Source organism: Paenibacillus nasutitermitis (assembly GCF_014641075.1).
In the GTDB taxonomy this organism is placed as follows: domain Bacteria; phylum Bacillota; class Bacilli; order Paenibacillales; family Paenibacillaceae; genus Paenibacillus_Z; species Paenibacillus_Z nasutitermitis.
Genome location: NZ_BMHP01000011.1, coordinates 1 through 57,671 on the forward strand (window position 1 = coordinate 1; position 57,671 = coordinate 57,671).

A 57,671-nucleotide genomic window follows, 5' to 3' on the forward strand; every position below is an offset into this window, starting at 1 on the left:
CTAACACATTCAACCACTAAACGTTTCGCAAACGTTCGTATCCAGTTTTCAGGGTGTAAGAATGGAAGCAGCCGACAAGTGCGGCTCATTCCCATTTAAGCATACGACGGTTAGACCTAACCTCGTATACCTGACTTTACCGGCTGGCCCCAGTCGCAGTAAAGGACAAGCAGTTTTGGGGCGTTTTGTGTGGCGGTGTAGCTCAGCTGGCTAGAGCGTACGGTTCATACCCGTGAGGTCGTGGGTTCGACTCCCTCCGCCGCTACCACACCTATATGGAGGCTTAGCTCAGCTGGGAGAGCATCTGCCTTACAAGCAGAGGGTCGGCGGTTCGATCCCGTCAGCCTCCACCATGAAAGTTACATACGGAGCTGTGGTGTAGTGGCCCAACATGCCTGCCTGTCACGCAGGAGACCGCGGGTTCGAATCCCGTCAGCTCCGCCATTACACACCATTCGTGTAATGTTCCTCTTTTTAGGGGTATTTTTACAAATGAGGCTCGGTAGCTCAGTCGGTAGAGCAGAGGACTGAAAATCCTCGTGTCGGCGGTTCGATTCCGTCCCGAGCCACCATTTTTTCTCAAGGCGTTCACGCCTTATGTTTACATTGTGGAGGGCTAGCGAAGTGGTTAAACGCGGCAGACTGTAAATCTGCTCTCTTACGAGTTCGGTGGTTCGAACCCATCGCCCTCCACCATTCCTTATAACAGCAAGAGCCATTAGCTCAGTTGGTAGAGCACCTGACTTTTAATCAGGGTGTCGAAGGTTCGAGTCCTTCATGGCTCACCATTTCCTCACCTTGACATCTTAAATCCAATATCCGGAACCGCGAGCTGATGCTTGCGGTTTTTTTGTTTATATTTACCTGTCGTTCAGCATAAGGCTCACCGTGACTGAGGCTGAAATCCTTTGAGATGTATGATACAATGTCCCAGAAGAAGCTGTTGCAAGCTATTGATGAGGCTTTTTCGAAATATAGCACATGCGGATTTTTAAACAAAGGACGCAGGAAGCGTTCTACGGATAGGGGCCAGCCGATGAGTGAAGCAAAATGGATTGACCAGCTGCAAACGATACTCGATTGTCCGGTGCGCCAGCTTCAGTTGCCCGTGCAGCAATGGAAAGCGCAAATTGACGAAAGTGAAAGCTTCTTGAAGTATATTTGTACCACCCATACTGTGACACCCGGAGACTATATGGTTGTTTCAAAGGGGCCCTTATGGTTCGCGCTTGGTAGTGACTCAGAGTATGTCGATTATATTGAAGTAGAACGCGCTCAGCTTACCGACAAGGAAATGAGACTGATTGGATGGAGTCTTACGCAAATTCGTTCCTCTACCGTAAAGAATTATGAAGGCGTTACAGAGTCCGAGCGCTTCGCCCGGGAACTCGGTGCCTGGATTGTGGAGCAGTTGGATACGAGCGAGTCGCAGATTTCGATCCCGGACAGGCTGATGGCCAGAGGCCGCTTGTTCTCCAATATGATCCCCTTTCTTCTCGTATCGGAGCAGCTGGAGGTTGGAAGGACCAGTTACAGCGATCTGGAGAAGCTGCTGCGGACTTTTCTGGCCGAGGATATGATGCTTATTCCGTTAAAGGAGCAGGAGTGGCTGGTGCTTGGTCCGATATCGCTCATTCGCGATGCCCAGTCCGAAGAGCGAGATGAGGAATCGGAGGAGTCCGTTGAAGAAAGTCTGGAACCGATTGCATACGGGCTGCATGAAATGCTGGCCAGCGAGTGGATCGGGGAATGCCATCTGGCGGTCGCGCCGCCCATATCGCCCGCAAATTCGATTGTAGCCACTACGGCGCTGCTTCGCGAAACAGTCCATCTGGGACGAGCCTTTCACGTCGGTTCGAATATCCATTTGCCTTGGCTGCTTCATTTGGAGAGATTGCTCAATACGATCCCGGAGATGCAAAGAGCCAAGTTTGTCGAGCAGGCACTTAAACGCACTGACTTTTTCCTTGAAACCGAAATTTTAACGACACTGGAAACCTTTTTTGACTTGGACTGCAATGTCAGCGAAACGGCGAAAAAACTATATATTCATCGAAATACGCTGCTTTACCGGTTGGACAAGCTGAAGCAGGAAACGGAATTGGACGTCCGGTTGTTCCGCGATGCGGTATTGGTTAAAATCATATTACTATTGTATAAAGTGACGAAAAGAAAGTGACTTTTTTGTAAAGTATGTGCATAGTCATATAGCCTACACTGATATAAGATATAAATATAGCAATGATGAACAATATCCGTTTAGGGGGAAATACAAATGGCAGGTGTACGCTTAGAACATATTTACAAAAAATACGCTGGTACTGATCTTGCTTCGGTTAAGGATTTTAACCTTGACATTAAAGACAAGGAGTTTCTTGTTCTTGTTGGTCCGTCCGGTTGCGGTAAATCGACCACGCTTCGTATGATTGCTGGCCTGGAAGAGATTTCCGAAGGTAAATTGTTTATCGGCGAACGTCTTGTAAACGATGTCGCTCCTAAAGACCGCGATATCGCGATGGTGTTCCAATCTTATGCATTGTATCCGCATATGAACGTATATCAAAACATGGCCTTCGGCCTTAAACTTCGTAAATTCAAAAAAGCGGACATCGAGAAACGCGTTCGTGAAGCCGCTAAAATTCTTGATATCGAGCATCTGCTTGAGCGTAAACCAAAAGCATTGTCCGGTGGACAACGTCAACGTGTCGCGCTCGGCCGTGCGATCGTTCGTGAGCCTCAAGTCTTCTTGATGGATGAGCCTCTTTCCAACTTGGATGCTAAACTTCGTGGTCAAATGCGCGCGGAGATCAGCAAACTGGTTAAACGTCTTGAAACCACTTGTATCTATGTAACGCATGACCAAATTGAGGCCATGACGATGGGTGACCGTATCGTAGTTATGAAAGACGGTATCATTCAACAAGCGGATTCACCGGAAGGCCTGTACAACAACCCTGTAAACCTGTTTGTTGCCGGATTCATGGGCGCTCCTTCGATGAACTTCATTACAGGCGCACTGACCGAAGCAGGCGGAGATGTTCGCTTCAAAACAACAGGTGTGGATGTTGTCATTCCAGAAGGCAAAGCGAAATTGCTGCGCGACAAAAACTTCATTGGCAAAGATATCATTCTTGGAATTCGTCCGGAAGATATTCATGAAGAGCCGGTATTCCTGGAAGCATCGCCTAACTCTATCGTTAACGCTCATATCGAGGTTTCCGAGAACTTGGGTCATGAAATGTATCTGTACCTGAACGGTATTGGTAAAGACACCACGATCGGTCGTGTTGATGGTCGTTCCGGCCTCAAAGAAGGCATGAACGTGAAGCTTGCCCTCGACATGAACAAAGTTCATGTATTTGATAAAGAAACAGAACTGAACCTTTTTGAAGTTTAAGAAATAGAAGCTTTTCTTCGAACAGCCGTCCTGCCGCAGGACGGTTGTTTTTGTATGTCCGGATTATGAGACAACAAGCAAGTATTTATTCGGCTGATTGCATTGTTATCCGGCTGGAGATTTAGGGAGACGTTGATTTCAGCGCTTATTTCCTATACGATGATTACATTAGAAATTTACATAACAGTGACAGATGCAACACCAGCGATTTAAGGAGGCCTGGCAATGGCTAAAAAAGTAAAGGTGTCGGAGCTTGTCCAGCAATTTCAACTTGAAATTGTCAGTGGAGAAGATGGTCTGCGCCGCAGTATAACGGTCGATGATTTATCAAGACCAGGCTTGGAGATGGCAGGGTATTTTCATTATTACCCGAAAGAAAGGGTGCAAATCCTGGGTAAAACAGAGCTTGCTTTCATGGATACGCTGAGCAATGAAGAACGGATGGACCGGATTGAGCGCCTTTGTGATGATGAGACCCCCTGTTTTATCATTACCCGCGGTCTTGAAGCCCCGCTCGAACTCATTCAGCAATCCAATGAAAAAAAAATCCCGGTGCTGCGCAGTTCTGTAGCCACCACGATCCTGATCGGCCGGATTACGAATTTTCTGGAGCGCAAGCTTGCGCCTTCGGCCACGATTCATGGGGTTCTGGTGGATGTGTACGGGGTTGGCATGTTGATTACCGGAGGCAGCGGAATCGGCAAAAGTGAAACCGCGCTTGAGCTTGTCAAACGCAGTCACCGGCTGGTTGCCGACGATGCGGTTGAAATCAGACAAACCTCTGATGGACAGCTGCACGGCAGCGCACCTGAATTAATCCGTTATTTGCTGGAAATAAGAGGATTGGGCATTATCAATGTAATGACGCTATTCGGTGCCGGAGCGATTCGTACGATGAAGCGGATCAGCGTTGTCATTCGACTTGAGAACTGGCAGCCGGACAAACAATATGACCGCCTGGGGCTGGATGAAGAGACGACGCGCATTATTGATACCGATGTTCCACTCGTAACCGTGCCGGTCAGACCGGGCCGCAACTTGGCAGTTATCATTGAAGTGGCAGCTATGAACTTCCGGTTGAAGCGGATGGGTTATAATGCGGCGCTCCAGTTTACGAATAAGCTGACCGAGACCATCGCTGACGATTCGGACGATTTTGATTGATAAAAGGAGCCGTTGTGGATGTATGAACTATTGTTAAATCCGATCGCTTTTTCACTGGGGCCGATAAGCGTGCACTGGTACGGTATTATTTTGGGGACGGCGGCGCTTGTCGGTCTCCTGCTTGCTGTCCAGGAGGGAAAGCGATACGGACTGTCGCCGGATTTCTTCATGGACCTGCTCCTCCTGGGTGTTCCCTCGGCCATTATCGGGGCACGGATCTACTTCGTCGCGTTTAAGTGGGACGAGTATAAGAACAATTTGATGGACGTATTTAAAATATGGAATGGCGGTATCGCCATATATGGAGCGTTGATTGGCGCCATGATTTGCGGCATTATCTATTTCCGCTATAAAGGGTACAACCCCTGGCGGATTATGGATATCTGCGCACCATCACTGATTGCCGGGCAAATGATCGGCCGTTGGGGCAATTTTGTAAATCAGGAAGCCTACGGCGGGCCGACCGACGAGAGCTTTCTGCGCGAAACGCTCCATCTTCCCGGCTGGATCGTGAATCAGATGAACGTAGAGGGGGTCTTTCATCATCCGACCTTCCTGTACGAATCCCTGTGGAATCTGGCTGGACTTATTTTGCTGTTCGTGCTGCGCCGCCGTTATTTCGTGAGGGCAGGCGAGATACTGATGACCTATTTCATCTGGTATTCCATCGGACGCTTCTATATTGAAGCTCTGAGAACGGACAGCCTGGCTTTTGACGGACCGGCTTGGCTTGTATCCATTATGGACGGCTTGTGGTCTCCGATGACTATAGTATTCGAGCAGGGTTATCTGGATCCCGCCTATGGCAATGTTCGTATCTCCCAGCTGCTTGCGGTACTGCTCATTATTGCGGCAATAGCCATCATTATTATCCGCCGTGTCACAGGAGCGGCATCCGAGCACTATAAGGATCCGATTATAAACCGCAGAACGGGACTGCCTGCAGGTGTGAGCGCAAGCGGAGACCCGGAAGCGGAAGCGGCCGCTCCGGATGCGGCTGAGCGGACAGCGGTTCTACCGAACGAAGCGGAGCGTAAAGAAACAGCGGACCGCAAGGATGAAGGCATAAAGGGGTAACGAGACATCATGACATTAGCAATACGCACCGTTTTGTTTGACTTGGACGGAACCATATTGGATACGAACGAATTGATTATACATTCCTTTCTGCATGCGCTGCAGGAAATTGTCCCGCCGCCATTCAGCCGGGAGCATATCATCCCCAGCATGGGAGAGCCGCTGCATGTTCAAATGCAGAAATTCTCAGGGCAGGAGGATGTTTCACAGCTTATTGCCGTATATCGAGAGGTTAATCTGCGGATGCATGACGAGTATGTGAAGCCTTTTCCCGGGGTAAAAGAAGTACTGGCCAACCTGCATGCTGCAGGAATACAGATCGGCATCGTCACAACCAAAATGAGACTCACGACAGAACGGGGCCTTCATTACACCGGTTTGTATGATTACATTCATCCGGATGGAATTGTGACCATCGACGATGTCACGCATCCCAAGCCGCACCCCGAACCGGTGCTTATGGCGGTGAAAGCTCTAGGCGCAGATCCGGCAACGACGATTATGGTGGGTGACAGCATCGTGGATATCCAGTCGGCTGAAGCAGCGGGAACGATTTCCGTCGGCGTTGCCTGGTCGCTGAAGGGCGAAGCTGTGCTGACCGAGTATGGCGCACGTCACATCATTCATGATATGCGCGATCTGTACGCGCTGGTCGGATTGGAGCTGTAGCGGTTGAGGAATGTGGAGCGCTATCCGGTCGAAGGCCCGAATGCCCTTTGGCAAATGTATCATACAGTCAGCCGGTTCAAGGCTGTACGTAATTTTATATGCATACAGTTCACGCGCTATTGTCCGTCCCTGCCGGTCAAGAACTGGATATACAGGCATGTGTTGGGCATGAGGGTCGGACGCAGTACCGCATTTGCGCTTATGGTGATGGTTGATGTTTTTTTTCCGGAGCGCATTACGGTGGGGGATAACTCTATCATCGGCTACAATACGACTATTCTGACGCATGAATATTTGATTAAGGAATACCGCCTCGGCAATGTGGTTATTGGCTCGAATGTGATGATCGGAGCAAATACCACGATCCTCCCGGGGGTGACCATCGGGGACGGAGCGGTTGTGGCCGCCGGGTCGGTGGTTCATAAGAATGTGGCTGCCGGGGCTTTTGTCGGTGGCAATCCCATTAGGGAAATCCGGAGTTCCGTGTGATCCGGAGTCTGCGGTCCAGCGATTAGGAAGGCCTTCGCAGTTGCGGCTGCGAGGGCTGTTTTGCTGCTCAGGAGGCAAGTTCTTACGTCTTGACGAATGATTTGGAGCATGATATTATTACGACTAATCACTTTATTTTGGCAGTATGGTAACATGGTAGCACGTTAATAAACTAAAGCGTATGTGGGTGAATATACATGTCCAAACCAAAGGTATTTGAGAAGCCGATTGGGGTTAAAGATTACCTGCCGCATGCTGTATCCAGGCTGCGGCAAATTGAAAGCCAGGTGCTCGCTTGCATGAGCGCATGGGGATATGAGCAAATCATAACCCCCACCATGGAGTATTACGATACGGTTGGAGTAGCCAGCGCCACTTCCGATCAGAAGTTGTTCAAGCTGCTCAACAATCGGGGAACCACGCTTGTGCTGCGTTCGGATATGACGGCACCAATTGCAAGGGTCGTCGCTTCCCTGCTCAAGGAATCCGAATTTCCTCTGCGACTATCCTATCACTCCAATATTTTTCGGTCTATTGAGGAAGAAGCTGGCCGCGAGGCGGAGTTTTTCCAGACGGGGGTCGAGCTGGTAGGCGACGCTTCGGCTGAAGCCGATGCAGAGGTGGTTGCGCTTGCGATTGCTTCCCTGAAGGCGGCCGGAGTGGACCGGTTTAAGATCGCTATTGGCCATGTCGGTTTCCTGAACGGGTTATTTGAAGAAACGCTCAAAGGACGGGAAGATGCCCAGGAGGAGCTGAAGGCCTGTCTGCTGGGACGGGACTATGTCGGTTACCGTGAGCGTCTGCGTGCGCTGTCGCTCGCTGAACCGGTACAGACGGAGCTGGAGGGCATTCTCCGGCTGCGGGGCAGCCAGGATATTTGCGAGCAGGCGCTGCAGCTTAGCGCAAATGTTACGGCCCGTTCGGCTATCGGGCATCTGTGCGAGATGTGGGATGTGCTGGAGGCTTACGGTGTTTGTGAGCATGTGCTTATTGATCTGACGATGATCGGGGACTTTAAATATTATACGGGCATGACCTTTGAAGGTTATGCTGCCGATCTGGGCTCGCCGGTAGCAAGCGGAGGGCGTTACGACAATCTGCTTAAGCAGTTTGGCCGGCCGGCTCCGGCAACGGGATTCGCGTTGAAGACAACGCGGATTCTGGAGCTAACCGGCAACCGCGTGGCATCCGATGCAGCAGAGCGGATATTAATCGGTTATGATGCCGCAGGAAGGCCGCAGGCGCTCCTGGAAGCGCAGCGGCTGCGCGAGTCGGGCACATCTGTCGTCGTCACGGAGAAGATGGATCCAGCCGCTCAGAAGGCGGCAGCGGATGCGGCTTCTATTGGCGGCAGCGCAGGAATGGTGTATAAAGGCGTAACGTTTGCGAGGCTGCTCACATTTTTCAAAGAAGGGAGCCGCCCATGATGAGCTTGCATGACGGATTATGGAATGGGGCATCGGACCTCAGCGGAGGGGCCGCCGGCAAGGAATTGTTGAAAGTGGCCATGCCAAAAGGGCGTATCTATAAACAGGCATCCAAGCTGTTCCGTGAGGCGGGGCTTCCGATCCCCAGTGACTTTGACGATACGAGAAAGCTGATTATCGAAATCCCTGAGCTGGGCATGGCGTTCATCATGGCTAAACCGGTCGATGTGCCGACTTATGTGGAGTATGGCGTAGCGGATATCGGCATTGTCGGCAAAGATGTGCTGATGGAGGAAAATAAAGATGTTTACGAGCTGTTGGACTTAGGCATTGCCAGATGCCGGATGTCGGTTATCGGAATGCCGGACTGGAAGCCGGTTATCCATCCCCGCGTAGCCACGAAATATCCCAGCGTCGCTTCACAATATTTCCGCGAGCGCGGGCAGCAGGTGGAAGTGATCAAGCTGAACGGCTCCATTGAACTGGCGCCGCTGATCGGCCTTGCCGACCGCATTGTCGATATGGTGGAGACAGGCCAGACCCTGAGGGAGAACGGCCTTATCGAGATGGAGACGATCTTCGGCATTACAAGCCGTCTGATTGCCAATCGCGTCAGCTACCGGATGAAGAATGAGGCGATCCAGAGCTTGTGCGACAAGCTGCAGCAGACAATCGCTGCACAAGCCTAAAGTCTGAGCCCTGCGGACGCAGGTGGGAAACCGGGTGCGGGGAAGCGTTGAGAAGCCAACCAGGGGCGTTATCGACCTTGGCGTGGAAATAAGGGCGCTGCCGGCCGTTAAGGCGTCAGCGCGATGATGAAGGGAGCGATGCGGCATGCGTATGCTGCGTGCGGAGCAGTACGGTTTAACCCGCGAGGTGGAATACGGGACACCGGAGCAGAACAAGGCGGTCCAGCAGATCGTGGAGGCCGTCCGGATAGAGGGGGACGCGGCGCTGCTGCGGTATACGGAGGAGCATGACCGCGTCAAGCTGGATGCGGGCTCGCTGCGTGTGACGGAGGATGAGATCCAGGCCGCGTATGAGCTAGTGGACGATGCGTTCCTGACAGCCATCCGTCTGGCCGCAGTCAATATCCGCACCTTCCACGAGAAACAGGTGCGCCAGTCCTGGATGGATGTACAGCCTGACGGGACTATGCTGGGACAGATGCTCCGCCCTCTGAAGCGTGTTGGGGTATATGTGCCCGGCGGGAAAGCGGCCTACCCTTCCTCGGTGCTTATGAATGTAATTCCGGCCCAGGTAGCGGGCGTACCGGAAATTGTGATGGTCACGCCTCCGTCAACCGGAGGCACGGCAGGCATCGATCCTTATATTCTGGTAGCCGCAGCGGAGGCTGGCGTGAAGGAGATGTACCGGGTCGGCGGAGCGCAGGCGATTGCCGCGCTTGCCTATGGTACGGCGAGCATACGCCCGGTGGACAAAATATGCGGACCCGGCAACATTTATGTAGCCTTGGCCAAGCGCGCGGTATTCGGCGCGGTGGACATCGACAGTATTGCGGGTCCGAGCGAGATTGTCGTATGGGCGGACGACAGCGCGAGCCCTGCCTATGTGGCCGCTGATCTGCTCTCCCAGGCGGAGCATGACGAGATGGCCTCGGCTATTCTGGTCACGACCTCGCAGAGATTGGCAGATGCCGTTGTCTCGGAGGTGGAGCGCCAGCTGGCGACTCTGCCGCGGCAGAGCATTGCCCGGCAATCGATCGATAGCAACGGGGCTGTGCTGCTGGCGGATTCCGTGGATGATGCTGTTGCAGCCATCAACCGGATGGCGCCGGAGCATTTGGAGATTATGGTGGCGGAGCCGATGGCCCTGCTTGGACGGATTGAGAACGCCGGGGCGATCTTCATCGGTCCTTACAGCTCAGAGCCGGTCGGGGATTATTTTGCGGGCCCCAACCATATTCTGCCTACCAATGGAACAGCAAGATTTTCCTCTCCGGTGAACGTGGATGATTTCGTCAAGAAATCAAGTTTAATCTATTACAGCAAAGACGCGCTGCTGGCTAATGCCGATCACATTATGACGCTTGCACGGCATGAAGGACTCGAGGCGCATGCAAGAGCAATCGAGATCCGTGTCGAGCATGAAGGGAAATAGGTTCGGCTAGAGCTAAACGATGTGAAGGTCTAATACAAAAAATTCAATCTTGAACAGCGAAAGAAGGGCATCTCATATGGCGGAGCAAGTTATTCGCGCGGCTGATGTGGCGCGTAAGACAAATGAAACGGATATTAAACTGGGATTTGCCATCGATGGAAGCGGTCAGGCCAAGATCGACACGGACGTGCCGTTCCTGAATCATATGCTGGACTTGTTCACCAAGCACGGCCACTTCGATTTGAATGTGGAGGCGCGCGGAGATATCGATATCGACGATCATCATACGGTGGAGGATATCGGCATCTGTCTCGGCCAAACGATTCAGCAAGCCCTGGGCGACAAACGGGGCATCAAACGTTACGCCTCCGTTTTTGTACCGATGGATGAGGCGCTTGCGCAGGTCGTGATCGATTTGAGCAACCGGCCGCATTTCGAATATCGGGCAGAGTATCCATCCGCCCAGGTCGGCAGCTTCGAGGTTGAGCTGGTCCATGAATTTCTATGGAAGCTGGCGCTAGAGGCGCGAATGACCCTGCATGTTATTGTGCATTACGGCGCCAATACCCACCATATGATTGAAGCGGTATTCAAGGCGCTCGGCCGCGCTCTCGATGAAGCGACCAGCGTGGATCCGCGGGTGCAAGGAGTCCCTTCCACGAAAGGAGTGCTGTAAGATGATCGCTATCATCGATTACGGCATGGGCAATTTGCACAGCGTCAGCAAAGCGGTTGAACGTCTGGGCTATGAGGTGCTGATTACGGCGGACGTGAAGGAAATCATGGAGGCGGATGGTGCAATATTGCCGGGTGTCGGAGCCTTTGGCGATGCCATGCAGAACCTGCAAAATACGAAGCTTGAAGATGTCGTCAAGTTCTACGCATCTTCCGGCAAACCACTATTGGGCATCTGTTTGGGCATGCAGCTGCTTTTCACCGAAAGCGAAGAATACGGACAGCATCAGGGGCTCGGCTTATTACCGGGGAAGGTGGTCCGTTTTCAAGGCGGCTACAAGGTTCCCCACATGGGCTGGAACAAGCTGTCCTTCCGTCAGGCAAGTCCGCTGCTGGACGGATTGGATGAAGGCCATGTTTATTTTGTGCATTCCTTCCACGTCATGCCTGGACGGACGGAGGATTTGCTGGCGACAACCGATTATCACCAGCCGGTGACGGCGGTTGTAGGCCGCGGTAATGTTTATGGCATGCAGTTCCATCCGGAGAAGAGCGGCGATCTGGGCATGCGGCTGCTGAATAATTTTCTGGCGTTGACCGCTTCCCGGCAGGTTGTGGTCTGAGATTGGCAACCAAGATCAGCGGATGGCATGAGAATCAGCTGACTGGGGCCTGAGCCCCTAGATACGGAAGGCGGTTTCCGCAAAGCTGGAGACAGAAAGCTGATATTGAGAGAAAAGGCTGTTGCACCAACTTGGGTTACGATGCCAAGATGCACAACAAGAAATCGGTATACAAAAAGGGGGATGGCGTCATGTTGGCCAAACGGATTATCCCTTGCTTGGACGTGAAGGATGGCAGGGTAGTTAAAGGAGTCAATTTCGTCAATTTGCGCGATGCCGGCGATCCAGTCGAGCTTGCGGCGACTTATGACAAAGAAGGGGCCGACGAGCTGGTATTTCTGGATATTTCGGCCTCGCATGAAGGACGGGCCACCATGATCGAAGTGGTGAAACGTACCGCTGGCGAGATTACCATTCCGTTTACGGTCGGCGGCGGAATTGCCCATGTCGACGATATGAAACGCCTGCTCCGCGCAGGTGCGGACAAAATCGGCATTAATACCGCAGCTGTCAAAAATCCGTCACTTGTTAAGGATGGCGCGCGCAAATTCGGTTCCCAATGCATTGTCGTCGCGATTGATGCGAAATTCAATCCCGAGTGGGGCGAATGGGAAGTTTATACGCATGGCGGCAGAAACGCGACCGGAATGAAAGCACTGGCCTGGGCGAAGGAAGTCGAACAGCTCGGCGCGGGCGAGATTTTGCTCACGAGCATGGATGCCGACGGCACCAAGGACGGATTTGACCTGAAGCTGACGCAGGCGGTTTCGGATACGCTGGGGATTCCGATCATCGCTTCCGGAGGTGCAGGACGGGTAGAGCATTTCTATGATGTATTCCAGCAAGGACATGCCGATGCAGGGCTGGCGGCGACGATTTTCCATTACAAAGAGATGACGATCCGCGATGTGAAGGATGATTTGCGGCAAAAAGGAGTCGAGGTTCGATGAGCAGCAGCAAGCAGGGTATAGAAGCGGCAGCGGAACAGATTAAGTGGAATAACGACGGCCTGGTGCCGGCTATTATACAGGATTCCATCAGCAAGGAAGTGCTGATGATGGCCTACATGAACCGGGAATCGCTGGAGAAATCGGCGCAGTCGGGTGAAACCTGGTTCTGGAGCCGTTCCCGAGGCGAATTGTGGCATAAAGGAGCGACCAGCGGACATACGCAGCGTATTGTTTCGATGCATTATGACTGCGACGGAGATACGCTTCTAGTGCGTGTGGAACAAACCGGCGTGGCTTGCCATACCGGACGCTACAGCTGCTTCTTCAATGAAGTGGACGGTTTCTCCGGTTCCGCGGACAAGGATACGGCAGAGCCGGGAGGCGACCGCTTTGCGATGCTCAGCCAATTGGAGGCTGTTATCGCGCAGCGTTATGCGGAGCGTCCTGACGGTGCCTATACGACCTATCTGTTTGAGAAGGGCGTCGATAAGATCCTTAAGAAGGTCGGCGAAGAAACGGCGGAAGTGATCATCGCCGCCAAGAATAAAGACAACGATGAGCTGCGATGTGAAACAAGCGATCTTATTTTCCACTTGATGGTACTGCTGCGCGAACGAGGAATGCCACTGGATGATGTGATGCGCGAGCTTGGACACCGTCACAACAAATCGAAGCAGTCCTCTTAGTTCCGGAATTGAAGAAGGCTTTAACCACTCATGACCAAGGAAGGCGGTGTACCCGTCAGATGCGGATTGACTACCATACTCATCATGAACGATGCGGTCATGCTGTCGGCAAGCTGGAGGAATATGTGCGCCGGGGAATCGAAATCGGGCTGGACGAGCTGGGACTGTCTGATCATATGCCGCTGCTTCATGTGGACCCGGCGACTTATTTGCCGGAGATGGCCATGCCGATGGATGAGCTGCCTCGTTACGTGGAAGAATGTTTTGAACTGAAAGCCAAATATAAAGGCCGGATCGACCTGCGCGTCGGACTTGAAGGCGATTATATCGAGGGCTGGGAAGACCGGATCGGGGCCATGATCGCAGGTTATCCATGGGATTATGTGATTGGATCGGTGCATTTTTTGGGAGAGTGGGATATTACCGACTTCCGGCAAACGCAAGGCTGGGAAAGCCGGGATCGTCTGGCTGTATACAAGCAATATTATGGGGCTGTCAGTAAGGCCGCGGCCTCCGGTCTGTATGATTATATCGGCCATATTGATGTCATCAAGCGGTTCGGCTTCCAGCCGGGCGCCGATGTCACCGATCTGGAAGATGCTGCGCTGGAAACCGTAAAGCGTTATAATGGGGCTATTGAGCTGAATGCATCAGGCCTTCGGACTCCTGCAGCGGAGATGTTTCCGAGCCGCAGGATGCTGGAGCGGGCTTGCGAATTGGGAATTCCCGTGACCATTGGCTCCGATGCCCATCAGCCCGAGCGGCTTGGCCAATATTTGGATGAGGCGCGCGCGATGCTGAAAGAATGCGGGATAACGCAGCTGGCGACCTTTGAAGGGCGAAAACGGAAGATGGTCGATTTTTGAATTATGACAGTTTCGATGTATAATGAAACTTGTCGAAACTTAGTTACGTAAGAACGATTGGAATGCATTTAATCCATGCAAATTTCAGTAGTTTATTCGCTCAGGAGGGTATCATGTTTAGCGACAAGCTGCGTATTTTCTCGGGTTCCTCGAACCCGAAGCTAACCGAACGGATCAGCGAGGAACTCGGTCTGCCTCTCGGTAAAGTCAAACTGTCCCGCTTCAAAAGCGGAGAGATTTATGTCCACTACGAAGAAACGATCCGCAACTGCGACGTATTCATCGTGCAGTCTTTTTCCCATCCTATTAATGATCACTTTGTCGAACTGCTGGTCATGATCGATGCGGCCAAACGTGCATCCGCCCGTACGGTTAACATCGTCGTGCCTTATTACGGTTATGCGCGCCAGGAGCGGAAAGCCGCACCGCGCGAACCCATCTCAGCCAAAATGCTGGCTGACGTTCTGACAACGGTTGGTGCGAATCGCGTCATTACGATCGATCTGCATGCGCCGGCCATACAGGGCTTCTTTAATATCCCCGTGGACCACCTCACTGCGCTTGATCTGATCAGTGATTACTTGAAAGGCAAGCATATCAAGAACCCGGTCGTCGTATCGCCTGATGCCGGACGAGCCTCTACCGCGGAGAAGCTGGCTAACTACCTGGATTCCCCTTTTGCGATTATGATCAAAAAACGTCCTACGCATAACGAATCGATTATTACTCATGTTATCGGGGATGTTGAGGGTCAGACACCGATTATTATTGAGGATCTGATCGATACGGGAACCACGATCGTCAATGTTGTGGAGGGTCTCAAGGAACGCGGCGCGGAGGACGTTTATGTATGCGCCACACATCCGTTGTTCTCGGGACCAGCGCTGCAGCGGCTGGATCATCCCAGCATTAAGGAAGTCATCGTAACGGATTCCATCGCTCTGCCGGACCATCGCTCCGACCGGTTCACACTGCTGTCGGTTGCGCCGATGCTTGCGGAAGCAACCCGCATTATTACCCAAGGCGGCTCTATCAGCACCTTGTTCAAGAACGCGGGCGTATAACAATTGTCTTAGCGGGGGCACTTGCGGCATAGCTGCAATTGCTCTCTTATATGACTGCCTGATACAGGCGGTACCTACCTGAATCGCGTGTGCTCCTTCATTTGCGATTACCGTCTTCCTGCCGGAAGGGGTAATCGCCCATGCAGGCAGTCCGCGATTTTGCCACATTTCTTTCGTGTATGGATAGGCCGCGCTATGGTATAATCGTAGAAACTTTGAAGTACCGGGGAGGTGCCTTGCGGATGAAAGAAAAGAAACGTGCGGCTATGAACAACAAAACAAAAGTAATACCGATTCAATGGGACGCTACGTTCTTCTTCGAGCGAGCTGTACGCTCGCTGGATCGATATCATTATGACAAGGCACTGAAATATTTCCGGCGCGCTGTCGAATACGAACCGGATAATCCGGTCAACCATTGCAATATGGCGGGGATATTGTCCGAGATGGGCAATTATGAAGGATCCAATGAGATCCTCCGCAGAATTGTGGAAGAAATGGATCCGGAAATGACGGAATGTCATTTCTATATGGCGAACAACTTTGCCAACATGGAAATGTATGAAGCCGCTGAAGAAGCACTGGTCCGTTATCTGGAGGAAGATGGGGAAGGTCAATTCCTTGAAGAATCCGAAGAGATGATGGAGCTGCTGCATTATGAGCTGGAGCGGCCAACGAAGCTTGCTTTTATTAAGGCTCGCGAAGGCATCTATGAACATGACCAAGCCCGCTCCTTGCTGGAGGAAGGCAAGTTTGTGGAAGCCGTCAGGATGCTGGAGAGTATTGTGGAGAAGAACGCGGGCTTTCTCGCTGCCCGAAATAACCTGGCGCTTGCCTATTATTATATGGGCATGTTCGACAAGGCGCTGGCGACTATCGGCGAGGTTTTGGAAATCGAGTCAGGCAATTTGCACGCGCTGTGCAATCTGGCGATTTTTTATCAGCATGCCCACGACCAGGTCCAGCTGAAACCGCTGGTTGAACTGCTGGCCAAAACGGTCCCGTTCCACGAGGAGCATGTGTTTAAACTTGCCACTACGATGGGCATACTTGGCGAGCATGGAGAAGCCTACCGCCATTTTTTGCGGCTGCTAAAAGACAGCACTGTGCAGTCCGATGCCTGTCTGTACCATTATACGGCGGTTGCCTGCAGCAACATTGGCAGATTCGACGAAGCCCAGCGGTTGTGGCTGCAGGCCGGGAAACTCGATCCGGAATCCAAGGTTTCCAGCTATTATCTGGAACAGCTTGCAGGCGTGCGTGCCGGGAGGCATCCAGCACCCACGAGTTACCATTACCATTTGCCCTTTGAGGAGCAGTTCAAACTCTGGGAGAAGTCGACCGACGCTATCCCTGATCATCTGAAGCGGGATCCGCTTGTGCGCTCTTCATTCTTCTGGGCGCTACGCCATGGCGACCGGCATACGAAGCTTCAGGTCATTCAAGCGCTTGGTCTGATTGCGGACAATGAGGTCAAGGATGCGCTGCGTGATTTTATCGTAGAACCGCAGGAGGAAGATTATCTCAAGAGAATCGCGATCTTTGTCCTCCGATCCATCGGTGTGCATGATTCCCTTCAAGCGGTCCTGGAAGGCCAGGATACGGTTATTGAGCACAGCCGCATGCCCTCCAGGCTTCCCGTCTGGGAGGATAAGTGGCAGGCGGTGCTGGAGGCTGCGCTGCTCCGCATGAAGAAGCATTATGATTTGGTCCAGCAGCATGATCTGCTGACTCTCTGGATCGAATTCTTGTCCCGCGTCTATCCGGATGTGCCCAAGCTTGGCAAGATTGAGGGCTGGGCAGCTGCCCTGGAGTATTTAACCGCCAAGATGCATCGCCGTGCGATTTCGTACCATGAAGTCTCCCAGCGTTACGGAACATCGATTGCAACCGTAAGCAAATGCGCCAAACGCATTGATGAAATTTGCGGCATTAAGGAAAAAATGAAAATGGCTTTTCCCGCTTTGACCGCTAACCATCAAGAATAAGAAATAGCGAATGCATAAGGAGGAAATATTGTATGTACAAGTCAATCATCATCGGAACAGGTCCTGCCGGGCTGACCGCAGCGATCTACTTGGCCCGAGCCAACATGAACCCTCTTGTTATTGAAGGCCCTGAGCCTGGTGGACAACTGACCACAACGACGGAAGTGGAGAACTTTCCGGGCTTCCCAGACGGTATTATGGGACCGGATCTGATGGCAAATATGCGCAAGCAGGCAGAGCGTTTCGGTGCTGAGTTCCGCACGGGCTGGGTCAATTCGGTGGATACATCCAAACGTCCGTTCACTATACAAGTTGAAGGGCAAGGCGAGCTGCAGGCGGAGTCGCTGATTATTTCGACTGGCGCATCGGCCAAATATCTGGGCATTCCCAATGAGAAGGATTATGTCGGGCGCGGAGTCAGCACTTGTGCGACCTGCGACGGATTCTTCTTCCGCGGCAAAAAAATCATCGTGGTCGGAGGTGGCGACTCTGCAATGGAAGAAGCAAGCTTCCTGACCAAATTCGCCTCAGAGGTTGTGCTTGTACATCGCCGCAGTGAAATGCGGGCCTCCAAAATCATGCAGGATCGTGCGCGTGAGAACAGCAAAATCACCTGGTCGCTGAACCGGACTCCGCTTGAGGTTGTGGCGGGCGAGCATAGCGTTTCGGGACTGAAGGTTCGCAACAATGAAACCGGCGCTGAAGAGGTTATTGAAACGGACGGTATCTTTGTGGCAATCGGCCATACACCGAACACCAAGTTCCTCGGCGGCCAGCTGGATACGGATGAAACGGGTTATCTGATTGTGAAGCCGGGCACGACGGAGACGAATATCCCGGGTATCTTTGCCTGCGGCGATGTTCAGGATCATAAATACCGGCAGGCGATTACGGCTGCAGGCAGCGGCTGCATGGCGGCACTGGATTGCGAGAAATTCGTGGAAGGCCACGCGGTGCATGACTGGAGCGAAATTTTGAATCAGGACTAACTGCCATGCATGCGAGTGGTGGCTGAAGCAATAGGAAGTTGAAGTGGCGCTGTCCAACCAGCATGGACGGCGCCACTTCATGCAAGGCAGTCCATGAGGTTCCTGACGTCAGGCAGGGGGTCATTCGAGCGCTTTTAGAGGTTTTCCATGCGCTTGACCAGTCAGGAGCGTTCGCTTATAGTTGAACACAGAAACACCCCCATTCCTATATTATTGAGGTGTCCTATTCATGTCTGAGAAAATTGTTATTGGTGTAGATATTGGCGGAACTACGATTAAATTAGGCATTTGCAGCAGCGAAGGCGAGCTTCTTCACACTCACGAAGGACCGACTGGCGTAGAAGACGGGTCAGATGCGGTTTGTCAAAATATTGCGGATTATGCACGTTTAATTATCGATGAATCCCCATACAGTTGGGAGCAGGTTGAAGGCGTTGGCGTCGGTATCGCCGGTTTCCTGGATATCCCTAATGGGATCGTTAAATTATCAGTAAATCTGTATTTCAACAATGTACCTTTAAAGGATATTTTGGAAGAAAAGCTTCAGACTAAAGTATTGGTCAACAACGATGCGAATGTCGCCGCCCTTGGCGAAGCGTGGGCTGGAGCAGGACGCGGCATTTCCGATTGTGTCTGTTACACGCTGGGTACCGGTGTCGGCGGCGGCGTCATCATCAACGGTAAAATCGTTGAAGGCTTCCGCGGTATGGCCGGGGAGCTTGGCCATATGTCGGTCGTGCCTGATCTGGAAGCCATTCAATGCAACTGTGGCAAAATGGGCTGTCTGGAGACAGTCTCATCCGCGACCGGCATTATCCGGATGGCCAAGGACGCTGTACAGCGTGGTGACCGTACCTCGCTTTCCTTTGTGCCGGATATTATGGCCAAGGATGTCCTGGATGCCGCCAAAGCGGGCGATGAGGTGGCAATGCGCATCGTCAGCCGCGCTGCGTTTTATTTGGGGAAATCGATGGCCGCCGTGGCGGTTATTCTCAACCCTCAGCGTTTCATAATCGGAGGCGGAGTTTCCAAAGCCGGCGAATTCCTGTTTGAACAAATTCGCGAAGTGGTCCGCAAGCTTACTCCTGAAGTGGCTCAGGAGGGCGTTGAAATCGTGCCGGCCATTCTTGGCAATAATGCCGGAGTTGTAGGCGCTGCCGGTCTTATCATTCGTTCTTAGACGTATAATCACGATTAGCGGTTGCAGGTTAACTGACAACCTCAGTCGGATAAACCACGATTAACGGTTGCAGTATTACTGACAACCGAATCGAAAATGATCCGATTAACGGTTGCAGTATTACTGACAACTGAATCGAAAATATCCGATTAACGGTTGCAGTATTACTGACAACTGAATCGAAAATATCCGATTAACGGTTGCAGTATTACTGACAACTGAATCGAAAATATCCGATTAACAGTTGCAGTATTACTGACAACTGAATCGAAAATATCCGATTAACAGTTGCAGTATTGTTGGGAGGAATAAGCGATGGATGCGGGAACAGCGATGGCAAAGCTGGTCATCATCACAGGCATGTCCGGAGCGGGGAAGACAATTGCAGTGCAGAGCTTGGAAGATTTGGGTTATTTCTGCGTTGATAATTTACCGCCGGTTCTTATTCCCAAATTTGCCGAGTTAATTGAGCAATCCAACGGCAAAATAGGTAAAGTGGCGCTTGTCATCGACTTGCGGGGACGTGAATTCTTTACGGCGTTGTCGGAGTCACTGAGCTACGTGAAGGACCATTTTACGATTGGTTACGAAATTTTGTTTCTGGATGCTACGGACAGCGTGCTCGTTCAACGCTATAAGGAAAGCCGCAGGCGCCATCCACTGGCACCGGATGGTCTTCCGCTGGAAGGCATTAAGCTGGAGCGCAGAATGCTGGAGGACCTGAAGGGCTGGGCAACGCAGGTGATCGATACAAGCAATCTGAAGCCTGCTCAGCTGAAGGAACGGATCATGTCCCGGTTCTCGAATGCCGACATGAGCATCATCTCCATTAACATTACTTCATTCGGATTCAAATACGGGATCCCGATTGATGCGGATTTGATTTATGATGTCCGTTTTCTCCCGAACCCGCATTATGTGGAGCAGCTGCGCCCGAACACGGGGCAGGATCCCGATGTTTACGATTATGTGATGAAATGGCCGGAGACGCAGACCTTTCTGACCAAGCTGCTGGATATGCTGCAGTTTCTGATCCCTCTTTACCGCAAGGAGGGTAAGAGTCAGGTTGTGATCGGAATTGGCTGTACGGGCGGCAAGCACCGTTCCGTAGCGATTGCTGAATATATGGGACGCATGCTGGGCAGCGGCGATACGGAGATCATCCGGGTGAGCCATCGAGATGCGGATAGGGACCGGCACTGAGGTGGAGCATGACTGAACAATCCAAAGAAAGATTGCCCCGGATCGTGGTGATCGGCGGTGGTACGGGACTGTCTGTGATGCTGCGGGGACTCAAGGAGAAGCCACTCGATATCACCGCAATCGTTACCGTCGCCGATGACGGCGGAAGCTCGGGCATTCTGCGCAGCGAGCTGCAGATGCCCCCGCCTGGGGATATCCGCAATGTGCTGATTGCTTTAGCCGATGTGGAACCGCTCCTGTCCGATATGCTCCAATACCGCTTCAGCAACGGCACCGGGCTGGCCGGACACAGCCTGGGCAACCTTATGCTGGCTGCCATGACGGACATTGCGGGCGATTTTGTTTCCGGCGTACGCGAGTTAAGCCGGGTTCTGGCGGTCCGTGGCAGTGTACTGCCGGCTGCCGGCGAGGCGATTGTATTGCATGCCGAGATGGCGGACGGCACAATTGTGACTGGCGAGTCGAATATTCCCAAGGCGGGCCAGCCGATCAGACGCGTGTTCATCGAGCCGGCTGATGTGGAGCCGCTGCAGGAAGCGGTTGAAGCCATTCAGGAAGCCGACGCCATTCTGATTGGCCCCGGCAGCCTCTACACCAGCATCATTCCCAATTTGCTGGTGCCTAAGCTTGCCCAGAGCATCATGGATTCCAATGCGATCAAGATGTTTGTATGCAATGTAATGACCCAGCCGGGAGAGACGGACGGGTATTCGGTCAGCGACCATTTGGCGGCTATTCATGCTCATGTCGGCCACCATCTGTTTGATTATATCATTGTTAATGACGGCGAAATTCCGCCCCAGGTACAGCTTAAATACGCGGAGCTTGGTGCCAAGGCCGTCCATCTGGATCTGGATGAAGTGACGCGGCGCGGCTACAAAGTGATTGCCGACAGGCTCGTTCTGTTTCGCACCTATCTGCGTCACGATGCCGAGCGGCTGAGCCATCATATTTACCAGCTGGTGGAAAACTGGATGGAACGAAAGGGGTGAGAGAAGATGTCTTTTGCGGCTCAAACGAAAAAAGAACTTACGCTTATCGAATCGGAGCCCTGCTGCGAAAGAGCGGAATTATCTGCCCTCATCCGGATGAACGGATCCGTCTCGGTATCCAGCCGCAAAGTCATTCTCGATATCTCCACTGAAAATGCAGCGATTGCCAGACGTATCTATACGCTTCTGAAAAAACAATTCGACGTCCATACGGAGCTGCTTGTCCGCAAGAAAATGCGGCTGAAAAAGAATAATGTCTATATTGTCCGCATCCCCGCAAAGGTACAGGAAATTCTGAGCGATTTGCGTATTGTTTCTGAAGGGTTTATGTTTAATCAGGGAATAGATAAAGACATGCTCCGTAAATCATGCTGCAAGCGGTCTTACCTCCGGGGGGCATTTCTTGCCGGGGGATCCGTCAATAATCCGGAAGGGTCCTCGTATCACCTGGAGATTGCCGTCATGTATGAGGAGCACTGCAAGGCGCTTGTGGATTTGGCGAACAAGTTTGACCTGAATGCACGCTGCATCGAGCGCAAGAAAGGCTTCATTTTCTACATGAAGGAAGGCGAGAAGATCATCGAGCTGTTGAACATTATAGGCGCTCACCAGGCACTGTTCAAGTTCGAGGATGTCCGGATTATGCGCGATATGCGCAATTCAGTTAACCGTATCGTCAATTGCGAAACGGCCAACCTCAATAAAACAATTGGCGCCGCCGTCCGGCAAATTGACAATATCAAGCTGCTCCAACGGGAAATGGGCCTTGAGAACCTGCCGGAGAAGCTGCGGGAGGTCGCAGAGGTGCGCCTGATGCATCCGGATATCAATTTGAAGGAAGTCGGCGAGATCCTTAAGGGGAAGGTCAGCAAGTCGGGCGTGAACCACAGATTAAGGAAACTGGACGAACTTGCAGAAAAAATAAGGAACGGTTAGCCTAAGGCTAGTTAAGTTGCTGAAAAAGTGGTATAATGGAGAATAAAATGACGTTTGCAAAATTCTCAATCGCACGATTGAATATAGTTTAGGGGGTAAAATTTCCATGACAAGGCATCCGGTTGTCGTTCGACTGAAGACAGGTCTTCATGCAAGACCGGCCGCACTTTTTGTTCAGGAAGCGAACAAGTTTTCTTCCGAGGTGTTCGTCGAGAAAGACGAGAAAAAAGTGAATGCGAAATCGATTATGGGGATTATGAGCCTTGCGATCAGCTCAGGTACGGAAGTAACGATTAGCGCGGAAGGTTCGGATGCCGACCAGGCTGTAACCGCTTTAGTCAATTTGGTCAGCAAAGAAGAGCTTGAGAACCAATAAATCATAAGATGGAACTGGCGCCTCTAGCCAAGGCCATAGAGGTTTTTCAAACAGAGAAGTCCCGGGAAGGGGCTTTTTTCTGTTGATTCCGCTGCTTGTCCATAACCGGGATGCAACATCCCAAGCCTTGCATTCGTTATAGAAAATGAAACCAATTTTGTGACAAGGGGATGATGATGCATGTTTGAGAGGAAAACGACCGATTCAGTAACCGAAACCGAAAGAGGCCAAATAGGAATACAAAAAGGCAGGAAGAAGTGGATACTAACGGCCGCGCTTGCGGTCGCTGTCGGGATCGGAGCCGTCATCGGGGCAAACGGAGGTTTGGGCAACGTATATGCTGCCGAGGAGGTTGGAAACGTGCAGAAGGGGATTATTACGGTAAGCGGCAAAGGCGAGCTGCAAGCGTCGCCTGATGTGGCCTACATTAATGTGGGCGTAGAGACGCGGGCTGCGACAGCCAAGGAAGCACAAGCCAACAACGCTACGAAGTTTGCGGCTCTTCAGAAGGTGCTCTTTGAAAAAAACAAGCTGGCGACGAAAGACGTGAAAACCACGAATTTCAATGTTCAGCCGCAGTATACGTATAACGAAAAAGATGGAACAAATAAAGTGACCGGTTATGTGGCCACGCACAGTATTCAAATTACGAGCAGAGAATTAACTACCATCGGGCAGCTGCTGGATCAGTTGTCCACTGCAGGCGCCAACCGGATGGAGGGTGTGCAGTTTGATACCGAAAAGCAGGACCAATACGAGCTTCAAGCACTGGAGAAAGCCATGGCAAATGCCAAATCCAAGGCTGAAACGCTAGCCAAGGCTGCAGGAAAACAAGTGAAGGAAGTTGTCAATGTTACGCAAACCAGCGCGGGAAGCGTCCCTATTTATAATAATCGGGCAATGGCGGAAAGTGCCCAGTCATCTGCGGATGGAGCGGGAAGCGTGCTGCAAACCGGTGAAATCACATTGTCGGCCCATGTACAGGTGACTTACGAAATGCAGTAGCGGTTGCCCGCTTGGACGGCTCGAATATGAAAAAGAAGCAGGGCCGATTGGAAACATCCAATCGGCCCTGCTTCTTCGTGCTGCTGCGGATCCGGACAAGTTGTGAGACTCTAGGTGGAATCCGATAATCCGCGTTGTTCGATCGCTTGCTCGATTAAAGAGATAAACTCTTCCGAGAGCCGCATCGCCTTGGCTTCATGATAGACTTCAATCAAATGGATGTCGCTAAGCGGTCGTAGTAGTAGAGATTTATCCTGCATCGGCAAATAAGATTTGCGATTTTCGTGTAGGGTTACGGTTTGATCGAAGGAGCGATCAAATGCTGGCGTGAAATGGTTATAAACGTAACCAGGTTCACTGGGACGAATGAAATTTCGCACGCTTGCGAATGGATTTGATAGTTTCATGCGTGTGCAACTCCGTTAGTTAGATTTCAATAACAGCCTAAGTGTCGGTGGATCTGGAATCATTTAGTACATAGTAACATGAAATATTCATGGAGTCGTTACCAATTCAACTCGCTGAATTTTTGTTGACAATGTTTAAATGTTATGATATAAGGCTAGCCTGAAGTTATAAAAAAAGTGCTGACCCTCTGCGGGATCAGCACTCCTAATTGAAAGTATTAATAATTAAGGATGTTACAGTTTCTCGATTACTTTATCAACAAGTCCATAAGCTTGCGCTTCGGCGGCTGACATGAAGTAGTCGCGATCGGTATCGCGCTCGATTTTCTCAAGAGGCTGGCCGGTGCGTTCCGCCAAAATCTTGTTCAAGGTATCGCGCGTTTTCAAAATATGTTTGGCGCGAATCTCAATATCGCTCGCTTGGCCTTGAGCTCCGCCGAGCGGCTGATGAATCATGACCTCGCTGTTGGGCAATGCATATCGTTTGCCTTTCTCACCGGCGGCGAGCAGGAATGCGCCCATGGAAGCGGCCATTCCGACGCAAATGGTGGACACGCTTGGCTTGATAAATTGCATCGTATCGTAGATGGCCATACCTGCCGAGACAGAACCGCCGGGACTATTAATGTAAAGCGATATATCTTTCTCGGGATCATCCGCAGCCAGGAAAAGCAGCTGGGCGATAATGGAATTAGCGACCATGTCATTCACAGGAGTGCCAAGGAAAATAATGCGGTCTTTCAGCAAGCGGGAGTATATATCATAAGCACGCTCTCCGCGGTTGCTCTGCTCGATAACCATAGGTACAAAGTTCATTTCCAATGTAATTCCCTCCTAAAAGTTATTGCGTGGTTATTCCTGGATGCTTGGGTTACCAAGCGTTCAAGCAATAACTCACTTCGTAAGCGATACTTAGGTGTTTTGCGCTGCTTTAATTCGCCAAGCGGGGTAGATCGTTGTTATATTTCCATCATAACGGATTGTTTTTTAAAAGTCAAAGATGGTCAAATTATAGATATTAAAAAACCGGCGGATGCCGGGAAGTGTTAAATGATGGCGCGCCCGCGAGGAATCGAACCTCGATCTCAGGCTCCGGAGGCCTACGTCATATCCATTGGACCACGGGCGCAAAATGTGATAGCGAAAATAAGTATATGTGATACAAGCAAGAAAAGCAAGGAGCTGGCCAATATAAATTTGTGTAAAATGTGACAGAAAGCGCTCTATGGGGTAAATAGTGACTTGCCCCCTGTAAAAGTTTGCAGTACAATGGAGGTGGGACTTAAAACGATCATGTGGGACGATAAATGTCCATGAGCATCAGGGCGCGGATTTGGCGCAAATGGAGTTGATGTTGAAAGATGCAGTCTCTCATCGAAATCCAGCAGCAGCTGCTGCCGGATGTACTTGCCATTATGAAGAAAAGATATTTGATTCTCAGGCAAGTGATGTTATCCGACATGATTGGCCGCCGGACACTTGCCGCTTCACTGGATTTATCCGAGCGGGTGCTGCGCGCCGAAACAGACTTTTTGAAAGAACAGGGTCTGCTTCATGTGGAAACAGCCGGCATGCGCATCAGCGAATCCGGAAGAAAGCTTCTGGAGGACCTGGAGCCTTATTATAAGGAGATGTTTGGACTAACGGAGCTGGAGCAGCGGCTTCGCAAGCACTTTGGTCTCAAGCATGTATGGATTGTCCCGGGAGATTCCGACACTTCTCCGCACACGAAGCGGGAGCTCGGTAAAGCCGGTGCTACGGCACTGCGCAAGATGATGAACAAGGACGATGTTATTGCCGTAACTGGCGGTTCGACGCTCGCCTCGGTAGCCAATCAATTAACGACGCAGACGCCCCTGAAGGGCAACTGGTTTGTCCCGGCTCGCGGCGGACTGGGCGAAAGCCTCGATTATCAGGCGAATACGATCGTATCAACGATGGCCAAGCGGACCGGCGCCCATTACCGGCTGCTGCATGTTCCGGACCATTTAGGCGAAGGAGCTTATCTGACGTTGATGCAGGAGGAGAACATCCGGGAAGTCGTCGATGTGATCCGCAGCGCCCGCATTGTCATTCACGGTATCGGAGACGCTATGGTGATGGCGCGGCGGCGGCGCGTTAACGAAGAGGTTATTGAAGCTTTAAAGGCGGAAGGCGCACTCGCCGAATCCTTCGGTTATTATTTTGACCGCGAGGGAGCGGTGGTCCATAAGATGCCGACTGCAGGACTTCGGCTGGAGGACATCCTGGAGACAGAAGTCGTCATTGCCATCGCCGGCGGGGGCAGCAAAGGCGAGGCGATAGCAGCCGTGATGCGTTTTGGCCACGACGATATACTCGTGACGGATGAAGCTGCGGCTCTTGTTATTACGGCCATACTGGACGAAGAACAGCAGGCATCTTTTTAAAGGCAACTGAAAAGACATACTTAGCGTGATCTTGACGACTGCAGGTGGCGATAGGGCTGCCTACCGGCAGGCGTCTTAAGATATATATTAAAATCAAGCCTAGGAGGAAACAACAATGGTTAAAGTTGGTATTAATGGATTTGGTCGTATTGGTCGTAATGTATTCCGCGCTGCTCTGAACAACCCGGAAATTCAAGTGGTGGCTGTTAATGATTTGACAGACACGAATACACTGGCTCATTTGCTTAAATATGATACGACTCACGGTACACTGGACGCTAAGGTAGAAGCAAAAGAAGGCGCCCTGATCGTTAACGGACGCGAAATCAAGGTGTTTGCCGAGCGTAATCCTGAGAACTTGCCTTGGGCTTCCGTAGGCGCTGAAATCGTAGTAGAATCCACGGGTATCTTCACGGCGAAAGAAAAAGCCGAGCTTCATCTTAAAGGCGGAGCTAAAAAAGTAATCATCTCCGCACCTGCTTCCAATGAAGACATCACGATTGTTATGGGCGTGAACGAAGAGAAATACGATCCTTCGGCTCACACGGTTATCTCCAACGCTTCTTGTACAACGAACTGTCTGGCTCCATTCGCCAAAGTAATCCACGAAAAATTCGGAATCGTCAAAGGTATGATGACGACGGTTCACTCTTATACAAATGACCAATCCGTTCTGGATGTGCCGCACAAGGATCTGCGTCGTGCCCGTGCAGCTGCCGAGAACATCATTCCTTCATCCACTGGCGCGGCAAAAGCGATCTCCCTTGTTCTGCCTGAGCTTAAAGGCAAGCTGAACGGTATGTCGATGCGCGTTCCAACTCCAAACGTTTCCCTGACGGATCTGGTTGTTGAATTGAAAAACAACGTTACCGTTGAAGAAGTGAACAATGCCCTGAAAGCTGCTTCCGAAGGCGAGCTTAAAGGCATCCTTAACTACTCCGAGGAGCCGCTTGTATCGAGCGACTACAATGGCGATCCTGCTTCTTCCACCATCGACGCGCTGTCGACAATGGTTGTTGAAGGCAACATGGTCAAAATCATTTCTTGGTACGATAACGAGTGGGGCTACTCCAACCGTGTAGTTGACCTTGCCGTTTATATTGCATCCAAAGGACTGTAGGAGTCATAACCCCCTAAATCCCCCTTGATAAGGGGGACCCCGAGGGTTCCCCTCTGGACACCCCATATTTTCGAAGGAGCTGCTTGTGGCAGCTCCTTCGCGGCGGTTTGCGGAGGCCCGCTTTACGTCCATAGAGCAGCCCCATTCGGCTGCTCCGGGACCCAGCTTTACTGAAGCGCTCCTTTGCCACGGGATAAAACCCGAGCCAAAAGGCTTTAAAGCTTTAGAGCATTTTCGCCTTCGGCGTTTTTTACTACAGGATAACCTGAGGGAATCGCCTTGATGAAAGCTTCAATGAAAAAGAATTCGAGATCCCCTTTTTTGGGGAAATAATAGATAGATAAACCTGCAAAGAATTGCGGGATGGATAGCGTGGAGAGCTTTGCATAGAATCTAGACCCTTTAGAGCGTTATTCCCTGACGGGGAAATTAAGGGTTACCTTAGGAGGGTTACGGGATGAACAAAAAAAGTGTACGTGATGTTGAGGTGGCCGGCAAACGCGTGTTTGTACGCGTGGATTTCAATGTGCCTTTAGAAAACGGCGCAATCACGGACGACAAGCGCATTCGCGAAACGCTGCCGACAATCAACTATCTGGTTGAAAAAGGCGCAAAGGTCATTCTGGCCAGTCATCTTGGCCGCCCGAAAGGACAAGTTGTCGAAGAACTTCGTCTGACGCCTGCGGCAGAACGTCTCTCCGAGCTGCTTGGCAAGAAGGTGCTTAAAGCCGATGAGGTCATCGGCGATGCCGTCAAGTCGCAAATCAGCGACATGCAAGACGGCGATGTGCTTCTGCTGGAGAACGTCCGCTTCGAAGCAGGCGAAGAGAAGAATGATCCGGCGCTTGCGAAAGCTTTTGCCGAATTGGCCGACTTGTTTGTCAATGACGCATTCGGCGCTGCTCACCGTGCCCATGCTTCTACCGAAGGCATTGCTCATTTCCTGCCGGCCGTATCCGGTCTGTTGATGGAACGCGAGCTTGATGTGCTCGGCAGAGCGCTGCAAAATCCGGAGCGTCCGTTCACGGCGATTGTCGGCGGCTCCAAGGTTAAGGATAAAATCGACGTTATCAATAAGATGATCGAAATCGCAGACAACATCATTATCGGCGGCGGGTTGTCCTATACGTTCTTCAAGGCCCAGGGCCATGAGATCGGACAATCTCTTTGCGACGACTCCAAGCTTGAGCTGACGAAGGATTTTATCGAGAAAGCGAAGAAGCTTGGCAAGCAGTTCCTGCTGCCGGTGGATATCGTCGTCTCGGATGATTTCAGCGCAAGCGCCAATACCAAAATTGTCGACATCGATGGCATCCCGGCTGACTGGGAAGGCATTGATATCGGGCCGAAATCCCGTGAAATATTTGCGGACGTCATTAAAAATTCGAAGCTTGTCGTCTGGAACGGACCGATGGGCGTTTTTGAAATCGAGCCTTTCTCCCATGGTACCCAAGCCGTTGCCCGCGCTTGTGCGGAAACGTCTGCTTACACGGTTATCGGCGGTGGCGATTCCGCCGCAGCGGCGGAGAAGTTCGGTCTCGCCGATAAAATGGACCATATCTCCACCGGCGGCGGCGCATCTCTCGAATTTATGGAAGGCAAAGCGCTTCCGGGCGTGGTTGCCTTGAACGACAAGTAGGATAGCAAGAGGCAGAGGATCAAGCTTTGCGGGGTTCATGCTCCGCAAAGCCAAGTAACGCTTTCGGAGCAGCTTTGCTTCGCAAAGCCAAGTAACGCTTTCGGAGCAGCTTTGCTCCGCAAAGCCAAGTAACGCTTTCGGAGCAGCTTTGCTTCGCAAAGCCAAGTAACGCTTTCGAAGCAGCTTTGCTTCGCAAAGCCTGAGGAGCTGACGTAATGCGTAAACCGATAATTGCAGGCAACTGGAAAATGTTCAAAACGATTTCCGAAGCGGAATCTTTCTTCGCCGATGTAAAGGGAAAAGCGGAAATTGACGGCGTCGAAGCTGTCATTTGCGCGCCTTACCTGACACTTCCGGCACTCGTAGAAGCTGCCAAAGGGACAACGATCGCCATTGGCGCGCAAAATCTTCATTTTGAGGACAATGGCGCATTTACGGGTGAAATCAGCGGTTTGATGCTTAAAGATCTTGGTGTGCAGTACGTAATTATTGGCCATTCCGAGCGCCGCGCTTATTTCCAGGAGACGGACGAGATCGTGAACAAGAAGGTTCACGCCGCATTCAAGCATGGCCTGACACCAATCGTTTGTGTGGGCGAGAAGCTGGAAGAGCGCGAAGCGGGCCAAACCAAAGATGTATGCAACCTGCAAACCGTTGCTGCTTTCCAAGGCCTTTCGGCCGAGCAAGCGGCACAGGTTGTTATTGCCTATGAGCCAATCTGGGCAATCGGCACAGGCAAATCGTCCACTTCGGCGGATGCTGAAGATGTGATTGCTTTCATCCGCGGCGTTGTGGCTGGTCTATATGATGCTACTGTTGCGGATGCTGTCCGCATTCAATACGGCGGCAGCGTCAAGCCGAACAACATTGCGGAATATATGGCTGAATCAAACATAGACGGCGCGCTGGTAGGCGGCGCAAGCCTGGAGGCCGCTTCTTACGTTCAGCTCGTGGAAGGGGCGAAGTAAGATGACTGCTCCCAAACCGGTCGCTCTTATTATTTTGGATGGCTTTGGCCTTCGCAACGATGTAACGGGCAATGCCGTTGCACAAGCGCATAAGCCGAATTATGACCGTTACTGGTCAAGCTATCCGCATACAACCCTGACGGCCTGCGGGGAAGCAGTTGGTTTGCCGGAAGGGCAAATGGGCAACTCCGAGGTCGGCCATTTGAACATCGGTTCCGGCCGCATTGTTTATCAGGAATTGACCCGTATCAGCAAATCGATCCGCGACGGCGAGTTTTTCGATAATGAAACACTGGTCGGTGCGGTGAGATATGCGAAGGAAAACGGCAAAAAGCTTCATCTGTACGGGCTTCTCTCCGACGGCGGTGTACACAGCCATATCGGGCACTTGTTCGCGCTGCTTGATCTGGCTAAGAAAGAGCAATTTTTCGAGGTGTACATCCATGCGTTCCTGGATGGCCGCGATGTGTCGCCGGACAGCGCTCTTGGTTTCATGGAGAAGCTGGTTGCCAAAATTGAAGAGGTTGGCGTCGGCAAGATTGCAACCGTACAAGGCCGATATTATGCGATGGACCGCGACAAACGCTGGGAACGGACGGAGAAGTCCTACCGTGCCATGGTCTACGGCGAAGGTCCGCAATATATGGATCCTCTTGAAGCGGTAAAAGAATCCTACGAGAAATCCGTCATGGATGAATTTGTGCTTCCAACGGTCATTGTGCAGGCAAATGGCGATCCTGTCGGTCTTGTTGAGTCCGAGGATGCCGTTGTATTCTTCAATTTCCGTTCGGATCGTGCGATTCAATTGTCGCAGGTGTTTACCAACAGCGATTTCCACGGATTCAAACGGGGCTCGAAGCAGCCCAAAAACCTGTATTTTGTTTGTCTGACCAAGTTCAGCGATACCGTCGAGGGCTACATTGCCTATAAACCAAAGAACCTGGACAACACGCTTGGAGAGGTGCTTGTACAGAACGGCAAGAAGCAGCTTCGTATTGCCGAAACGGAGAAATATCCGCATGTGACCTTCTTCTTCAGCGGGGGCCGCGATGTGGAGCTTCCGGGAGAAACCCGGATTCTGATCGGCTCGCCTAAGGTTGCCACCTATGATCTGCAGCCGGAGATGAGCGCTTACGAGGTTGCGGAAGCGGCAGTTAAGGAGATTGAGGCAGACAATCAGGATGCCATTATTCTTAATTTTGCCAATCCGGATATGGTTGGGCACTCCGGCATGCTGGAGCCAACGATCAAAGCCATCGAAGCTACGGATGCGTGTCTGGGCAGAGTAGTGGAAGCCGTTCTGGCCAAAGGCGGCGTCTGTCTGATTACGGCAGACCATGGCAATGCGGATATGGTGATTGACGAGGAAGGCCTTCCGTTCACCGCCCATACGACCAATCCGGTTCCCTTCATCGTAACAAAGCCTGGGGTTTCCCTGCGTGAGGATGGCATTCTGGCAGATATCGCGCCGACCATTCTCAGCTTGATGGAGCTGACGCAGCCGATTGAAATGACCGGGAAATCGATGATTAAGGAATAACGGACGGGTATGGTATAGTAAGAGAAGTGTCTGACAGAGCAGCTGCAGCTGCTTCAATGGTAAATCACGTGATGTTCTTATCTCATCCATTAAAGGAGTGTTTGGTACATGTCTATTATTACTGACGTATATGCTCGCGAAGTGCTCGATTCAAGGGGCAACCCGACGGTCGAAGTGGAAGTATCTCTGGAATCCGGCGGCAAGGGCAGCGCAATCGTGCCTTCCGGCGCTTCCACCGGTGCATACGAAGCGGTTGAGCTTCGTGATGGCGACAAATCCCGTTACCTCGGCAAAGGCGTTCTGAAGGCCGTTGAGAACGTCAACACCATCATTGCTCCGGAAATTATCGGACTGGATGCATTGGATCAAGTGCTGATCGACCGTAAAATGATTTCCCTTGACGGTACGCACAATAAAGGCAAGCTCGGCGCCAATGCCATTCTCGCCGTTTCGATGGCGGTTGCCCGTGCTGCTGCTGACGCTCTGAATGTATCACTGTATACTTACCTGGGCGGATTCAACGCCAAAACGCTTCCGGTACCGATGATGAATATCGTCAATGGCGGCGAGCATGCCGACAACAACATTGATGTTCAGGAGTTCATGGTTCTGCCGGTTGGTGCGGAAAGCTTCAAAGAAGCGCTTCGCATCGGCGCAGAAATTTTCCATAACTTGAAATCGGTGCTGAAGGACAAAGGGCTGAACACCGCTGTCGGCGACGAAGGCGGTTTTGCTCCTAACCTTGGTTCCAATGAAGAAGCCATCACCACCATTATCTCCGCGATCGAACGTGCCGGCTACAAGCCTGGCGTTGATGTATTCCTGGGTATGGACGTGGCTTCCACGGAATTCTTCAAAGACGGTAAATACCATCTGGAAGGCGAAGGAAAGTCCTTCACGCCAGCTGAGTTTGTTGACCTGCTTGCTTCCTGGGCGGACAAATATCCGATCATTACGATCGAAGACGGCTGCTCCGAAGATGACTGGGAAGGCTGGAAGCTGCTTACCGAGAAATTGGGCGGCAAAGTACAGCTTGTCGGCGACGATCTGTTCGTGACGAACACCGAGCGTCTGTCCACAGGTATCGAGAAAGGCATCGGCAACTCGATCCTTGTTAAAGTTAACCAAATCGGTTCGCTTACCGAAACTTTTGATGCCATTGAAATGGCCAAGCGCGCAGGCTACACAGCTGTTATCTCCCACCGTTCCGGTGAGTCCGAGGACAGCACCATTGCCGATATCGCGGTTGCTACCAACGCAGGTCAAATCAAAACCGGCGCTCCGTCCCGTACGGACCGCGTTGCCAAATACAATCAACTGCTTCGCATCGAGGACCAATTGGGTTCGACAGCGATTTACGCAGGCAAAAGCGCATTTTACAACTTGAAAAATTTCAAGAAGTAATCGGCCGAATAACCAAATGAAATAAGAATGTCCCAACAGGCGCAGTAATAAGCATGCGGATGTTCGTTATAATAAGGGGAGTGAAGGCGGATAGGGTTCCGCCGGACCTCCTCTTTTTTATTGTCGGGTGGTTCGCCGCCCGCAAACAATAAGCATATGCTTCCGAAGTATTTTTTGCTTAACCAGGCGGAATTGCTCCGATGCCGCAAAAAATTTTAGGACGGTGTACAAGTGACAAAACCAATAGTGGGCTTACAGTTATATACGCTTCGTGATTTGACGGAAATGGACTTCCTGGGCACAATTCACAAGGTAGCAGAGATGGGGTATCGGGCGGTTGAATTTGCCGGGTATTTTGACACGCCGGCGAAGGAGTTGAAGGCGGTGCTGGACAGTACGGGCCTTGAAGCGCCTTCCGCTCACGTGGGACTGGACTTCACTTCGCCGGAAAAGGCGCGGGAGCAGCTCGCCAAGCAGATTGAGTACGCTCAGGAAATTGGCTTGAAATATATGGTTACGCCATGGGCGCCGGTCCCTGAGGATCCGACGGAAGACGATGTGGACAGCCTTGCGGCTATCCTGGAAGCTGCAGGCAGGCTGGTCAATGAGGCTGGCATGAAATATGGCTACCACAACCATGATTTTGAATTCAAGCTGGTTAACGGCAAACCCTTGATGGATTTTCTGCTGGAGCGGGTTCCCGCGGAGTACCTGTTTGCTGAATTCGATCTGGGCTGGATTCATATGGGCGGTCAGAAGCCCCTGGATTACGTCACCCGCTATGCCGGTCGTGTACCGCTTGTGCATTTCAAGGATTTCGGCGAAGGCCGCCGTGACACAGAGGTTGGCAAAGGGGTCGTCGATCTGAAAAGCGTGCTGGGCGTTGCCGGGCAGGCCGGCATAGAGTATTTTATCGTGGAGCAGGAGGAATTTCGTTCCTCGTCGCTGGAAAGCGCAAAAATCAGTCTGGAATTTTTCCGTGAAAACGGGTTTTAAACGAGAGAGATACGAGCGATATCTGCCTTGTAATCGTTTAATTGCTGTGATACAATAAAAATGCTGTTTTACTGGTCTTGTCTCTCGCAGATGGACAAGGCAGCGGCAAAAGATGCTCCTTATTTGGAGGTGGAACCATGGAAGTTACATTTAGAATTTTGCTTGTTATTTTCGCAGTGGGCTTGATCGCTGTCGTTCTTTTACAAAAAGGCAAAAGCGCAGGATTATCGGGTGCGATCTCTGGCGGTGCCGAGCATTTGTTCGGTAAACAAAAGGCCCGCGGCCTTGATTTGTTTTTGCAGCGCCTGACAATAGGCATTGCTGTCGGATTTTTTGTGCTTGCGTTGATTGTTGCTTACTTAGTCAAATAAGTGGAAGCTATGCAGCGAAAAGCGGGATGACCCCCGCTTTTTTTTATTTGCAACTAAGCGGCAGCGGATGGTGGCAGCCACTTTCGTGTATACTATATAGTATATGGTAATCTATCAACCGACTGCTGCATATTCATATAGACGGCATAGGGATACACGAGGTGAGAGGAATATGGTGACTGAGCAGCAGCTTTTGGAATTTATGCGCGAACCCGCTTATAAGCCGATGACATATAAAGAGCTTGAGGAGCATATGGGCGGCGGCGATGCCGAGTCCTTTAAAGCTTTTTTGATTTTGTTGAACCGGATCGAGGAAGAAGGCAAGATTATTCGTACCCCGAAGGACCGTTACGGCGTACCCGAGCGGATGAACCTGCTGCGCGGCCGGATCCAGGCGCATGCGAAGGGATTTGCTTTTTTGCTGCCGGAGGACAAGGAACACCCGGATGTTTACATCGGTGCCCATGATTTGAAAAGCGCCATGAACGGCGATACGGTGCTGGTGAAGATCCTGTCCAAAAGCGAGAATGGCGGGCGCATGGAAGGCGAGGTCAACCGGGTTGTTGAGCGTGCTGTGACCCAGGTGGTCGGTACGTTCGACAATCATGAGGCGTATGGTTTTGTAGTGCCGGATGACAAACGGATCAACCGCGATATTTTTATTTCTAAAGGCGAGTTCAAGGGAGCAGTCTCGGGCCAAAAGGTTGTCGTCCGCATCATCAATTACCCGGAAGGCCGGTCGGCCGCTGAAGGTGAGATTGTCGAGGTGCTTGGTCATAAGGATGACCCGGGCGTGGATATTCTATCCATTATCCGTAAACACCAATTGCCTGAAGGTTTTCCGGAGGATGTGCTGGAAGAGGCCGAAGCGGCGCCGGAATCCATCAGCGATGATGAAATCCGCCTTCAGGGGCGCAGGGATTTAAGAAATAAAGTAATTGTGACGATTGATGGCGAAGATGCCAAAGATCTGGATGATGCGGTGAATATCGAGCGGCTTGAGAACGGCAATTATTTGCTGGGCGTGCATATTGCCGATGTCAGTTATTATGTTCACGAGAAATCGGCGCTGGATCAGGAAGCCTACCGGCGCGGCTGCAGCGTTTATCTGGTTGACCGTGTCATACCGATGCTGCCGCATCGTTTATCCAACGGCATCTGCTCGCTGAATCCGCAGGTGGACCGGCTTACCATGTCCTGTGAGATGGAGTTTGATGCCAAAACGCTGAAGCGCATCAGGCATGATGTGTTTACCAGCGTAATCCGCACCAAAGAACGGATGACCTACACCAATGTGCGCAAAATCGTAGCGGATAAGGATCCGGAAGTGATGGAGCGTTACGCTGAGCTGGTGGATACGTTCAATTTGATGGAGGAGCTTGCGATGCGCCTGCGTTCCATGCGTATGAAACGCGGAGCCATCGATTTCGATTTCGTGGAATCCAAGGTCATTGTGGACGATTCCGGCAAGCCTGTCGATATTGTGAAGCGTGAACGTTCGGTAGCCGAGCAGATTATTGAAGAATTTATGCTCGCTGCCAACGAGACCGTTGCGGAGCATTTCTACTGGCTTAAAGTGCCTTTCCTTTACCGGATTCATGAGAACCCGGACTCGGAGAAGCTGCTGCATTTTGTGCAGTTCGCGGCTAATTTCGGTTATACGGTGAAGGGGAAGGGCGGAAGCGAAATACATCCGCGCGCCCTGCAAACGCTGCTGGAGGATATCCGCGGCACGAAGGAGCAAACAGTCATCTCAACGGTTATGCTGCGTTCCATGAAGCAGGCCAAATATGACGCGCAAAGCCTCGGGCATTTCGGACTGGCTGCGGAATTCTACTCCCATTTCACTTCACCTATCCGGCGTTATCCCGATCTCGTCATTCACCGCGTCATGCGGGAAGTGCTGGAGAACGGCGGCACGCTTCCGGAGTCGCGGATCGAGGCGCTGTCGGCACGCATGCCGGATATTGCCCAGCAATCGTCCGAGCGGGAGCGTGTGGCGGTCGAAGCGGAGCGGGATACCGAGAAGCTGAAGAAATGCGAGTATATGCTTGACAAAGTCGGCGAGGAATTCGAAGGGATTATCAGCGGCGTGACAAGCTTCGGGATATTTGTGGAGCTGGACAATACCGTTGAGGGTCTGATTCGGCTGAGCAATCTCAATGATGATTATTATCATTTCCATGAGCAGCATATGCTGCTGATCGGCGAACGGACATCGAAGATGTACCGGATCGGCGATGAGCTGCGCGTGCGGGTTGATGGCGTCAACATGGTGGAGCATACGATTGATTTTGCCATCGTAGAGACCAAAGCGGAAAGCGCCGAGCGCGGCGGACGCGGCAGGGAGTTCACGGGAGCGGCCGCTGGCGGACGGGGGAAACGCGGCAAAGGCTTGGCGGTTGCCGGCAATCTGCGAAGCGGCGTACGCGGCAAAAGCGGTAGCGCGGATGGCCGCGGCGGCGATCGCGGTCGTAAGCCGGGCGCGGCTGCCTCTGGCGGCGGACGGGGCAAAGACGGCGTGAAAGCGAAGCGTGGACGCAAGCCGGGTGAGGCAGCCATTGATAGCCGGCAGCGGGGGGGCCCGGAAGCGGGGAACGGCTCCGGGCGCCGCGGATCAGGCGGAGCGAGCAATGTGGGTCCGCGCGGCCGCGGGAAGGGTGAAGCGGCCGTCCAGCCGCGTTCGGCAAGAAGAGCGGGCGGTAATAGCCAAAGCAGTTCCATACAGGAGAGAAGCAAAGGCGACAAGCGCGCCTGGAAACCGGAGGATGATTATAACTTGGACCGTTTATTGGGGAATGAAGAGAGCAGTAAAGGAACGACTGCCGCAGCAGCGGAACAGATCGATTCGAACACCGCGCCGGCACGCCCGGTGCGCAACGACATGTGGGGCCTTCCGATTCGCGGAACGGGCGGTATTATTGATGACGGTGAAGATCCGGATGACCGTTCAGGCAAACGGGGCAGAGGAGGATCCTCAGGCCGCGGCGGCCGCTCAGCCTCAGCTCGCGGGGGACGTGGCCCATCCACGGCAAGCAAGCCAGGCGGTGCTCGTCCGGCGAAGAAGCCTGCCGCTGGCGCAGCTGTTGCTAATGCTGCTGCTCGTGGTGGGGTAAATACCGGCGGCCAGCAAGGTGTCGGCAACAGAAGCAGCCGACCGGCCAAGAAGAAAAATGATGACGGCGGCGCGGCTCCGGCTGCCAAGAACAGCGAACAATAATGGGCTGTAAGGCCGACAGGCGCTGCGGTTCTTGATTTCAGCCGTTAAAGTTGCTACAATGGACTCCTGACATTAAGCTGTGGGGAGTCCATTTTGCAGCTTTAATGGAATGGTGATTTTGAACATCACGCGTGTGATTCCAAGCAAAGAGGTGATTGGCATGGGCAAGAAGAGTGACGGGAAACAACTGGCCCAGAACAAGAAGGCTTCCCATGACTATTTCATCGAGGATACGTATGAAGCTGGCATTGTGCTGCTGGGAACGGAAATCAAGGCGCTGCGCCTGGGCAAAGCTAATATAAGCGATGCGTTTGCCACCATCCGCAATGGTGAGATTTTTATCCATAATATGCATATCAGCGCCTTCGAGCAGGGCAACCGGTACAATCCGACCGATCCGACCCGCGCCCGCAAGCTGCTGCTGCATAAATCGCAGATTCACAAGTTGCTCGGCTTGTCGAAGCAGGATGGCTACTCCATTGTGCCGCTGAAGATCTATGTACGCAACGGCTATGCCAAGCTGCTGATCGGGTTGGGTAAAGGGAAGAAGCAGTATGACAAGCGCGAAACGTCTGCCAAACGGGATGCCCAGCGGGATATTCAACGGGCACTGCGCGAGAAGCAGAAGGTCGCCAGGTAAGCTGGTTCAGTTGGCGGCAGGCACCAGCGTTTCCAACAAAGACATCTGATCTGTCCTGATCATTTGTGTTATACTAAGTAAGTAAGGAAAATGATTAACTTTTGCTCGAAGCGTTGAAGCTGGTTGGCAAGCTAAGATCAGCGGCATATCTGTAGAGCGTCTGACCTGCTAAGCGGTGGCAACGATGCCGTTTATGCGACATTGGGGGCGTTTATGGATTCGACGGGGATAGTTCGAGCACGGGTTGCGGGTAGTGGGGACGCGTCCGCTTTAACAACGCTAAAGCCTATTAAATGGCAAAACTCAAAACAACTACGCTTTAGCAGCCTAAGAAACTGTTGGCGTGCTTCTACCCAGCATCGTCCATGTGACTGGGATAGGGGCTAACAAATAGTGGAATACGCTGTCTCATCTCCGCCTGGGGTGAGCTGAAGAAGACAATCAGGCTGACCCTCGCGATAGCCGGTTACGGGGCGCTTGCTAGGGTGACATCAAAACTGTGACTATACCCGTAGATGCCTGTGTGGCGTTATTTTCGGACAGGGGTTCAAATCCCCTCGCCTCCACCAATACCATGAGAAAAGACACCGTGTTAGGTGTCTTTTTTGCTTGTATAGCGCTTTATAATAGTACGAAGTTAGATTGAAATATGGGCGCGGATCAGCCATTGCTCATCGTTGCTCGGGGGAACGCGAAGTCCCATGCGAGAGCACGTTTTCTTTCGTCGATTTGAGAATCTTCGCCAATCTGTCCAGCGGAACAAGCTCCCAGTTACGCCATACCACCGTTTGCTGCACGGTTGGAAAATGGGGGAGACCCAGCGCCTAAATATGTTCATTTGGTGCAAAGCCGGGATACAACATAGTTACCTCCGCGTAGGTTTAATATCGCTAATTATTTGAACAATAGGTGAAAAAGAAAAGACGGTACGGCTGGGGCTGTACCGTCACACTTTTAAGATAGTATTTCGTGATAGCGGCTCTAATACTTGCAGTAAACGTCAGCGTCAAAAACGCAGGTAGACGATTGCCTTGACAAGCAATATTCGAACAAATCGTGGTCGTGGCCTACAGTCTGTTCGGCCGAAGTCTCCTTATTGTTTTTTAGGGTTTTTTGGATTGATTGTTATAGATACCGATGCGATATTGGAGTAATCCTGGCCGTCAAAAGCCTGAAAAGTAAAAGTATCGCTGCCCGTTTTTCCGGGTCTGGGCGTATAAATGAAGGAACCTGTCGAAGGGTTCGTTATTACCGCTGTACCTATAGTCCCGTTCTGCACGATCCTGTAAGTCAATTGGTCCGCATCGCCGTCCGCAGCTGTTAAAGTACCGCTTACCGCCGTTTTTTTCAAGGTCGACACCGCCAATTCCTGAGCGACAGGCGCTTTATTTGCGGCGACAGGCTCGATCACCGTTTCGTAAGACAACGGGATGCGGAAAGCGGCCCCGGGAGCAATGTCATACACATATCCCTTGCTGAAGTCATTGTTGTCCACATAACGCCGGATGAGCGTGGCGGTTCCCAAATCGAGCTTGTATTGATTCGTTCCGAGTTGCGTGACGCCGTGAATTTTATAAACCGCATTCCGCTCGCCGTCATTGGCGATATAGACGTATTTTCCGACAAGCTCGCCGCTGTCCGCACCTTGCAGGTCCAGGTTGACCGTGATGTCGTTCGTCATGGACAGATCCCGCGTGAAATCGGCGACGGTGCCTGTCAATTGCGCCGTATCTTCGTCGATAAGCGGAAGCCCGGCCGGTCCGATCAGCGTTCCTTCACTAAGGTAGCTATACACAGGCTCGCCGTTTTGCACTGAGTAAACCCCGAACGCCCCCTGGAACTGGAATTTCCCATCCACGGTATAAAGCACGGACGGATCGAGCGCGCTGACGATGTAGTCGGTTCTGCCGTTCGTCAAGACAACCTTCACCGCCTTCACATCATTGCCGATCGCAGGTGCGCCATACACGGTTACCGTTACCGGCTCGATCGATTGAACGTATCGTTGCGATTCGTACGGCTCGATGATCGAAGTGAACAGCGAATCCAGATTGCTGCCACCGCGATGGGCGACTACATAACGGAAGCTTTTCGGATTGTTCGGCACTCTTTGCGACGGGCTTCCGTCCGCCAGCGCCACATCGTCGACCTGTCCGAGCATAGTCAAGCGGAGATGAACGTCCCGCGGCGGCTGGTTGATATTCCATGTATCCGTAACATCCCAATCCACGCTGAATTGCTCGGCCGGAGCCGTATCCCGATCGACATTTTTCAAATAGTGGAAGCCCGAGCCCATATAGTTGGGGCCATCGACGCTGTCGCCTGGCGCCCGTTTTCCATACTCCACATTCTCACCTGCATAAGAGCCGATATAGTTGCCGCTTCCGTCCTTCTGCGAAACGAGGGTCAAGCCATCCGTCGTCACAGGTCCCTCGGCCGCATGGAAGCTGAAATTATGGTCGTTGCCGCCCTTAATCCGGAAGAAGTCCACCGTGTAAGAATTGGCGTCGTCGACCTTGATCATCGCCGTCGTCCGTTTGTACAGCTCGGTTCGCGGATACGGATCGGACGCATCTACGTCGATCAGCTTCACTTGCTCGCTATCGTCAAAATGCTGCGGATCGCCGTCCCATTGAATCTGCTGCTTCGCCTTATCGACGACAACCGTATTGTGGGAAATCGTATTGCGCACCCATTGATAATTGTGTGTATCCGCCGATTCGGTCGTCTCGGGATAGCCCAAATCCGGCGTCAGGTCAAGGCCGAAGGCGTTCAGCCCGATTTGCAGCGTGTCCCGGTGGCCGTGGAAGCTGTTATTCCCGTAATACATCCAGACATTGCGCAGCGTGTCGCTATTGAAGCCTTCGCCTTTGCCGTCCCTTAGCGCGGCGAACCCGGTACCGGTCATATTCGTGCTTTTTAAATTCAAAGGACCGTATTGCGCAATAACCGCATCAATATCATCGGCAATTTGCTCGGGATCACTCGAAAAAATGTCGCCGTACAAGCCCTCCGTGCTAAACCCGTTCAAGAAATGGATCAACTGCGCGTATTCCGGGTCTTGATAGTGCTTGAATGCTTCGATCATCGTCGGCATCGAGAAAAAGATGAGCGGTTTTCCCGTACTTCCCGAATCGCCTATTGACGGGGTGAAAACCTCGCTTTGCATCCATTGATATACGCCTGAAAACATGTTTCGGAACTTTACGTTCTGGTAAAGGTCAGCGCTCGGATACAAGTCGTAGCCGTCAAGGATATTGGCCAGCTCGAGATAGTTAATTAGCCATAACGAGTTATAGAGTGGAGCGGCCTCGTTGCCGTTGCCGTCGCGGTCTACATCGTTCACCAACGTCGAGCCGATGTTACCCCCGGTAACCCGAAACGGGTCCGTTTGGAAGCCACCGGACTGGAAGTCGAAATCCAGCCATTCCTTCGTCTCCGGAAATTTGTCGTAGACAACAGCCGCCAGCGCCAGCGCGCTTTGGTGAAATCCGGGATTCCCCCTTATGCGGGAGGATTGCACACCGGGATAAATCTGTTTGACGATGCCATCCTCAATGTTGCGGCGAATGCCGCTTGCGCTGAATTTAAGCTGTCCCAGATCATAAGTGTCTGATTTCGCACCCAGAAACGAGAGGAGCGCCGAATCGTTCATTGCCGGATAGAAAGCGTCGTAAGCATAAAGGAAATGCTTGACGAGCAAGGTTTCCCAGATGGACCCTGTGGCTTTGCCCAAGCGGGTATAGCCGTCGGAATTCTGGTAAATGCTTCTGTTGTAAACCGACGTATCCAAGCTTGGATAAATATCGGCTATGCGATCCAGCAAAATGACGCCCGCACGGGCATATTTGATGTCTCCCGTATACAGATAGGCGTCCCGGAACGCATCCAGCGCCTGCGGAATAAGTCCTTTCAAGCTTCCGGGACCGCTATCCGCCCAAAGCCCCCAGTGGATATAGAAAGCGATGAATGTATATGTTTTTCCATTTTCATCCACCCAGCCTGTGCCGTCATCCACTCCCCAGGTCGGGCCCTTTTCCGGATAAAGAGTATTGACGAGCAGGCTGCGGTCCGCTTTAGTCGGATCAAAGATGCCATGTTGATCGAGTCCGCTGCGATAATAAGCACCGAAATCGTTCGTTGGGAATCTGTAGCCGCTGCTCGGATCAGTAATTTTCCAGGGGTCGTTGAGTGGATCGGTAATATAAGGATAGGGACCGAATTTATCGATTTCCTTCCCGGTGACCGGACTTCCGAGAGCCTCGTTTACGCTATAGCTGCGGGGCAGACTTTGCGGCGGCACCAGCTCCCAAAGAGCATTAAGCCCTTTCGTCAAATAGCTGTTCGCTCTGGCGACGGCATCGTCTCTCAAATCGGCTGCCCAAGCGTAGTTATCAATATTGCTGCGAGCTGCGGCGATTTTATGGGCTGTATAAATCGTGCTGCGGGTTTTCCCGTATACGATTTCGGTAACGCTGATCGGCAAGGAGGCCGAGCGGCTAACGCCGTTTAAATAGACGTCGGCTGTTACGGTAGCCGTTCCTAGTCCGGACGCCGTCAGCATTCCGGTATGATCGACTGTGGCGACATTCTCGTCGCTGCTTGAATATTGAACGTATTCCTGCGCCAATTCAAACCGAATGCCGGCTTGCGTCATCCCGATAACCGGGAGCTTAAACTTGGAACCGACGTAGAGCTCGGGCGGCGTGGCAGTGAATGCAACGCTATCCAATACAGGCAAGTCAGGGGTATGCTCCAAAATAAATTCGCTTGGCGTCATCCGGTATTGGGCCGATGCCGCTTGCTTGCCGATCGTTTTGAGCGTCAGCGTGTGCGTGCCTGCCGTTAAAGCGGCGTATCGAATTGCGGTCGTCGGGCCAAAGCCGGCGGTCGCGCCGTAGAAGTCGTAGGTGCCCATCGCTTTGCCGTCGATTTCCAGCTCCGCGATCGCTCCCGACCCGGCCAGGAACCCTTTGAATTTAATCAAATACGTTCCATCTGTGGAGACATCAAACCGGAAGTCGCGCGACATGCCCGCACTTTCGGTGCCGATCGCGGCTCCGTAATATTGATAGCCAAGGACAGGATAAGTCGTTGGCAAGCCTACAAGACTCCAGCCTGGCTGTGTCGGTTGGCCGGGAAAGCCGATGTGCGTGAACTTGTAAGTCATTGTCGGAATCCGCACATTGATTGGCAATACCGCGGTAAAGTTGGCGCCGTTATAATAAACATTTGCCGTTACGGAAGCGGCACCTGCTCCGGCGGCGGTCAGTATGCCGCTATTGGAATCGACGAGGGCGACCGCTTCGTTATCGCTGGCATACTGAATTTGCGCTCCGGGAAGATCCGTCGCAACGCCGTTATTCGTTTGGCCGTGGACGGCTAATTGCACTTGGGAGCCGAGGAAGATGTCCGGCTGCTCGGCGGCAAGCGCCACGCCCGCCAATGACGGCATGGCTGAATTCGGCTCCAGTATAAACTCGCTCGGCGTCATCCGGTATTGGGCCGACGCCGTTTGCTTGCCAATCGTTTTAAGCGTCAACGTGTGCGTGCCTGCTGTTAAAGCGGCGTATCGAATCGGGGTCGTCGGGCCATAGCCGGCGGTCGCGCCGTAGAAGTCGTAGGCGCCCATCGCTTTGCCGTCGATTTGCAGCTCCGCGATCGCTCCCGATCCGGCAAGGAAGCCTTTGAACTTGATCAAATACGTTCCATCTTCGGGGACATCGAACAAGAAGTCGCGCGACATGCCGATATTTTCGGTGCCGATCGCCGCTCCGTAAGACTGATAGCCCAGGACAGGGTAAGTCGTGGTTAAACCTACCAGGCTCCAGCCTGGCTGTGTCGGCTGTCCGGGAAAGCCGATGTGGGTGAATTTGTAAACGATAGGGCTCGTTCCTGAGGCATGGGCGACAGGCGAAGTAACGCCAGGCATCCCACTTACAAGCAAACTGAGAAGCAAAAGATAAAGGACAAGACTGCTTTTCATAAGCTTCATTGCTTTTCGCACGCTCATGGACACTTCCTTTTCTCATGAATTTGTTCACGCCCAAGGATAAACGGCTACGCCGTCCTTTAAGGACGGGTGCGTTTACCAAGGCTTAGAGCCCCTACCACGGTATACTTTCCGATAAGCTCAGAAAGCCTGTCTTCTCTCTGCTTCGGCAACCGCCTCCTTTCAGGAGCCGTTACAAATTCAGCCCTTTACGGCCCCGAGTGTAGCGCCCTCGACAATCCACCTCTGGAAGAAAACGAACATGGCGATAGAAGGGATCATCGCAATGACGACGCCCGCAAACAGGGTGACCCAATCGGCCGTATACTGCATCATCTGATTGGCCGCATACATGCTGACGCCGATCGTATATTTCTTAGGATCGCTCAAGTATATAAAAGGGCCGAGGAAGTTGTTGTACAACCCGAGAAACTTGAATATGGCGACCGTCATCACACCCGGCATCGACAACGGCACGATAATGCGCCAAAACACTTGGAAAAGGGTTGCGCCATCCATGAAAGCGCTCTCCTCAAGCTCCTTGGGAAGCGACTGCATAAAGCCTCCAAGCAGCAGCAAATAAAATACGCTTTCGCCAAGACTGTCGAGAATGACGAGTCCCGTCAAGCTGTTGGTCAAATGCAAATCTCGCATCAGCACATACTGCGGAATCAAAGCATTAATACCAGGCAGAAACAAGGAGAGCATAATGATGGCCCAAAGCAGCTTTCGGCCTTTAAATTGCATGCGCGTCAGCGCGTAGGCGTTAATGGTCGTCAGGAAGAGACCGATCAGCAAGCTTGCTCCTACGTAGTACAACGTGTTGATCATCGATGCGCCGATCCCGTATTTGGACCAGGCCCGTGAATAATTGAGCCACTGAAGCTTACCGGGAAGCGCCCATACGTCATGAAAAAAATCACGGTTCGTTTTCAATGATTCGTACAGTACCCATACCAGCGGGAAAAGAATGGTGACGGACCAGGCCAGCAAAATGATCCACCATAAGCCGTCAACCCAAGTGCGTTTTTCTTTCATGCAAGCTACCTTGTCCTTTCGCGCTGCAAGTTAATATTCGACGGACTTGTTCGGCATCGCTTTGTCCATCAGCAGCTTGGCGGCTATGAGAATAACGAACAGGAACATGCCTACCGCCGAAGCATAACCGTAATTGTGATAATCTTTGCCGAAAGCGAGGTTAAACATATACAGGCCGATCACATCCGTCGAGCCTGCTGGCCCTCCGTTTGTCAAAATCAGCACATGCTCGAAGCCCTTGAGCGAACCGAGAACGAGAAACAAAGCCCCGACGCGGATGATCGGCATAATTAGCGGGATCGTAATCCGCACGAGGCGGGTAAGATGAGAGGCCCCCTCCAAAACAGCGGACTCATAGAGCGATTTTGGAATCGTCGTCATGGCATTGACGAAAATGATCACATATAAGCCGACCCCTCCCCACACATAAGGCGGAATTACAGCCCATATCGCCGTGCGGACGTCGCCAAGCCAGTAAAAATTGCCGACATTGATCCCGATAAGCCTCAGCAAAGCATTAAGAATGCCGATGCTGCCATCGTAGACGAACGCCCATAGCAAGGCGATGACTACGGTAGACAGCACATTGGGAAAGAAGAACAACAGTTTGAACAAAGAGGAGCCTTTGTATGCTTTGCTTGTCAAGATATACGCCAGCAGCAAGGAAATGAAGATGACGAGTAACGGAACGGTCGCCATGTAAAGCAAATTATGCAGCAGCGAGCGCCAGACGTATTTATCCTGGAGCATCGCCGTATAGTTGCTCAGTCCTACGAATTTCGCCGGTGAAATGCCGTCCCAATCCAGCAGCGAATAGTAGACGGACAGAAGGTTAGGATACAGCGTAAACAGCAAATAACCTCCGAAAGCAGGCGCAATCGCTACAAGCAGAAAAATATTTTTTTGTGTTTGCGCGTGGGTCAACCTTTTTTGCAGCCACCCAAGTCGAGCAGGTCTTCGTGCGGCTGCGGCAGGTTCATGCTGGCTCAACGGCAGCGCTCCTTTCAAAATCGGCGGGAGGAGGGAGCATGGGGCGTCCGAGGATCGGAGAAAGAAGAGCGGAACATCCGCTTAAGTCCGAAACTCGAAGCCCCGGGGCCCTAAAACCTCCTCCACAGGTCGCCGTCTATTTGGTCTGTGCTTCGATTGCCTTCTTCAACAATTCATCCGCTTCCTTCAGCTTCGGTAGAGGATCCTGCTTGCCGGAGGCAATTTCCGAGGCCGCGTCGCTCATCACCTTTTTCGCTTGGGCGGCAGCGGGGTCGGTCAAATTCGTAGCGCGGAATTCGCTTTCGATACGAACCTTATTGCGTTTCATATAATCCAGCAATGCTCTAGGAGCATCCTGAAGCTTGCCGGCGCGAGTCTGGTCATCCGAATAATCCTTGCGAATCGGCAGCTGTCCGCCCTTCTCCGCAATGGCCCCCTGGATATCCAAATTCCACAGCCATACGCTGAATTCTTTCGCCCATTTCTTGGTTAGCTCCGGCTTGGCCGCCCAGATGAAAAAGCCCTCGCTGGTCGTATTTCTGACCCAGATCGTATCGTCCGGACTGTTGCCCATCGGCACCGACATAAATCCCCATTTGAAATTTTGCGGCGTCGAATCTTTCATTTCGTTCTGTACCCAAACGCCTGTAGAAACCATGGCGGCTTGATGCTGAAGCACCTGCATTTGCGATTGGGTATGGTTCAGCGCGGCAACGCCCTCGGTGAAAAATCCCTTCTTGCCAAGCTCATAAATGTGGCTCCAGAGCTCGACGCTTTCAGGTGACATATATAGTGATTGCGTATAATTTCTGAAGTTGTCTTCGACCTTATTTAAATTCTCTTTCAAGTTGGCGAGTTCGAACAGCTTATAATCCCCGAAGCCATTCGTAAGGTAGCCGGGGAACTTGCCGGGATACGTAATCGGGATGATTCCCTTCGCTTTGATGGCCTCGCATAATTCGACGAATTCCTTCCAGGTTTTTGGGTTTTGATTCCAGCCATGCTGTTCGAACAAGGCTTTGTCGAAGAATAACCCGCCTCCGGAGGAAACGATCGGTACGGCGTACGATTTCCCGAGAAAACGCGGCGCCGAGTCGAATTGGCCGTCCAGGGACAATTCCTTCAAGGTTTTCCCGTTGCCGTCGTATGCTTTCCGGTCCCAAACGTCATCCTGCGGCTCCAGCTTGCCCGCTTTTACGAGCGAAAGGGCATCCGTAGCGGTGGAGAACATATCGAACATATCGTTATCGTTATTGGCCGACACTTTGGTTGTAATGATTTTCGTCATATCCGGCGAATAGGTAACGGCAAACTCGACATTAGGAAATTTTTTCTTGAACGTGTCAATCGCGTAATCGAAATATTCCCTGCCCATACCACCTTCGAAAAAGCCGACCTTCAGCGTTACTTTTTCATCCTTCGGCAGCCCGTTCTCCTCATAAACCTTAGGCTCTGCGGCGGCCGGAGAATTTTTCTCCGCAAGCGGGCTTGCGGAAGGCGACTGTTCGTTTTTATCGCTGCAGCCAATCAGCGACAGCGAGGCGGCCAGACAAAAGAGCGATACCCATATAGCTTTCTTGTTGATTTTCAAATCTGCCCCTCCTTGAAATGCTTGCTCATATTTTCGGAAATGTTATGCTCTGGCGAGCTAGCCGTTTAGACGGCAAGCGATACCTCCTTCCTCGTTCCAGTCAAGCACCAGCTTCGTGACTTAAGGTATCATGCTGCCTTCGCAGCGTAAATGACCGTTTTTTTTCTGATGGCCAATATTTGCAATCGCCCGATAAAAACAGCCTGACTCGGCTCCGCAAGCGCTTTTGGCACATGTCGGAACGATTCAGGCCGGTCGTTACATTTCTTCATTGCGAAAATTCCCGGGGGTGGATCCCTTGAGCTTTTTGAACACGCGGATGAATGTCCGGGCATTCGTATAGCCGACAGCGACCGCAACATCTTGGACGGCTGTCACGGTATTTTGCAGCAGCTCCTCCGCTTTATCGATTCTTATCCGGGTCAAATAATCGACGAAATTCACGCCGAACGCTTCCTTGAACAATCTGCTCAGATAGCTGGCATTCAAGCCAAATTCATCACTCAGATGAGACAAGGACAAGTCGGGATTTACAAAATGCTCTTCGATATACTGTTTCGCATTGCGAATCAGTTGATAACTGTTTTTACTTTCGCGAATCCCGCGAATTTGTGCGGAGGCTTCCAGCATTACCCGGAAAATCCCGGCATAAATCTCCGCTGCGGTTTCCTCCTGCTCCAAGATCAATTGCAGCTTCGGATAGGTGTCGGATTCCCAAATTCCGTGCTGCTCCTCCGGCAATTCCAGCATCTCCTTATGCATGTGATAGAGCAGGTAATTCAACAGACTGAGCAAATCCTCATGTGCGAACATACAGGAATCGAGCGTGTCGCAGAGCTCATGGAATCGTCCCTCCCAATCGCTGTCCCCGGCACGGAAGGATTGGCAGATGGCGCGAATGATATGCAACTGCATGAAGATTTCGCCTTGCGGCTTCAAAGTCAAATCGCTTGGCATGATTAGCCGGTTCATGCCGAGAGATGATTTGTAATGCAGAGCCTGAAGAGCGTTTTTATACGTTTCCGAGGTGTCCTCGATGTGTGTGATTCTATTACCGATGCCGACGGTGACGGTAAAGGACAAATTTTGCTCTACCCAAGTGCGCAGCAGTTCACACAACTGTATAACGTTCTCGTCCTGTTCGGAGCCCCCGGCATCCTGATAAAAATAAAGGGCGGCCAGTTGATGCCGGCTTACCCACTCCGGCCAAACGAGGAAAGGGCTGCTCTCGCTAATTTCCATCACGACGGTCCGCAGCGCTTGCTTCAGCAAATATTGGTCCCGGCTGTTATAGCGTGCGACGAAATCTGCGTAACGATCTATTTCTACAACTACGGCCAAAAAACCCGGATATGTACCGTGGAACCCTAACTGCCTCAGTTCGGACTCCCAACCATCCCTTCGGCTGCTCGCGGCGCCCTCGATCATATTAAGAAAAACATGAAGCTTACGATAATCGAGATTTTCCTTGTTTTGCTCCTGCAGCAAGCTGGAACGGTCCAGCATTTGTTCGAACACCGTTTCGATATATTGGAATTCGTCCAATTTGTCCGTATGAGTGACTTGATCTCCTTGTTGCACGGAATATTCGGCAACTTTATCGGCGAAATTTCGAATCGGTTTATAATTGCGTCTGGTGGCGTAGACAAGCCATACGATACAAAGCGTTACGACTAGACAACCGATGGCAATCCATAGATAGAACAGAGAGGATACCCATTCGGTAATACTGGCTTGATACACACCGCTGCGGAGCGACCAATCGGTATAATCGGAGCGAACGCTCGACCATTGTTTGCCCGAGGGGTGGGGCGTGCCGGCATTCGTTCCATTCTCCAAATCCCGCGATGCGATCAGGTTTTCTTCCTGATCGACTAAATCGAGGAAATTAAGCGATAAGCTCGACATGATGCGCATGTGCTTATTCAGACTGGCTGTATCCACGTTAACGACAATGAGGCTTTTATTTGATAGCTTGGCGAATTTAACCAGTGTAACGACATCCGCAGGCCGGTCTCCGGTTTCCTTTCGGTATTCCCTTCGCCCCGTCCACTTAAAAGGCGCAAAGTTCGTAACCTGCTGTCCGATAAACTCCCTGTCGCCGAAGTCAGCCAATCCAACAGATGTCGAGGGCGTAATAATCGTATTATCTTCCATCCTGTATACATAGAGCGAATGGATCATCGGATTGCCGGCAGCAAGATCGCTTAGGGCGACAGCGGCCTGATAATCGGCATATTGCCTTTGCCCGGCGGGAAGCGGTTCGAATAATCGCATTATCGGGCCGTTATCCGTAATGGCCTTGCTCAGCATCGAATCGATGCCGCGCAGCGAAACCTCGACGGACTGCATAATGTCCCGTGAAAGCATTTCATTCGCCCGCAGCGCGGATTTTTTGGACATCTCGCTTAAAGTCAGATACGTCATCAGCAATAAACTGAGACTGACCACGAATATGATCGGCAGGTAAGAAAGGAGCAATCGGTGAAACCACTTCTTGTGCATATGACGCCTCCGATATTTATCAGGGTTTGCGGACCGTCTGACGTAAAAAAACGTTTCAGATGCTCGTTTTCTTGAATTTACTTAAAAGAGGTATTCGTCGAGGCTGGCGCGCGCGATGTCAATCGATTGCTTGGCATGCTGGGATAGCACCTATTAAGTGGGGTTTTTCGACATTTCGCTAATGGTTAAATAGGCGACCAACAAAAGGGACGAGCTGATGACGAAAAAAACAGGCAAATACGAAAGCAACATCCGATAAAACCAATTTTTCCGCATAAGCGGCTCCTTCCGGGTTCCTCTTCTTTGCATCATAATGAAATTTAAGGCGAAATGGCAAGACCCGATTCAGAAATAATCTCTCTATTTCATTTCGCGGCGAATCGTATTAACATAGATGATGAAAACGAATTCATTTTGATAATCGGCCCAGTAAGGAGGAGTAAAAGTGAAGCGGGTAATGATCGTATCCATCGCCTCGATGGCGATTCTGGGTGGTATAGCGGCAGCATTCTTGATGAAACTTGATCTCTTTGTCAGGCGTGAAGACGTTCCGCTACAGTCGAATCCCGGTGAACGGATGTCTTTGCATATCTTCGTGAGCAGACCTGATTCCGATTCTCTGCCTGCGCCGTCGCTCGATTTCGTCAAACAGGCGATCGAAACGAAGTTCGGCGTCCGATTGCAAGTGACGGCAACGGCTGAGGGGGACTATAATACTCAACTGCAAGCTTTGCTTGCAGCAAACGATCCGCCCGACATGTGGCTTGGCCTCGGTTCGGACGGAGGCGCGTCCTATGCGCTTGACAACGCTCTTGCGGACATGACGCTGTTCGTTTCGCCAAGCACGATGCCGAATTATTTCAAATATTGGATGAATACAGAAGAGCTGCGCCAATACCAGTTTCACAACAAATTCATGCGTGCGCCGATCCCTTACGACAAACAGTCAAATAGAGCTTACTATATCCGCAAAGACTGGCTGGACCGTCTCGGACTTCCGATTCCCGATACTTACGATGCCTATGTACGAACGCTTCATGTATTCACCTTCGGTGACCCGGACGGAAACGGAAAAAACGATACGTACGGCTTTACCGCCTCTGGCGGCGGTTCGAGCTTGTCTACGGATTGGCCGGAATATGTCAAAAACGGGCTATTGTATCCGGCATATTATGACGGAAAAAAACTCGTCATTATGCAGATGGACGAACGAGTCGGCCATGTCGTGGACGACATCTTGAAAGTGATGAATGCGGGCGTGGTGGAGCCGGATTGGTTTTTGAACAAACGAAATGATACCGTCGATAAAGCCGTTCGCGGCAAGGTCGGCGTTGTGCTGGGGACTACGGCGGACTTTGCCTACGATTCCAATCCGAACAGCCTACAGACCCGCAGCAAAGCCATCGATCCGCATGCGAACTGGGTCCCATTCAATCCGTTCGGACATGAACCGCTGCAGGCCGCTGTTATGCCGGGCTCTCCGTTCGTATTCTCGAATAATGCCGCCGGCCTGAATCCGGATAAACTGAAGCGGCTTGCCGAGATTTTGGACTGGTTATGCGGGGAGGAAGGATTTTTGCTCACCCACTACGGGCTGGAGGGTAAACATTACACGCGTCAGGGCAATACGATTACGCTGATCCCGTCTGCGATCGAGAACGATATCGTCAAGCAGGGCCGATTTCTCGATATATGGGGCTTTTTTACCCCGATTTCCCCTCAAGTTTTGGGCCTGAAGGTGATCGATCCGCGGATGACGGCAAGGGACGAGACGATTGCCCGGACGATTGCCGGCATTCCCGTGCATGAAGGCGTCGGAACCACGCTGACGCCGCCGCTAGGCGTAAGCGTCGAAACGATGCGCGACAAGCAGAACGAGCTGCAGGTGCGCATGCTGTTCACGGACAAGTCGGGGAGAAACTGGCCGGAATACCGCAAGGAAATCATGCAAAATTACAACGGCGACGAAATATTCAGACAGTATGAAATCAAAATCCGCGAGGCACACGAAGGCAAATGAGTAGCAATATGGAACGAGGGAGCGCACGAACTGGTTCAACAGGCTGCTGATGTCGTATCTTCCGTTTTTTTGGGCGATCAGTTGACGCTTCTGTCGCTTGCCTATTTGTCGTTGAACGAGATGTCCAAAAGCGCCGTGCGGGCGGTGCTTCGCAAAGTGAAATTACTTAAAGGGATTGATATCCGCAAGTTCGACAAGTTAATTGCAGATGCACTTATAGGAGGTTAATCAATATTTGTCGACTTCGTACATATACACCAAATATATTGATAACATTACGATTGGAGATGCTTTCATTAAAGACTTTCAAGTTGAAATAGGAAACATGGTTTATGGGATGGTAATGCACGGAATAGTGGGTTTTAACTCCCTAAAGACGGTCGGAGTGAAGATTGATGCTGGTGAATCTGAATGAGTGAAAAGTTTTGGTTAGCGGTACAGTATCCTCTGAAAAGTGCTACAGGCAGCCAACGTGACCACTGGTTAAGAGATAAAGTAATGGAATACTTGGAGATAGCTCTGGCGGATGTTAACTTAGGCTATGTGGATGGCTTTGATATGGGGAAATGCATTTCCGATCCAAAGAAATATGCTCTTCATATATTTTGTGTCATTACGGAAGAAGAACAGAGTATAGCTCTGGTAAAAAGAGTTTTAAGGAATAGCAGGCTTGATTATACTCGTGCAAAAATTGCTACAATGCCCTATGGAAAAGAAGAAGCATATACGTTGAAATATGCTTATAAAAAGGGCGTTACCGGTTTTTCACTGTAGCATAGTATTGTGATAGTTGTGTTTAGAATTGCAGCTGCACCCGTAGAAGCACATGTGGCGTTGTCTTCGGACAGGGGTTCAAATCCCCTCGCCTTCACTATGTATAACCCGACCTCATGCGGTCGGGTTATTTGCTGACGCTTCAACGGAGCCTAGTGGAACATGTTCATTTAGAAACATGTAAAGGATTGAATGGACTGCAAGCTCAATCCCGTATACACCCAAAACCTTCCGTTCCACTGAAACCCCGAAACCGAGGTGCGCCCTACGAAAACCGGGTAAAACCAGAATTGATTTCTATTCACAAGCCAAACGTACGTATTCCGAAATAAACAACCGGCAATCGCTCCCGGGTCGACAGCCAAGGGAGAAACTGCAGGTTGCTGAGGGATGAATCCCGGGGGAGGTGAGCTGGGTCCCGTAGGTCCCGTGGGTCCCGGCTGCCCCGGGAATCCTGGGGGACTTGGAGGTGGAAAAAATGACATGATGGGTCACTCCTTAATTGATGGGCTAAAATATTGTATGTAGGAGCGGAGATAAGTGAATGGGCGTATCCAATATTTTTCTAATGCGTTTCGCGGGCGCGTTTCCCCGCCAAGCATGAGAAACCCGACCGTGAGAGGTCGGGTTTTTGTCTTGCTTCTCCAACAGGGCCCGGGAGCAAACTCCCGGACGACCGTTCTTTTAATCCCTTACTTCTTCCCGTTCTCCACAGCCCAAGCATCCAACTGTTTTTGCAGCTCATCCTTCAGTTTGGCCGAACCCGCTTTTTTAAGCTTCTCCAGGTATTCTGGCAAATACTCTGCGGGATCGACGGTGCCGGTCATGAGGAGCGGCTCGTATTCCGCCTTCATGGCATTGACGTTAGCAAATTCCGCTTTGAGGGACGAATCGTCGAACACGAAGCCGAAGGTTGGTTGAACAAAGGCCGATTCGTTCAGTTTCTTCGTCACTTCCCACGTGTCCGGCGCCTGTCCTTCGACCAGGTAACCGTTGAATACGTTGCCGAATACCCAGTTCTGCGCGACATATCCGCCGCCTGTTTTGACTTTGACCGTTTTGTCGTCCAATTTCTCGTAATGCGTTCCTTCGATTCCGAAGCTCAGCAAGTTGTACAGCTCTGGATCATTATTGACCAGCTCGATGAGCTGGACCGCTCGTTCAGGATTTGCGGAGGTCCGGCTAACCGCCGTCAATGTTGTAATATTGGAGGTGCGGCGAGTTGTCGCTTCCGTGAACGGAATACCGATAACGTCGTAGCCGCCGTTGCTCGCTTTTTTCTCCGCTTCGTACCCAGGCTTCATGGCGCTTTCGAGACTTGTAGCGTATTTTCCGTTATAGACGGAATCGATCTGCTTCACCGTCGAAGCATCGTCGTTGATATATCCTTTCTTGAACCAGCTATGCATCAAATCGATAAAGCTCTTGTATTCCGGACTTTCCTCCAGTATGTTCGTCTTGAGGCTTGTATCGCCAATTTTAACGCCGCTATCGTCGAATCCGTACATGGAAGGTTCGAATTTGGTGCCTGGACCGGTAAGCATCAGCGGCGTAATCCCCGGCTCGTTTTCCTTGACCAGTTTGAAGAACGGCTCCAAATCTTCGATTCTCTTTACGGTATTGGTGTCAAAATTATATTTATCTGCCAAATCTTTTCTGATGCTTGCGCCATAACGCGAAGTGATCGTTTGGTAGTTCGGCACGGCGTAGATCTCACTTTTATATTTGGTTGCGTCCCAAGTGAAAGTCGGGATCACTTTTTTTGTTTCCGGTGCGTATTCATCCAGCAGCTTATCGAGTGGGATAAAGGCGCCTTTTTTCACATTCTCATCGTAATTGAACGCCCAGTTGGCCGTCCAGACGAGGTCGAATTTCTCGCCTGCCGCGCTTGCCGTATTCAGCTTGGTCGTATAGCTGCCGAAGTCGATCGGCTTGAGCTTGACGGTGGCATTGATTTTCGGCTTAATGATTTTGTTTACTTCATCCTCGATTTTCTGTTGATCCGGGGATACTTGGGATACCCCGTAATACCAGATCAGCTCTACTTCGGGCAGGTCGCCGTCCGTTGAACCCGCATTATTGGATGGCGCAGCCGTTTCTCCTTGATTTCCGCTTGTATTGTTCCCGTTCTTTCCGCCGCTGCAAGCTGATAGGATAACGATTGAGCATAACAGCAGAAGCAATGTCATTTGTATCTTTTTCACATGAACCCCTCCAATATGATTTGCAATACCATTCCATAATCGTCCGCTAGCCCTTCAACGAACCAACCGTCATCCCCTGCACAAAATATCGCTGGAAGAAAGGAAACACAAACATCATGGGACCGGCAACTAGTACGACGAGCGCCATCCGGACGGATTCGTTCGGAAATTGGCTCATATCAATACCGAGTCCTTGAATATACTGACTGTTGTTGCGCAGGAAATCAAGGGTATTCATGATTCGCACAAGCAGCAGCTGCAGCGGAACCAGCTTGTCATCGTCGATGAACAACAATGCATTGAACCATTCGTTCCAATAGTTGAAGGCGATAAACAAACTGAGCGTCGCCAGCGCGGGCGTAGAGAGAGGGAGGATGATACGGAAGAAGATCCGCCATTCGCTCGCCCCATCCATTTTAGCCGACTCGATAATTTCATACGGGATTTTACCCATGAACCCTTTCATGATGAGAATATAGAAAGGCGAGATCAGCCCGGGCAAGATGATAGCCCATAACGAATTTTTCAGATGCAAATATTGGGTCATGAGGATATAGAAAGGTACCAGACCGCCCGAAAACATCATCGGTATAAACACAAAGATGGTGAGTGGAGACCGGAGCGAATAATCCCTTCTTGATATCGCATAACCGATAATGCTGGTCATCAGAATGCTTAGCAGCGTGCCGATAATAGTAATAAAAAAAGTATTACTGTAGGCGCGCACCAGAACAAGCGGCGTTTGGAACAAAAACTCGTATGCAAGCGAACTGATCTGCTTAGGGAGGAACGAGTAGCCGTACGTCATAAGCGTGCTTTCATCTGTCAGTGAGACGGAGATGATCAGGACGAAAGGGGCGATAATCAAAATGGATAGCGCAATAAAAAATACGTTCAAGAGTCCGTCTACGATTTTGTTTTGCCGCGTTGCGTCGTTTCCCATCGGTTGTTCTCCTACCATAATGAGTTTTCTTCGCTAATTTTTCGAACGGTGTAATTGGCGCCAACGACGAGCAGCAGCCCAACAAAGGACTGGTAGAATCCGACAGCCGTGGCCATCGAGATATCCCCGCTAACGCTGAGCGCGCGATAGACAAACGTGTCGATAATATCGGTGGTATTGTACAATAACGGCGCGTTATTCGAGACAAAAAAGTGCAGTCCGAAATCTCCGCGGAACATGTTGCCGATAGCCATAATCATTAAGATGATAATGAGTGGTGACAACATCGGTATCGTTATTTTCCGGGCCATCTGGAAGCGGGTTGCACCATCCATGCGCGCGGCTTCATAGTAGGAAGGATCGATGGCTACAATACCTGCATAATAGACAAGCGCAGAGAAGCCAATCGCTTTCCAGAGATGAGCGAACGTTAGAATGAGCGGCCAATAAGTGGGCTCCAGGTACCAAAGAATGCGTTCCATGCCGATCGCTTCGAAAAACCGGTTAAGAAAACCGTAATTATGATTCAAAAACATTTGCGCAAGAAACATCACGACAACCCAAGATACGAAGGTGGGCAAAAACATAATTGTCTGATAGTATTTGCTCCACTTTCGTGATATTTCGTTCAGCAGAATCGCGACGAGCAATGCTGACAACGTCGTGATAATCCAGAACCATAGACTGTACATAATCGTGTTGCGAGTGACGATAAACGCCTTATCGGAAATAAAGAAAAACTTAAAGTTGCTGAGCCCTACCCATTCGCTTCCCAGCATCCCTTTATCGTACCGGTAATTTTTGAAGGCGATGATGACGCCAAACATCGTTAAATAACTGAATACGAAAATGTAAAGGATCGACGGAAGCGCGAGCAGGGTCAGCTCTCGGTCTCCCTTGCTAAATCGGAATTGACGTTTCTTCATTTCGGTTCCCTTCCCTTATCCATGCTTGACGTGATCGGCCTTGCTTCAAATCATGGCATAAGGGAGGGGCGAAAAAAATCTTAAAAAGCTGATAAAGT

Annotated in this window: 46 protein-coding genes, 7 tRNA genes and 1 other RNA gene; 42 read left to right on the plus strand and 12 right to left on the minus strand. The window is 51.4% G+C overall.

What is annotated here, in order from left to right; all coding sequences use genetic code 11:
* Positions 1-191 precede the first annotated feature (191 nt).
* The 29 genes from IEY46_RS33055 to IEY46_RS33195 all read left to right on the plus strand — a co-directional run bounded on the left by IEY46_RS33055 (position 192) and on the right by IEY46_RS33195 (position 23,877).
* Positions 192-268: transfer RNA gene (locus IEY46_RS33055), tRNA-Met, on the plus strand.
* Positions 269-277: 9 nt separating this feature from the next.
* Positions 278-353: transfer RNA gene (locus IEY46_RS33060), tRNA-Val, on the plus strand.
* A 14-nt stretch (positions 354-367) separates the two neighbouring features.
* A tRNA-Asp gene (locus IEY46_RS33065) sits at positions 368-444 on the plus strand.
* A 52-nt stretch (positions 445-496) separates the two neighbouring features.
* A tRNA-Phe gene (locus IEY46_RS33070) sits at positions 497-572 on the plus strand.
* A 38-nt stretch (positions 573-610) separates the two neighbouring features.
* Positions 611-696: transfer RNA gene (locus IEY46_RS33075), tRNA-Tyr, on the plus strand.
* A gap of 16 nt (positions 697-712) precedes the next feature.
* Positions 713-788 (plus strand) — tRNA-Lys (locus tag IEY46_RS33080).
* A gap of 248 nt (positions 789-1,036) precedes the next feature.
* Positions 1,037-2,179 (plus strand): PucR family transcriptional regulator, encoded by a 1,143-nt coding sequence (locus IEY46_RS33085; RefSeq protein ID WP_188999749.1) that lies wholly within the window; start codon positions 1,037-1,039, stop codon positions 2,177-2,179.
* A gap of 96 nt (positions 2,180-2,275) precedes the next feature.
* Complete coding sequence (locus IEY46_RS33090; RefSeq protein ID WP_188999751.1) at positions 2,276-3,397, plus strand: ABC transporter ATP-binding protein; 1,122 nt, start codon at positions 2,276-2,278, stop codon at positions 3,395-3,397.
* 225 nt (positions 3,398-3,622) lie between these two features.
* A complete protein-coding gene (hprK, locus tag IEY46_RS33095; protein WP_188999753.1) occupies positions 3,623-4,561 on the plus strand; it encodes an HPr(Ser) kinase/phosphatase in 939 nt (312 codons plus the stop codon).
* 18 nt (positions 4,562-4,579) lie between these two features.
* Positions 4,580-5,638 (plus strand): prolipoprotein diacylglyceryl transferase, encoded by a 1,059-nt coding sequence (lgt, locus tag IEY46_RS33100; RefSeq protein WP_188999756.1) that lies wholly within the window; start codon positions 4,580-4,582, stop codon positions 5,636-5,638.
* Between the two features lie 9 nt (positions 5,639-5,647).
* The gene (ppaX, locus tag IEY46_RS33105) at positions 5,648-6,307 is read left to right on the plus strand and encodes a pyrophosphatase PpaX (RefSeq protein ID WP_188999757.1); all 660 of its coding nucleotides are present in this window, start codon (positions 5,648-5,650) and stop codon (positions 6,305-6,307) included.
* Positions 6,308-6,310: 3 nt separating this feature from the next.
* Positions 6,311-6,796: an acyltransferase gene (locus IEY46_RS33110; RefSeq protein ID WP_188999759.1), complete on the plus strand. Its 486-nt coding sequence runs from the start codon at positions 6,311-6,313 to the stop codon at positions 6,794-6,796.
* Between the two features lie 197 nt (positions 6,797-6,993).
* The gene (locus IEY46_RS33115) at positions 6,994-8,223 is read left to right on the plus strand and encodes an ATP phosphoribosyltransferase regulatory subunit (RefSeq protein ID WP_188999761.1); all 1,230 of its coding nucleotides are present in this window, start codon (positions 6,994-6,996) and stop codon (positions 8,221-8,223) included.
* Between the two features lie 80 nt (positions 8,224-8,303).
* Complete coding sequence (gene hisG, locus IEY46_RS33120; protein ID WP_188999945.1) at positions 8,304-8,912, plus strand: ATP phosphoribosyltransferase; 609 nt, start codon at positions 8,304-8,306, stop codon at positions 8,910-8,912.
* Between the two features lie 145 nt (positions 8,913-9,057).
* Positions 9,058-10,344: a histidinol dehydrogenase gene (hisD, locus tag IEY46_RS33125; RefSeq protein ID WP_188999763.1), complete on the plus strand. Its 1,287-nt coding sequence runs from the start codon at positions 9,058-9,060 to the stop codon at positions 10,342-10,344.
* 76 nt (positions 10,345-10,420) lie between these two features.
* Positions 10,421-11,020, plus strand: coding sequence for an imidazoleglycerol-phosphate dehydratase HisB (gene hisB, locus IEY46_RS33130; RefSeq protein ID WP_188999765.1), 600 nt, complete (start codon positions 10,421-10,423; stop codon positions 11,018-11,020).
* 1 nt (position 11,021) lies between these two features.
* Positions 11,022-11,642: an imidazole glycerol phosphate synthase subunit HisH gene (hisH, locus tag IEY46_RS33135; protein WP_188999767.1), complete on the plus strand. Its 621-nt coding sequence runs from the start codon at positions 11,022-11,024 to the stop codon at positions 11,640-11,642.
* A gap of 191 nt (positions 11,643-11,833) precedes the next feature.
* Positions 11,834-12,592 (plus strand): imidazole glycerol phosphate synthase subunit HisF, encoded by a 759-nt coding sequence (gene hisF / locus IEY46_RS33140; RefSeq protein ID WP_188999948.1) that lies wholly within the window; start codon positions 11,834-11,836, stop codon positions 12,590-12,592.
* Positions 12,589-13,278: a bifunctional phosphoribosyl-AMP cyclohydrolase/phosphoribosyl-ATP diphosphatase HisIE gene (gene hisIE, locus IEY46_RS33145; RefSeq protein WP_188999769.1), complete on the plus strand. Its 690-nt coding sequence runs from the start codon at positions 12,589-12,591 to the stop codon at positions 13,276-13,278. The genes hisF and hisIE overlap by 4 nt, the downstream gene beginning before the upstream one ends.
* Before the next feature lie 59 nt (positions 13,279-13,337).
* Entirely contained in the window at positions 13,338-14,144 is an 807-nt protein-coding gene (locus IEY46_RS33150; RefSeq protein ID WP_188999772.1) for a histidinol-phosphatase, read from the plus strand.
* Positions 14,145-14,257: 113 nt separating this feature from the next.
* The gene (locus IEY46_RS33155) at positions 14,258-15,208 is read left to right on the plus strand and encodes a ribose-phosphate diphosphokinase (RefSeq protein ID WP_188999776.1); all 951 of its coding nucleotides are present in this window, start codon (positions 14,258-14,260) and stop codon (positions 15,206-15,208) included.
* Positions 15,209-15,450: 242 nt separating this feature from the next.
* Positions 15,451-17,196 carry a tetratricopeptide repeat protein gene (locus IEY46_RS33160; RefSeq protein ID WP_188999779.1) on the plus strand — a complete coding sequence of 582 codons (1,746 nt, stop codon included), beginning with the start codon at positions 15,451-15,453 and terminating at the stop codon, positions 17,194-17,196.
* A gap of 32 nt (positions 17,197-17,228) precedes the next feature.
* Positions 17,229-18,185 (plus strand): thioredoxin-disulfide reductase, encoded by a 957-nt coding sequence (trxB, locus tag IEY46_RS33165; protein ID WP_188999782.1) that lies wholly within the window; start codon positions 17,229-17,231, stop codon positions 18,183-18,185.
* A gap of 229 nt (positions 18,186-18,414) precedes the next feature.
* The gene (locus IEY46_RS33170; RefSeq protein ID WP_188999785.1) at positions 18,415-19,365 is read left to right on the plus strand and encodes an ROK family glucokinase; all 951 of its coding nucleotides are present in this window, start codon (positions 18,415-18,417) and stop codon (positions 19,363-19,365) included.
* 315 nt (positions 19,366-19,680) lie between these two features.
* A complete protein-coding gene (gene rapZ, locus IEY46_RS33175; protein WP_188999789.1) occupies positions 19,681-20,568 on the plus strand; it encodes an RNase adapter RapZ in 888 nt (295 codons plus the stop codon).
* An 8-nt stretch (positions 20,569-20,576) separates the two neighbouring features.
* Positions 20,577-21,560: a gluconeogenesis morphogenetic factor MgfK gene (gene mgfK / locus IEY46_RS33180; protein ID WP_188999792.1), complete on the plus strand. Its 984-nt coding sequence runs from the start codon at positions 20,577-20,579 to the stop codon at positions 21,558-21,560.
* A gap of 6 nt (positions 21,561-21,566) precedes the next feature.
* Positions 21,567-22,496, plus strand: a complete 930-nt coding sequence (gene whiA / locus IEY46_RS33185) for a DNA-binding protein WhiA (RefSeq protein WP_188999795.1) — start codon at positions 21,567-21,569, stop codon at positions 22,494-22,496.
* 106 nt (positions 22,497-22,602) lie between these two features.
* Complete coding sequence (locus IEY46_RS33190) at positions 22,603-22,872, plus strand: HPr family phosphocarrier protein (RefSeq protein ID WP_188999798.1); 270 nt, start codon at positions 22,603-22,605, stop codon at positions 22,870-22,872.
* 180 nt (positions 22,873-23,052) lie between these two features.
* Positions 23,053-23,877, plus strand: coding sequence for an SIMPL domain-containing protein (locus IEY46_RS33195; protein ID WP_188999800.1), 825 nt, complete (start codon positions 23,053-23,055; stop codon positions 23,875-23,877).
* A gap of 110 nt (positions 23,878-23,987) precedes the next feature.
* Here IEY46_RS33195 and IEY46_RS36640 read toward each other — a convergent pair whose 3' ends face one another.
* The 3 genes from IEY46_RS36640 to IEY46_RS33210 form a co-directional block, all read right to left on the minus strand.
* Positions 23,988-24,284 (minus strand): sporulation histidine kinase inhibitor Sda, encoded by a 297-nt coding sequence (locus tag IEY46_RS36640; RefSeq protein ID WP_229750712.1) that lies wholly within the window; start codon positions 24,282-24,284, stop codon positions 23,988-23,990.
* A gap of 234 nt (positions 24,285-24,518) precedes the next feature.
* A complete protein-coding gene (clpP, locus tag IEY46_RS33205; RefSeq protein WP_188999954.1) occupies positions 24,519-25,100 on the minus strand; it encodes an ATP-dependent Clp endopeptidase proteolytic subunit ClpP in 582 nt (193 codons plus the stop codon).
* 238 nt (positions 25,101-25,338) lie between these two features.
* A tRNA-Arg gene (locus IEY46_RS33210) sits at positions 25,339-25,413 on the minus strand.
* Positions 25,414-25,645: 232 nt separating this feature from the next.
* Here IEY46_RS33210 and IEY46_RS33215 point away from each other — a divergent pair.
* The 11 genes from IEY46_RS33215 to ssrA all read left to right on the plus strand — a co-directional run bounded on the left by IEY46_RS33215 (position 25,646) and on the right by ssrA (position 39,159).
* Positions 25,646-26,692: a sugar-binding transcriptional regulator gene (locus IEY46_RS33215; RefSeq protein WP_188999803.1), complete on the plus strand. Its 1,047-nt coding sequence runs from the start codon at positions 25,646-25,648 to the stop codon at positions 26,690-26,692.
* 115 nt (positions 26,693-26,807) lie between these two features.
* Complete coding sequence (gene gap, locus IEY46_RS33220; RefSeq protein ID WP_188999806.1) at positions 26,808-27,812, plus strand: type I glyceraldehyde-3-phosphate dehydrogenase; 1,005 nt, start codon at positions 26,808-26,810, stop codon at positions 27,810-27,812.
* A gap of 457 nt (positions 27,813-28,269) precedes the next feature.
* Positions 28,270-29,451, plus strand: a complete 1,182-nt coding sequence (locus IEY46_RS33225; RefSeq protein ID WP_188999809.1) for a phosphoglycerate kinase — start codon at positions 28,270-28,272, stop codon at positions 29,449-29,451.
* 215 nt (positions 29,452-29,666) lie between these two features.
* Positions 29,667-30,419 carry a triose-phosphate isomerase gene (tpiA, locus tag IEY46_RS33230; RefSeq protein WP_188999812.1) on the plus strand — a complete coding sequence of 251 codons (753 nt, stop codon included), beginning with the start codon at positions 29,667-29,669 and terminating at the stop codon, positions 30,417-30,419.
* Between the two features lies 1 nt (position 30,420).
* The gene (gpmI, locus tag IEY46_RS33235) at positions 30,421-31,959 is read left to right on the plus strand and encodes a 2,3-bisphosphoglycerate-independent phosphoglycerate mutase (protein WP_188999814.1); all 1,539 of its coding nucleotides are present in this window, start codon (positions 30,421-30,423) and stop codon (positions 31,957-31,959) included.
* A 108-nt stretch (positions 31,960-32,067) separates the two neighbouring features.
* Complete coding sequence (gene eno, locus IEY46_RS33240) at positions 32,068-33,363, plus strand: phosphopyruvate hydratase (RefSeq protein ID WP_188999817.1); 1,296 nt, start codon at positions 32,068-32,070, stop codon at positions 33,361-33,363.
* A gap of 231 nt (positions 33,364-33,594) precedes the next feature.
* Positions 33,595-34,359: a sugar phosphate isomerase/epimerase family protein gene (locus IEY46_RS33245; RefSeq protein WP_188999820.1), complete on the plus strand. Its 765-nt coding sequence runs from the start codon at positions 33,595-33,597 to the stop codon at positions 34,357-34,359.
* 137 nt (positions 34,360-34,496) lie between these two features.
* Entirely contained in the window at positions 34,497-34,730 is a 234-nt protein-coding gene (gene secG / locus IEY46_RS33250; protein ID WP_188999823.1) for a preprotein translocase subunit SecG, read from the plus strand.
* Positions 34,731-34,902: 172 nt separating this feature from the next.
* A complete protein-coding gene (gene rnr, locus IEY46_RS33255; protein ID WP_188999826.1) occupies positions 34,903-37,950 on the plus strand; it encodes a ribonuclease R in 3,048 nt (1,015 codons plus the stop codon).
* A gap of 160 nt (positions 37,951-38,110) precedes the next feature.
* Complete coding sequence (gene smpB / locus IEY46_RS33260; RefSeq protein ID WP_188999959.1) at positions 38,111-38,590, plus strand: SsrA-binding protein SmpB; 480 nt, start codon at positions 38,111-38,113, stop codon at positions 38,588-38,590.
* 203 nt (positions 38,591-38,793) lie between these two features.
* Positions 38,794-39,159: a transfer-messenger RNA gene (ssrA, locus tag IEY46_RS33265) on the plus strand.
* Between the two features lie 524 nt (positions 39,160-39,683).
* Here the strand turns inward: ssrA and IEY46_RS33270 are convergent.
* From IEY46_RS33270 to IEY46_RS33290, 5 genes are all read right to left on the minus strand, one after another.
* Positions 39,684-44,603 (minus strand): cadherin-like domain-containing protein, encoded by a 4,920-nt coding sequence (locus tag IEY46_RS33270; RefSeq protein WP_229750713.1) that lies wholly within the window; start codon positions 44,601-44,603, stop codon positions 39,684-39,686.
* A gap of 180 nt (positions 44,604-44,783) precedes the next feature.
* Positions 44,784-45,620 (minus strand): carbohydrate ABC transporter permease, encoded by an 837-nt coding sequence (locus IEY46_RS33275; RefSeq protein ID WP_188999832.1) that lies wholly within the window; start codon positions 45,618-45,620, stop codon positions 44,784-44,786.
* 30 nt (positions 45,621-45,650) lie between these two features.
* A complete protein-coding gene (locus IEY46_RS33280) occupies positions 45,651-46,610 on the minus strand; it encodes a carbohydrate ABC transporter permease (protein WP_229750714.1) in 960 nt (319 codons plus the stop codon).
* Positions 46,611-46,746: 136 nt separating this feature from the next.
* The gene (locus IEY46_RS33285) at positions 46,747-48,201 is read right to left on the minus strand and encodes an extracellular solute-binding protein (protein ID WP_229750715.1); all 1,455 of its coding nucleotides are present in this window, start codon (positions 48,199-48,201) and stop codon (positions 46,747-46,749) included.
* A gap of 258 nt (positions 48,202-48,459) precedes the next feature.
* A complete protein-coding gene (locus IEY46_RS33290) occupies positions 48,460-50,706 on the minus strand; it encodes a helix-turn-helix domain-containing protein (RefSeq protein WP_188999835.1) in 2,247 nt (748 codons plus the stop codon).
* Positions 50,707-51,151: 445 nt separating this feature from the next.
* Here IEY46_RS33290 and IEY46_RS33295 point away from each other — a divergent pair, with 445 nt between their 5' ends.
* Both IEY46_RS33295 and IEY46_RS33305 read left to right on the plus strand, forming a co-directional pair.
* On the plus strand, positions 51,152-52,726 hold the full coding sequence (locus IEY46_RS33295) for an extracellular solute-binding protein (RefSeq protein ID WP_188999838.1): 1,575 nt from the start codon (positions 51,152-51,154) through the stop codon (positions 52,724-52,726).
* Between the two features lie 411 nt (positions 52,727-53,137).
* Positions 53,138-53,500, plus strand: coding sequence for a hypothetical protein (locus tag IEY46_RS33305; protein ID WP_188999844.1), 363 nt, complete (start codon positions 53,138-53,140; stop codon positions 53,498-53,500).
* Between the two features lie 170 nt (positions 53,501-53,670).
* On the opposite strand, the gene IEY46_RS36645 is transcribed toward IEY46_RS33305, so the two are convergent.
* From IEY46_RS36645 to IEY46_RS33320, 4 genes are all read right to left on the minus strand, one after another.
* A complete protein-coding gene (locus IEY46_RS36645) occupies positions 53,671-53,985 on the minus strand; it encodes a transporter (RefSeq protein WP_229750716.1) in 315 nt (104 codons plus the stop codon).
* A gap of 207 nt (positions 53,986-54,192) precedes the next feature.
* Positions 54,193-55,704: an ABC transporter substrate-binding protein gene (locus IEY46_RS33310; RefSeq protein ID WP_188999846.1), complete on the minus strand. Its 1,512-nt coding sequence runs from the start codon at positions 55,702-55,704 to the stop codon at positions 54,193-54,195.
* Between the two features lie 46 nt (positions 55,705-55,750).
* Positions 55,751-56,647 carry a carbohydrate ABC transporter permease gene (locus tag IEY46_RS33315; protein WP_188999848.1) on the minus strand — a complete coding sequence of 299 codons (897 nt, stop codon included), beginning with the start codon at positions 56,645-56,647 and terminating at the stop codon, positions 55,751-55,753.
* 11 nt (positions 56,648-56,658) lie between these two features.
* Positions 56,659-57,573 (minus strand): ABC transporter permease, encoded by a 915-nt coding sequence (locus IEY46_RS33320; protein ID WP_188999850.1) that lies wholly within the window; start codon positions 57,571-57,573, stop codon positions 56,659-56,661.
* Positions 57,574-57,671 lie beyond the last annotated feature (98 nt).

What these genes read in the sequence shown, in the direction of transcription:
- rnr (WP_188999826.1), top strand. Translation starts at nt 34,903, where the DNA reads ATGGTGACTGAGCAGCAGCTTTTGGAATTTATGCGCGAACCCGCTTAT.
- smpB (WP_188999959.1), top strand. Translation starts at nt 38,111, where the DNA reads ATGGGCAAGAAGAGTGACGGGAAACAACTGGCCCAGAACAAGAAGGCT.
- IEY46_RS33155 (WP_188999776.1), top strand. Translation starts at nt 14,258, where the DNA reads ATGTTTAGCGACAAGCTGCGTATTTTCTCGGGTTCCTCGAACCCGAAG.
- IEY46_RS33090 (WP_188999751.1), top strand. Translation starts at nt 2,276, where the DNA reads ATGGCAGGTGTACGCTTAGAACATATTTACAAAAAATACGCTGGTACT.
- gpmI (WP_188999814.1), top strand. Translation starts at nt 30,421, where the DNA reads ATGACTGCTCCCAAACCGGTCGCTCTTATTATTTTGGATGGCTTTGGC.
- ppaX (WP_188999757.1), top strand. Translation starts at nt 5,648, where the DNA reads ATGACATTAGCAATACGCACCGTTTTGTTTGACTTGGACGGAACCATA.
- whiA (WP_188999795.1), top strand. Translation starts at nt 21,567, where the DNA reads ATGTCTTTTGCGGCTCAAACGAAAAAAGAACTTACGCTTATCGAATCG.
- IEY46_RS33170 (WP_188999785.1), top strand. Translation starts at nt 18,415, where the DNA reads ATGTCTGAGAAAATTGTTATTGGTGTAGATATTGGCGGAACTACGATT.
- rapZ (WP_188999789.1), top strand. Translation starts at nt 19,681, where the DNA reads ATGGATGCGGGAACAGCGATGGCAAAGCTGGTCATCATCACAGGCATG.
- hisH (WP_188999767.1), top strand. Translation starts at nt 11,022, where the DNA reads ATGATCGCTATCATCGATTACGGCATGGGCAATTTGCACAGCGTCAGC.
- IEY46_RS33150 (WP_188999772.1), top strand. Translation starts at nt 13,338, where the DNA reads ATGCGGATTGACTACCATACTCATCATGAACGATGCGGTCATGCTGTC.
- mgfK (WP_188999792.1), top strand. Translation starts at nt 20,577, where the DNA reads ATGACTGAACAATCCAAAGAAAGATTGCCCCGGATCGTGGTGATCGGC.
- hisF (WP_188999948.1), top strand. Translation starts at nt 11,834, where the DNA reads ATGTTGGCCAAACGGATTATCCCTTGCTTGGACGTGAAGGATGGCAGG.
- clpP (WP_188999954.1), bottom strand. Translation starts at nt 25,100, where the DNA reads ATGAACTTTGTACCTATGGTTATCGAGCAGAGCAACCGCGGAGAGCGT.
- IEY46_RS33085 (WP_188999749.1), top strand. Translation starts at nt 1,037, where the DNA reads ATGAGTGAAGCAAAATGGATTGACCAGCTGCAAACGATACTCGATTGT.
- trxB (WP_188999782.1), top strand. Translation starts at nt 17,229, where the DNA reads ATGTACAAGTCAATCATCATCGGAACAGGTCCTGCCGGGCTGACCGCA.
- hisIE (WP_188999769.1), top strand. Translation starts at nt 12,589, where the DNA reads ATGAGCAGCAGCAAGCAGGGTATAGAAGCGGCAGCGGAACAGATTAAG.
- secG (WP_188999823.1), top strand. Translation starts at nt 34,497, where the DNA reads ATGGAAGTTACATTTAGAATTTTGCTTGTTATTTTCGCAGTGGGCTTG.
- IEY46_RS33225 (WP_188999809.1), top strand. Translation starts at nt 28,270, where the DNA reads ATGAACAAAAAAAGTGTACGTGATGTTGAGGTGGCCGGCAAACGCGTG.
- IEY46_RS33315 (WP_188999848.1), bottom strand. Translation starts at nt 56,647, where the DNA reads ATGGGAAACGACGCAACGCGGCAAAACAAAATCGTAGACGGACTCTTG.
- IEY46_RS33270 (WP_229750713.1), bottom strand. Translation starts at nt 44,603, where the DNA reads ATGAGCGTGCGAAAAGCAATGAAGCTTATGAAAAGCAGTCTTGTCCTT.
- hisB (WP_188999765.1), top strand. Translation starts at nt 10,421, where the DNA reads ATGGCGGAGCAAGTTATTCGCGCGGCTGATGTGGCGCGTAAGACAAAT.
- IEY46_RS36640 (WP_229750712.1), bottom strand. Translation starts at nt 24,284, where the DNA reads ATGAAACTATCAAATCCATTCGCAAGCGTGCGAAATTTCATTCGTCCC.
- lgt (WP_188999756.1), top strand. Translation starts at nt 4,580, where the DNA reads ATGTATGAACTATTGTTAAATCCGATCGCTTTTTCACTGGGGCCGATA.
- IEY46_RS33115 (WP_188999761.1), top strand. Translation starts at nt 6,994, where the DNA reads ATGTCCAAACCAAAGGTATTTGAGAAGCCGATTGGGGTTAAAGATTAC.
- hprK (WP_188999753.1), top strand. Translation starts at nt 3,623, where the DNA reads ATGGCTAAAAAAGTAAAGGTGTCGGAGCTTGTCCAGCAATTTCAACTT.
- IEY46_RS33215 (WP_188999803.1), top strand. Translation starts at nt 25,646, where the DNA reads ATGCAGTCTCTCATCGAAATCCAGCAGCAGCTGCTGCCGGATGTACTT.
- tpiA (WP_188999812.1), top strand. Translation starts at nt 29,667, where the DNA reads ATGCGTAAACCGATAATTGCAGGCAACTGGAAAATGTTCAAAACGATT.
- gap (WP_188999806.1), top strand. Translation starts at nt 26,808, where the DNA reads ATGGTTAAAGTTGGTATTAATGGATTTGGTCGTATTGGTCGTAATGTA.
- IEY46_RS33275 (WP_188999832.1), bottom strand. Translation starts at nt 45,620, where the DNA reads ATGAAAGAAAAACGCACTTGGGTTGACGGCTTATGGTGGATCATTTTG.
- IEY46_RS33320 (WP_188999850.1), bottom strand. Translation starts at nt 57,573, where the DNA reads ATGAAGAAACGTCAATTCCGATTTAGCAAGGGAGACCGAGAGCTGACC.
- IEY46_RS33195 (WP_188999800.1), top strand. Translation starts at nt 23,053, where the DNA reads ATGTTTGAGAGGAAAACGACCGATTCAGTAACCGAAACCGAAAGAGGC.
- hisD (WP_188999763.1), top strand. Translation starts at nt 9,058, where the DNA reads ATGCGTATGCTGCGTGCGGAGCAGTACGGTTTAACCCGCGAGGTGGAA.
- IEY46_RS33290 (WP_188999835.1), bottom strand. Translation starts at nt 50,706, where the DNA reads ATGCACAAGAAGTGGTTTCACCGATTGCTCCTTTCTTACCTGCCGATC.
- IEY46_RS36645 (WP_229750716.1), bottom strand. Translation starts at nt 53,985, where the DNA reads ATGTCATTTTTTCCACCTCCAAGTCCCCCAGGATTCCCGGGGCAGCCG.
- eno (WP_188999817.1), top strand. Translation starts at nt 32,068, where the DNA reads ATGTCTATTATTACTGACGTATATGCTCGCGAAGTGCTCGATTCAAGG.
- IEY46_RS33160 (WP_188999779.1), top strand. Translation starts at nt 15,451, where the DNA reads ATGAAAGAAAAGAAACGTGCGGCTATGAACAACAAAACAAAAGTAATA.
- IEY46_RS33190 (WP_188999798.1), top strand. Translation starts at nt 22,603, where the DNA reads ATGACAAGGCATCCGGTTGTCGTTCGACTGAAGACAGGTCTTCATGCA.
- hisG (WP_188999945.1), top strand. Translation starts at nt 8,304, where the DNA reads ATGCCAAAAGGGCGTATCTATAAACAGGCATCCAAGCTGTTCCGTGAG.
- IEY46_RS33305 (WP_188999844.1), top strand. Translation starts at nt 53,138, where the DNA reads ATGAGTGAAAAGTTTTGGTTAGCGGTACAGTATCCTCTGAAAAGTGCT.